The organism is Burkholderia contaminans (assembly GCF_029633825.1).
GTDB lineage: Bacteria > Pseudomonadota > Gammaproteobacteria > Burkholderiales > Burkholderiaceae > Burkholderia > Burkholderia contaminans.
This window is the reverse complement of record NZ_CP090640.1, coordinates 3,148,768-3,206,226: the sequence shown is the minus strand read 5'-3', so window position 1 is coordinate 3,206,226 and position 57,459 is coordinate 3,148,768. Positions and strand designations below refer to the sequence as shown.

Sequence of the window (57,459 nt, the reverse complement as noted above, 5' to 3'; positions counted from 1 at the left end):
CGCCGGGAGTTGCAGGAAGATGTTCGCGACCGATGCAAGCAGGATCACGATCACGCCCATGAACAGCCACTTGCCGAGCCCCGAGAAATCGCGCTTGCTGACGGTGGCGATCGTCGCCATCGCGGCGAAGATGATGCCGGTGCCGCCGAACGCGAGCATGATCAGCGACGGGCCGTTCGAGAAGCCGAGGATGAAGCTCAGCAGCCGGGACAGCATCAGGCCCATGAAGAACGTGAAGCCGAGCAGCACGAACACGCCGACCGAGCTGTTTTTGGTCCGCTCGATCGCGAACATGAAGCCGAACGCGATCGCGAAGAACGCGAGCAGGCTCATCATCGGGCTCGTGGCCGCGAACAGCGAGAAGCCCGTCGCGACGCCGACCCAGGCGCCCAGCACGGTCGGCACCATCGACAGCGCGAGCAGCCAGTACGTGTTCCGCAGCACGCGGTTGCGAACCTCGGCGGTGCTGACGGAACCGCCGCGGCCGAAATTGTACGGATAGTCGTTCATGGTTTCTCCTAACATTGAACGCATGGGCGTCCGGGGCCGGTTCGGCGCGCGCGGTGTGCGGCGCAGCAAACCGGAGCAGCTATGGCTAAGATACGTTCCGTGCCGGGAGGTTTCAATGGCCGGGCGGCACAAAACATATGGATTCTGAACCTTTCATGCGTGTAAGGGTTCAATCGCAATGATACACGGGATCGTGCTACAATAGCGGATTCATTTGAACCTGTAACTTCTTAATTTTTTGGAGTTTTTATGGCAATCGAGCGCACCCTGTCGATCATCAAGCCGGATGCGGTGGCAAAGAACGTGATCGGTCAGATCTACAGCCGTTTCGAAGGCGCCGGCCTGAAGATCGTCGCATCGCGCATGGCACACCTGTCGCGTGCAGACGCAGAGAAGTTCTACGCGGTTCACGCAGCGCGTCCGTTCTTCAAGGACCTCGTCGATTTCATGATCTCGGGCCCGGTGATGATCCAGGTTCTGGAAGGTGAAGGCGCGATCCTGAAGAACCGCGACCTGATGGGCGCAACGGATCCGAAGAAGGCAGAAAAGGGCACGATCCGCGCCGACTTCGCCGACAGCATCGACGCGAACGCCGTGCACGGCTCGGACGCTGCTGAGACGGCAGCGGTCGAAATCGCGTTCTTCTTCCCGGAAATGAACGTTTACTCGCGCTAAGCCCTGGCTGGCAGCAAGTAGGCAGGATTCAGCGCACGCGGCAAGGCAGCACATCATGACGAGCGAAACTTCCGTCAATCTTCTCGACTTCGATGCCGAGGGTCTTGTCGCGTACTGCGGCAGCCTCGGCGAGAAGCCGTTCCGCGCCAAGCAGTTGCAGCGCTGGATCCACCAGTACAACGCTGGCGACTTCGACGGCATGACCGATCTCGCGAAGTCCTTGAGAGAAAAACTCAAGGGCCGCGCGTTGATCGGCATGCCCGAGATCGCCAGCGATCACGTTTCCGCCGACGGCACGCGCAAGTGGCTGATCGACGTCGGAAACGGCAATGCGGTCGAAACCGTGTTCATCCCGGAAGAGACGCGCGGCACGCTGTGCGTGTCGTCGCAGGCCGGATGTGCGGTCAACTGCCGCTTCTGTTCGACGGGCAAGCAGGGTTTTTCCCGCAACCTGTCGACAGCCGAAATCATCGGCCAGCTCCGGATGGCCGAATTTGCATTGCGAGCGTCCCTGGGTCGCGCGCCCGGTCCGAACGGCAAGGCCGAACGGGTCGTCACCAACGTGGTGATGATGGGCATGGGCGAGCCGTTGCTGAATTACAGCGCGGTCGTGCCGGCGATGCGGCTGATGCTCGACGACAACGCATACGGGCTGTCGCGCCGTCGCGTCACGCTGTCGACGTCTGGCGTGGTGCCGATGATGGACCGCCTCGGCGCCGAGCTGCCGGTCGCGCTGGCCGTGTCGCTGCACGCGCCGAACGATCCGCTGCGCGACGAGCTGGTGCCGCTCAACAAGAAGTATCCGCTGCGCGAGCTGATGGCGGCTTGCCAGCGTTATCTGAAAGTCGCACCGCGCGACTTCATCACTTTCGAATACTGCATGCTGGACGGCGTCAACGACACCGAAGCGCATGCGCGCGAACTGCTGGCCGTCACACGCGACGTGCCGTGCAAGTTCAATCTGATCCCGTTCAATCCGTTTCCGGAATCGGGCCTCATCCGCTCGAAGCCGGAGCAGATCAAGCGCTTTGCACAGGTCCTCATCGATGCGGGTGTCGTCACGACCGTGCGCAAGACGCGCGGCGACGACATCGATGCCGCGTGCGGCCAGCTGGCCGGCGCAGTGAAGGACCGCACGCGCCTCGCGGAACGGACGGGCGCAGCAGGAAAGATCATCGAAGTTCGGGCGATTTGACAGGGATGCCTGGCCGGGGATGCCAGGGCCTTTAAGCGGTACAACACGCGAATAGCGATCGGTCGCGGCGCCTCGGCGTCGCGCATGGTAAGGACAGTTGCGGGTGCCGGCCGGCGTGAACCGGTGGCGGCCGCCAGTGAAGAAGAATCGACGCGAGGACAAGGATGAGTGAGCCGCAGCCGTCTAACGGCGCAGAGACGAATGGCGCGAAGCCGGCACCGGCGGGGTTGGAATCGCTTGCGGCAGTCGGCAGCCGACTGGCGCAGCTTCGGGAAACAAGGGGTTGGACCGTCGACGACGTGTCGGCGCGACTCAAGGTCGCACCGCAGAAGCTTCGGGCACTCGAGGCCGGCGACATCAGCCATTTGCCCGGCGTGACGTTCGCGCTCGGTGTCGTGCGCAGCTACGCGAAGATGCTCGGCGTCGATCCGGAGCCGTTCGCGCAGGCGTTGCGCCGTGAGCGCGGGGTGCCGGAAGTCGATCTGTCGATGCCCGCGTCGTCGGGCACGGATCTGCCGCGCGGCCGCGTGTCGATTCCGCTGGGCGGGTCGTCGCGGCACCACCCGTGGCTTTGGGGCACGGGGATCGTCGTCGTCGCGGTGGTTGCCGTACTGATGTGGCACACTGGCGGCGATTCGTCGAGCCTGCTCGCGCGCTTCAAGAGCGGCGATGCTGAGCATGCGTCGGCCGCGAGCGCGCCGGCGGCATCGTCGTCATCCGTCGAAGAGGCCGCCTCGAGCGGTGCGTCGGCCGTAGTCGCGAATGAGGTTCCGGCCCCGGCCGTTGCGTCTGCAGCCCCGGCGCCGGCAGTTGCGTCGGCTGCTCCGGCGCCTGCGCCCGTGGCGCCGGTCGTGACGGCAGCCGCGTCGCAGCCCGCCGTGGCAGCGGCGACGGCAAGCGCCGCAGTACCGGCCCAGCCGGCGAGCGTCGTGGTTGCGGCCGGCCAGTCGATGATCGAACTGAAGGTCAAGCAGGACAGCTGGTTCAGCGTGCGCGACAAGAGCGGCAAGGAGCTGTTCTCCGGGCTGGTGCACGGCGGCGAGGCGAAGCAGGTCGCCGGCGACGGCCCGTTCAAGGTCACGATCGGCAACAAGGCGGGCCTCGACGCGATCGCGTTCGACGGAAAACCTGTCGATCCGGCAAAATATTCGGCAGCGCGGGGTAATGTGGCGCGGTTCACGTTGCCCTGACGTCAAGCGCCGTGGCGAAGGCCTGTCGTCGATATCGGCAGGCCGTGAGGGCACGGCGCTTTTTCAATTCATGCGCCGCGTTGCGGCGCATTCCGCGTAAATGGATCTATCGATGCAATCCGAAGCTCAATCCCCACGCAGCAGTCAGATTTGTTCAACCGAGCCGGTGTTCGGCGGGCACAAGCCGCGCCGTGTATCGCATGCGGTGGATGTCCGCTGGGGCGGGCAGCTCGTGACGATCGGCGGCGACGCGCCGGTGCGCGTGCAGTCGATGACGAATACCGACACGGCCGACGCGATCGGCACGGCAATCCAGATCAAGGAACTCGCGAACGCGGGCTCCGAACTGGTGCGCATCACGGTCAACACGCCCGAGGCCGCGGCCGCCGTGCCGGCGATCCGCGAGCAGCTCGATCGCATGGGCGTGACCGTGCCGCTCGTCGGCGATTTCCACTACAACGGCCACCTGCTGCTGCGTGACTACCCGGGCTGCGCCGAGTCGCTGTCGAAGTACCGGATCAACCCGGGCAACGTCGGCCAGGGTGCGAAGCGCGATACGCAGTTCGCGCAGATGATCGAGGCCGCGGCCAAGTACGACAAGCCGGTGCGGATCGGCGTGAACTGGGGCAGTCTCGACCAGGACCTGCTCGCGCGCATGATGGACGAGAACGGTGCGCGTGCGCAGCCGTGGGATGCGCAGAGCGTGATGTACGAGGCGCTGATCCAGTCGGCGATCGGCTCGGCCGAGCGTGCGGTCGAACTGGGCCTCGGCCGCGACCGCATCATTCTGTCGTGCAAGGTCAGCGGCGTGCAGGACCTGATCGCCGTGTACCGCGAACTCAGCCGCCGCTGCGGCTTCGCGCTGCACCTTGGGCTGACCGAGGCCGGCATGGGCTCGAAGGGCATCGTCGCGTCGACGGCTGCACTCGGCGTGCTGCTGCAGGAAGGGATCGGCGACACGATCCGCATCTCGCTGACGCCGGAACCGGGCGCGTCGCGCACGGGTGAGGTGATCGTCGGCCAGGAAATCCTGCAGACGATGGGCCTGCGTTCGTTCGCACCGATGGTGATCGCGTGCCCGGGCTGCGGCCGTACGACGAGCACGCTGTTCCAGGAACTCGCGATGCAGATCCAGACCTACCTGCGCGAACAGATGCCGGTCTGGCGCAAGGCGTATCCGGGCGTCGAGAAAATGAACGTCGCGGTGATGGGCTGCATCGTCAACGGCCCGGGCGAATCGAAGCACGCGAACATCGGCATCAGCCTGCCGGGCTCGGGCGAGAACCCGGCCGCGCCTGTCTTCATCGACGGCGAGAAGGTCAAGACGCTGCGCGGCGAGCGGATCGCCGAGGAATTCCAGCAGATCGTCAGCGACTACGTCGAACGCAACTACGGCCGCGCTGAGGCCACGAACTAATTCGTCCACACACACGATGACTGAACAAAAACGCAAGATCGAGAAGCTCACCGGCGTCAAGGGCATGAACGACATCCTTCCGCAGGATGCCGGCCTTTGGGAGTTCTTCGAAGCTACGGTGAAATCGCTGCTGCGCGCATACGGTTACCAGAACATCCGCACGCCGATCGTCGAGCACACGCAGCTCTTCACGCGCGGCATCGGTGAGGTCACCGACATCGTCGAAAAAGAGATGTACAGCTTCACCGACGCGCTGAACGGCGAGAACCTGACGATGCGCCCGGAAAATACCGCGGCCGTCGTGCGCGCGTCGATCGAGCACAACATGCTGTACGACGGCCCGAAGCGCCTGTGGTACATCGGCCCGATGTTCCGTCACGAGCGTCCGCAGCGTGGCCGCTATCGCCAGTTCCACCAGGTCGGCGTCGAGGCGCTCGGCTTCGCGGGCCCTGATGCGGATGCCGAGATCATCATGATGTGCCAGCGCCTGTGGGACGACCTCGGCCTGACCGGCATCAAGCTCGAGATCAACTCGCTCGGCCTTGCCGAAGAGCGTGCCGCGCATCGCGTCGAACTGATCAAGTACCTCGAGCAGTTCGCCGACGTGCTCGACGAGGATGCGAAGCGCCGCCTGTATACGAACCCGCTGCGCGTGCTCGACACGAAGAACCCCGCGCTGCAGGAAATCGCGCAGAACGCGCCGAAGCTGATCGACTTCCTCGGCGACGAGTCGCGCGCGCACTTCGAAGGGCTGCAGCGCCTGCTGCTCGCGAACAACATTCCGTTCAAGATCAACCCGCGTCTCGTGCGTGGTCTGGACTACTACAACCTGACCGTGTTCGAGTGGGTGACCGACAAGCTCGGCGCGCAGGGCACGGTCGCAGCCGGCGGCCGCTACGATCCACTGATCGAGCAGCTCGGCGGCAAGCCGACCGCCGCATGCGGCTGGGCGATGGGCATCGAGCGGATCCTCGAACTGCTGAAGGAAGAGGATCTCGCGCCCGAGCAGGAGGGCGTCGACGTGTACGTCGTGCACCAGGGCGAGACCGCGCGTGAACAGGCGTTCATTGCGGCCGAGCGCCTGCGCGACACGGGCCTCGACGTGATCTTCCACTGCAGTGCCGACGGCGCGCCGGCGAGCTTCAAGTCGCAGATGAAACGGGCCGACGCAAGCGGCGCCGCGTTCGCGGTGATCTTCGGTGAAGAAGAGGTTGCAAACGGCACGGTGGGCGTGAAAGCGCTGCGCGGTGCGGGCGGAGATGGGGAAAAGAACGTTCAGCAGACCGTACCGGTCGAAGGCTTGACCGAATTCCTAATCAATGCGATGGTTGCATCCGCCGAAGACGGCGACGACTGATCGCGCTGGCATCCGCTCGACAAGAAAAGCCTGAACAGGAAGGAATCGCTCGCCGATGAGTTATCACGACGAACAAGAATCGATTGAAAGTGTCAAGGCGTGGTGGGCCCGCTGGGGCAACCTCACCACGTGGATCGTGCTCGCGGCGCTCGTCGTCGCGGCTGGTTTCAACGGCTGGAACTACTGGCAGCGCCGTCAGGCTGCCGAGGCGTCCGGGCTGTACGAACAGGTCCAGAAGGCCGCCGCCGCGAACGACAAGGCGACGATCGCTCGTGCCGCCGCCGACATGGAAGACAAGTTCGGCAGCACGCCCTATGCGCAGATGACTGCACTCTCCGCTGCGAAGACGCTGTACGCAGCCGGCGACTCGGCCGGTGCGAAGGCGCAGTTGCAATGGGCCGTCGATCACGCCAAGGACGACGAGTACAAGCAGATCGCGAAGCTGCGTCTCGCGTCGCTGCTGCTCGACGAGAAAGCGTACGATGCGGGCCTCGCGCTGCTGTCGGGTACGCCGGTCGATGCATTCAAGGGCCTCGTGGCCGATCGCCGCGGCGATCTGCTTGCCGCGCAAGGCAAGACCGACGATGCGCGTGCGGCTTACAAGCTCGCGCTCGACGGCCTGTCGAAGGACGACCAGTCCGCGCGTCAGCTCGTGCAGTTCAAGCTGGACGCGCTTGGCGGCTGAACCCCGGTCCCCTCAACCTCTTAACTCTGCTTCGCTAACCGATGAATTTGCTGAAACGTTACGCTGTGCCCGTTGCCTGCGCGGCGGCTGTCCTCGCACTGGCGGCCTGCTCGTCGTCGAAGGACGCGCGCCGCGTGCCGACGCCGCTCACCGAGTTCAAGCCCGTGATGGACGTGCAACAGGTCTGGAAGGCGAGCGTCGGCAAGGGCGGGCGCTACCTGTTCTCGCCGGTGGCCGTGGGCGACGCCGTCTACGCAGCGGGCGAGAACGGTTCGGTCGAGAAGATCGACGCGAAGACGGGCCAGACGCTCTGGCGCGCGAAGGTCGGCTCCGACCTGTCGGCCGGTGTCGGCAGTGACGGCAACCTGACCGCGGTCGGCGCGCTGAAGGGCGGCGTGTTCGTGCTGGGCCCGGATGGCAAGCAACTGTGGAAGACCAGCGTGCAGGGCGAGATCTTCTCGCCGCCGCTCGTCGGCAACGGCCTCGTGGTCGTCCGCACGATCGACGGCCAGGTGATCGCGTTCAACGCGCAGACGGGCGAACAGAAGTGGAACTACCGCAACCGCGCGGTGCCGCTGAACCTGCGCGTGTCGGCCGGCATGACGTTCGCGGGTGACGCGGCTGTGCTGGCGGGCTTCCCGGGCGGCGGGCTGGTCGCGATCAACCTGCAGACGGGCGAGCCGTTCTGGCAGACCCCGGTGTCGTTCCCGAAGGGTGTGACCGAAGTCGAGCGCATCAACGACGTCAGCGGTCCGCCGACGCTCGTGGGCGCGGAAGCCTGCGCGGTGACGTTCCAGGGTCAGCTTGGCTGCTTCGATGCGAACTCGGGCCGCCCGCTGTGGGAAAAGGCGTTCTCGAGCCGCAGCGGTCTCGCGCAGGACGATTCGGTGGTCGCCGGCGGCGACGACTGGTCGGTCGTGACTGCGTACGACGCTGCGTCGGGCAACCAGCTGTGGCGTAACGACAAGCTCAAGAGCCGTGACGTCGGCGTGCCGTATCTGCTCGGGCACGCGGTCGTGTTGGGCGATTACAAGGGCTTCGTGCACTTCCTGTCCCGCGAAGACGGCAGCTTCATCGCACGGATGAAGACCGACGGCAGTGCGATTACGGCGGCGCCGGTCCTCGCGGGCAACACGCTCGTCGTGCAGACGAAGGACGGCGGCCTGTACGGATTCCGTCCGCGCTGACGCGCAGGAAACATGCGCGGCCGTGGCGCGACGGGCTTGTCCCGCGCGCCGCGGCCGCGCGACTTGAAGGCGGCCGGTGCTCCCGGCCGCTCGGTATTTGAAAGGCAGTTCGAGACGAAAGACGACGGCGCGCAACGCGCGCCAGGCGCGCGCATCCGGCGCGGCGCGAATTCGTGATATTTTCATTCAGCGCAGCCGCCCGCAGCAGCGGGCCTCCCGCTGCTGCGCTTCACCGTAGAAAACACAGATGAAACCGGTCATTGCCCTCGTTGGGCGCCCCAATGTGGGGAAATCCACGCTGTTCAACCGGCTCACGCGCTCGCGCGATGCGCTGGTCGCCGACTTGCCGGGCCTGACGCGCGATCGCCATTACGGCGAAGGGCGCGTCGGCGAGCGGCCGTACCTGGTCGTCGATACCGGCGGCTTCGAGCCCGTCGCGAAGGACGGCATCCTGCACGAGATGGCACGCCAGACGCGGCAGGCCGTCGAGGAAGCCGACGTCGTCGTGTTCATCGTCGACGGCCGTAACGGGCTCGCGCCGCAGGACAAGTCGATCGCCGACTACCTGCGCAAGACCGGCCGGCCGATCTTCCTCGTCGTCAACAAGGCCGAGGGGATGAAGTACACGGCGGTCGCGACGGACTTCTACGAGCTCGGGCTCGGCGATCCGCGTGCGATTTCGGCTGCGCACGGTGACGGCGTCACCGACATGATCAACGAGGCGCTAGACGTCGCGTATGCGGACCGTCCGGAGGAAGAGGACGAGAACGATCCTTCGCGCGGCATCAAGATCGCGATCGTCGGCCGTCCGAACGTCGGCAAGTCGACGCTCGTGAACGCGCTGATCGGCGAGGATCGCGTGATCGCGTTCGACATGCCGGGTACGACGCGCGATTCGATCTATGTCGACTTCGAGCGTAACGGCAAGAAATACACGCTGATCGACACGGCCGGCCTGCGCCGCCGCGGCAAGGTATTCGAAGCGATCGAGAAATTTTCGGTCGTGAAGACGCTGCAGTCGATCTCCGACGCGAACGTCGTCATTCTTCTGCTGGATGCGCAGCAGGACATTTCCGACCAGGACGCGCACATCGCCGGCTTCGTCGTCGAGCAGGGCCGCGCGCTCGTGATCGGCGTCAACAAGTGGGACGGCCTTGACGAGCATGCGCGCGATCGCGCGAAAGCGGATTTGACCCGCAAGCTGAAATTCCTCGACTTCGCGAAATCGCATTTCATTTCGGCCACGAAGAAGACCGGCATCGGTACGCTGATGCGCTCGGTCGACGACGCGTACGCGGCGGCGATGGCGAAGCTGCCGACGCCGAAGCTCACGCGCGCGCTGATCGAGGCGGTCGAGTTCCAGCAGCCGCGCCGTCGCGGCCCGGTGCGTCCGAAGCTGCGCTACGCGCACCAGGGCGGCCAGAATCCGCCGATCATCGTCATCCACGGTAACGCGCTCGACGCCGTGACGGAAACGTACAAGCGTTACCTGGAAAACCGGTTCCGCGAAACTTTCTCACTGACAGGGACTCCATTGCGCATAGAGTTCCGTTCGTCGAACAACCCGTACGCGGACAAGAGCTGAAGACGTCTGTTACACGCGTCACGCAAGGGGTTGGCCGCAAGGCCTACGCCCCGGGCGGGCCAGTTAAAATCGGCTATAGTGTAGCGATTGGCGCCGGATCTCTTTTTCTTCGCCGCCAGTCCAGATCAACCTGCAAAAAAAGATGGAGTACGCCATGAGCAACAAAGGGCAATTGTTACAAGACCCGTTTTTGAACGCACTGCGCAAAGAGCACGTTCCCGTTTCGATCTACCTCGTCAATGGCATCAAGCTTCAAGGGAACATTGAATCGTTCGACCAGTACGTCGTGTTGCTCCGTAATACGGTGACCCAGATGGTGTACAAGCACGCCATCTCGACGGTCGTGCCGGCGCGCCCGGTGAATTTCCACCCGGACGCGGAAGCCTCGTCCTAACCTATCGCAGCGGCCGGCATCCGGTCGCCGCGAGCGACCGATGCCAGCCGCCTTATCTTGACACCTGAAAATTTGATCAACGCAGCGCTCGTCGGCATCGATTTCGGCAAGACCGATTTCGAAGCCAGTCTCGAAGAACTCAGTCTTCTCGCCTCCAGCGCGGGGGCCCGTCCCGCAGTCACCCTCACGGGTCGTCGCTCCAGTCCCGATGCCAAGATGTTCATCGGCAGCGGCAAAGCCGAAGAACTCCGGCTCGCCTGCGACGCGCACAACGTCGAAATCGTCATCTTCAACCACGCGTTGGCGCCCGCCCAGCAACGTAATCTGGAGCAGGCACTTAACAGGCGCGTGGTCGATCGCACCAGTCTCATCCTCGACATCTTTGCACAGCGTGCCCGCAGCCACGAAGGCAAGCTGCAGGTCGAGCTCGCGCAGCTTCAGTACCTGTCGACGCGGCTCATTCGCGCGTGGACCCACCTTGAGCGGCAGAAGGGTGGTATCGGCCTGCGCGGCCCCGGTGAAACCCAGCTCGAAACCGACCGCCGGCTGATCGGCGAACGCATCAAGATGCTGAAGTCGCGGCTCGACCGGTTGCGCCGGCAACACAGCACGCAACGCCGCCAGCGCGCGCGCAGCGGCACGATGTCGGTGTCGCTCGTCGGCTATACGAACGCGGGCAAGTCGACGCTGTTCAACGCGCTGACGAAGGCGCAGGCCTATGCGGCCGACCAGCTGTTCGCCACGCTCGATACGACGTCGCGGCGCGTGTACCTCGGCGACGAGGTCGGCCAGATCGTCGTGTCGGATACGGTCGGGTTCATCCGCGAGTTGCCTCACCAGCTGGTCGCCGCATTCCGCGCGACCCTCGAGGAAACGATCCACGCGGATCTGCTGCTGCACGTGGTCGATGCGTCGAGCGCGGTCAGGCTTGAACAGATCGAGCAGGTCAACGGCGTGCTGCACGAGATCGGCGCGGACACGATCCGTCAGGTGCTGGTGTTCAACAAGATCGACGCCGTGCCTGAGCTGGCGGCCCGCGGCGACGCGGTCGAGCGGGACGAGTATGGTAATATTTCGCGCGTCTTTTTGAGCGCGCGCACCGGTCAGGGTCTTGATACGTTGCGTGCCGCCATCGCCGAAATCGCCTCCGCGGAACACCTTTCCAGCGCGACGTTACCCAACGGCGCGCTCGACGGCGCGCCCGCTGAACCACACGAAGACCACACGATTTCCGAACACGGGCGCTAACCGGTCCCGGCCGGTTCGCCGGCGTCTAATCTGGTGAACAAACTCTGGTGAACGAATACAACGAGCGGAGTACCTGGCGGCGGATGCGCGCCTTGCTGTCGATCAACGATCCCCGCTGGGGACGCGGCGAAGGCAATGGCAAAGACGGATCCCGTCCCCGCCCGAACGAATCGAAGCGGCCGCAAGGCGGCGACGGCGATGGTCCGCCCGATCTCGACGAGATGTGGCGCAACTTCAACCGGCGCCTGAACGGCCTGTTCGGCGGCAAGGGCGGCAACGGCTTCCGTCCTGACAACGGGCGTGCCGCGCGCGTCGGCGTGGGCATCGTGATCGGCGTGCTGGTCGCGGTCTACGCGGGCAGCGGGCTGTTCGTCGTGCAGGAAGGGCAGACGGGCGTCGTGCTGCAGCTCGGCAAGCTGTCGGGCACGGTCGGCCAGGGCGTGCACTGGCGCGCGCCGTATCCGTTCGCGTCGCACGAGATCGTCGATACGTCGCAGGTCCGCTCGATCGAAATCGGCCGCAACAACGTCGTGCGTCTCGCGAACGTGAAGGAAGCGGCGATGCTGACGCGCGACGCCGATATCGTCGACGTGCGCTTCATCGTCCAGTACCGCATCCGTTCCGCGACCGATTACCTGTTCCGCAGTGTCGACCCCGAGCGCAGCGTCTCGCAGGCCGCCCAGGCTGCGGTACGTGCGATCGTCGGCACGCGTAGCGCCGCCGACGTGCTGAACCAGGACCGCGACGCACTGCGCGAGCAGCTCTCCGCCGCGATCCAGCGCGACCTCGATCGCTACCAGTCGGGGCTCGAGGTGACGGCCGTCACGATGCAGAGCGTTGCAGCGCCCGAGCAGACGCAGGCCGCGTACGGTGAAGTCGCGAAGGCGCGCGACGAGCGCGAGGCCGCGAAGCGCGCCGCGCAGACGTATGCAAACGACCTGCTGCCGAAGGCGCAGGGCGATGCGGCGAAGCTCGTCGACGAAGCGAAGGCGTATGCCGATCGCGTGGTCACGCAAGCCGAAGGCGATGCCGACCGCTTCAAGCAGGTCTATGCGCAGTACTCGAAGGCGCCCGCGGTGATCCGCGAGCGGATGTATCTCGAGACGATGCAGGAAATCTATTCGAATTCGACGAAGGTATTCGTCGGCAACAAGGGCGGCAACAGCGTCGTCTATCTGCCGCTCGACAAGCTCGTCGAGCAGGGGCGACAAAACGCCTCGGCGTCCACGGGCGCATCCGCGCCCGATGCGGCGTCGGCACCGGCGGCGGTCGCGCCGGCTGCAGCGGCACCAGCGAGCGCGGCGTCGGGCACCGACGTGCTGCGGTCGCGCGAGGCCTTTCGCAGCCGGTCGCGCGAAGACGATCTGAAGTAACGGGGAGCGCAGAACATGAACCGAATCATTGCGCTCGTCGTCGCAATCGTGATCGTTGCCTTCGCGGCATCGTCGACAGTCCTTACCGTCGATCCGCGCCATGCGGCCGTGCTGTCGGGGCGTGATGGCGCGCAGCCCGAACTCGCGGGCCCCGGTATCCATTTCAAATTGCCGCCGCCGCTGCAGACGGCCACGCTGATCGACACGCGCCTGCAATCGCTCGAATCGTCGGATCAGCTGCAACTGGCAACCGAAGACAAGCACGACTTGCTCGTCGCCTACGCGGTGAAGTACCGGATCAGCGATCCGATGAAGTATTTCACGGCGACGGGCGGTGACCCGTCGGCAGCCGGCGATCGTCTCGCCGGCGCGCTGAAGAGCGCACTCGGTGACGCGTTCGGCAAGCGCGCGCTCGACGACGCGCTCGGCGGCCAGCGTGCGATCGCCGAGGCGGCACGTGACGAAGTGAAGGCGAAGGCGTCCGGTTTCGGCGTCGACGTGATCGACGTCCAGCTGACGCGCGTCGACTTGCCCGCCGCGCAGACCGATGCCGTCTATCAGCGGATGATCGGCGCGCTGCGCGATCAGGCGGCGCAGGTGCGTGCACAAGGCGCGGCTGACGTCGAACAGATCAAGGCGGACGCGGAACGCGAACAGCAGGCCGTGCTTGCGAACGCGTACAAGTCCGCGCAGACGATCAAGGGCGAGGGCGACGCGAAGGCCGCCACGATTGCCGCCGACGCGTTCGGCCGCGATCCGCAGTTCTACCAGTTCTACGCGAGCCTGCAGGCTTACCGGAACACGTTCAAGCGCAACGACATCATCGTCGTCGATCCCGACAGCGAGTTCTTCCGCTTCATGCGCAGCCCGACGGGCGGTGCCGCACCGGCGGCGCCTGCTCCCCGCAAACACTGACCTTGGGGCGCCGCGTCGAGCGGCGCCGTCGCTCGCATGGACCTGGCTGGCTCGTTGTTGCTCGCAGTAGCGCTGATGCTGATCATCGAGGGGGCGTTCCCCTTCGTGTTTCCCGTCGCCTGGCGCGACACGTTTCGTAGAATAGCGGAGCGTCCGCCGCATCATATCCGGATCGGCGGGCTGATCGTGATGGTGCTCGGGCTCATACTGCTGCTGCTCGCTACCTGACCGGGGACCTGATCCGGACGGCGCATCCGCCGTTCGTCCCGCCCGAATTCAGCATTTCCGATTCACATCGCGGCGCGCGTGTCGCGCGCTGTTTCCCGTCGTAGGACCGTACCGATGTCGACCTGGTTACTTCCCGAGAATATCGCCGACGTACTGCCGTCGGAAGCGCGCAAGATCGAAGAACTGCGCCGCAGGCTGCTCGACCGCTTTCGTTCATATGGCTACGAAATGGTGATGCCGCCGCTGCTCGAGTATCTCGAGTCGCTGCTGACGAGCGGTGGCGCCGACCTGCGCCTGCGCACCTTCAAGCTGGTCGATCAGCTGTCGGGTCGCACCCTCGGCCTGCGCGCAGACATCACGCCGCAGGTCGCGCGGATCGACGCGCACTTGTTGAACCGCCAGGGCGTGACGCGCCTCTGCTATGCGGGCCACGTGATGCATACGCGTCCGCGCGGCCTGCACGCGACGCGCGAGCAGATCCAGATCGGCGCCGAAATCTACGGGCATGCAGGCCTGGAGGCCGACCTCGAGATCCAGCAACTGATGCTCGACGCGCTGCATCTCGCGGGCCTGTCGCGCATCCGTCTCGACCTCGGCCACGCGGGCGTGCTCGCGGCGCTGCTGGCGCGTGATGCGCAGGCCGCCGAGCGCGGCGAGTCGCTGTACGACGCGCTGTCGGGCAAGGACGTGCCGCTGCTGAACGAGCTCACCGACGATCTCGGTGCCGATACGCGCGCCGCGCTGCGCGCGCTGCCGCATCTCTATGGCGACGCGAGCGTGCTCACCGAGGCGCGCGCACGCTTGCCGGTCTTGCCCGAAATCACGCGGGCGCTCGACGATCTGGCGCAGCTCGCGGCGCAGGCGAAGGGGGCCGAGGTGGCGATCGATCTCGGCGACCTGCGTGGCTATGCGTATCACAGCGGCGCGATGTTCAGCGCCTACATCGATGGCGTGCCGAACGCGATCGCGCGGGGCGGCCGGTACGACCACGTCGGTCAGGCGTATGGCCGTGCCCGTCCCGCTACGGGCTTCTCGCTCGACCTGCGCGAGCTCGCGCGGATTTCGCCGGTCGAGGCGCGCGGCACCGCGATTCTCGCGCCGTGGGCACAGGACGACGCGCTGAGCGCGGCCGTCGCGGCGCTGCGCGATTCGGGCGAGGTCGTGATCCAGGCGCTGCCGGGTCACGATCATGTGCTCGACGAATTCGCGTGCGACCGGTCACTCGTCGAGCGCAACGGCGCGTGGGTGGTCGAACCCCGATAAACAGGCGTTCGCGGGACCTGCTTCGGCGTGCATATCGTTGAAGCGAAACGGAAAAATTCGGAATCGCCCGCGAACATAGGTAGAATACGTTTTTAACCAGCTAACGAATCAACATGTCTGCCAGCGCAGTGAACGTGACTCCCGGGCGCAATGTCGTCGTCGTGGGAACGCAATGGGGTGATGAAGGCAAGGGCAAGATCGTCGACTGGCTGACGGACCACGCTCAGGGCGTCGTGCGTTTCCAGGGCGGTCACAACGCCGGCCACACCCTCATCATCGGCGGCAAGAAAACGATCTTGCGCCTCATTCCGTCGGGCATCATGCGTGAAGGCGTCGCCTGCTACATCGGCAACGGCGTCGTCCTGTCCCCCGAAGCACTGTTCAAGGAAATCGGCGAGCTGGAAGAAGCCGGCGTGAACGTGCGCGACCGCCTGTTCATTTCCGAAGCCACGACGCTGATCCTGCCGTACCACATCGCGATCGACCAGGCGCGCGAAGCGCGCAAGGGCGCGGGCAAGATCGGCACGACGGGCCGCGGCATCGGCCCCGCGTACGAAGACAAGGTCGGCCGCCGCGCGCTGCGTGTGCAGGACCTGTTCGATGCGAAGACCTTCGCCGACCGTCTGCGCGAAAACCTCGATTTCCACAACTTCGTGCTGACCCAGTACCTGGGCGGCGCGGCTGTCGATTTCCAGGCCACGCTCGACACGATGCTGGGTTATGCCGACCGCCTGAAGCCGATGGTGGCCGACGTGTCGCGCCGCCTGTACGACGCGAACAATGCGGGCCAGAACCTGCTGTTCGAAGGCGCACAAGGTACGCTGCTCGACATCGACCACGGCACCTATCCGTTCGTCACGTCGAGCAACTGCGTCGCAGGTGCGGCGTCGGCTGGCGCGGGCGTGGGTCCGCAGAAGCTCAACTACATCCTCGGCATCACGAAGGCATATTGCACGCGCGTCGGCTCGGGCCCGTTCCCGAGCGAACTGTACGATGCGGACAATCCGCAGCGTCAGGACCAGGTTGGCGTCACGCTCGCGAATGTCGGCAAGGAATTCGGTTCGGTCACCGGCCGTCCGCGCCGCACGGGCTGGCTCGACGCAGCCGCGCTGCGCCGCTCGATCCAGATCAACGGCGTGTCGGGCCTGTGCATGACGAAGCTCGACGTGCTGGACGGCCTCGACGAAGTCAAGCTGTGCGTCGGCTACAAGATCGACGGCAAGGATGTGGACATCCTGCCGCGCGGTGCCGCTGACGTGGCCCGTTGCGAGCCCGTATACGAAACGTTTGCCGGCTGGAAGGAAAGCACGGTCGGCATCAAGACGTGGGAAGCCCTGCCGGCGAACGCGCAGGCTTACCTGACCCGTGTCCAGGAAGTGGCTGGCGTGCCGGTCGACATGGTGTCGACGGGTCCGGACCGCGACGAAACGATCCTGCTCCGCCATCCGTTCAAGGTGTAATTTTCAGATGACGCAGCAAATCACGATGACGGCGGCAGACTTGATGACCGATCCGCGCAACGACGACAAGAACCTGTGGGTAGGCTGGGACGAGTATCACCGTCTCATCGAGTTGCTCGCGCTCCAGGTGCATGCATCGGGCTGGAAGTTCGACCAGATCCTGTGCCTCGCGCGCGGCGGCCTGCGCGTCGGCGATCAACTGTCGCGCATCTACGACGTGCCGCTCGCGATCCTCGCGACGAGTTCGTACCGCGAAGCGGCCGGCACGGAGCAGGGCGACCTCGATATCGCGCAGTACATCACGATGACGCGCGGCAACTTGGCGGGCAACGTGCTGCTGGTCGACGATCTCGTCGATTCGGGCGTCACGCTTGCGCGCGTGCAGGAGCACCTGAAGGAGCGCTACCCGTCGGTGACGGCCGTGCGCTCGGCCGTGCTCTGGTACAAGGGTTGCTCGAAGGTCAAGCCCGACTATCACACGCAGTTTCTGCCGACGAATCCGTGGATTCATCAGCCGTTCGAGGAGTGGGACACGGTTCGCCCGCACAACCTCGAGGCGTGGATCAAGCGCGGCCGCGCACAGCGCGAGGGCTCGGGCGCATAAGCGGCCGGCCAATCGAAGGAAAGCCTTGTACGGCGCCGCTTGCGGCGCCGTTTTTCATTGGGGCGCCGTACGCGCTGGCGCCGCGCGCACCGTGGATCCGGTAGGCAGATGCCGCTGCCCCGGCTATGATTGGCAGCCCTGCCACAGCTCGCGCCGGATTGCATGCGCAGCGTGGATCACGTGGCTACAAGGCAACAGAGCAGGACGGCGTTTCACGGGGGCGCGAGTAGAATAGCGCTCGTTTTGTCCGACCCGGACCCGATTATTACGCTTCATATGAACGACACGATCCACGCGACCGACGCAGCACACGCGCCGCATTCGACGCAACAACATTCGATGCGGGCGCTAGCGATAGCAGCCATCGGCGTCGTGTTCGGCGACATCGGCACCAGCCCGCTGTATTCGCTCAAGGAGGCGTTCAGCCCCGCACACGGCATTCCGCTCACCGAAGCATCGATTCTCGGTGTGATCTCGCTGCTGTTCTGGGCCATCATCCTGGTGGTCGGCATCAAGTACCTGCTGTTCGTGATGCGGGCGGACAACAACGGCGAAGGCGGCGTGCTCGCGCTGATGGCGCTGTCGCTGCGGCCGCTCGACTCGAAGACCCGCGTCGCGGGCGCGCTGATGGCGCTCGGGATCTTCGGCGCGTGCATGTTCTACGGGGACGCGGTGATCACGCCGGCGATCTCGGTGATGTCGGCGGTCGAAGGTCTCGAAATCGCGACGCCGCACCTGTCCCATCTCGTGCTGCCGATCACGATCGTGATCCTGATCGCGCTGTTCTGGATCCAGCGCCACGGCACTGCGCTGGTCGGCAAGCTGTTCGGCCCGATCATGGTGCTGTGGTTCGTCGTGATCGCGGCGCTCGGCGTGTACCACATCGTGCGCGTGCCCGGCATCATGGCGGCCATCAACCCGTATTACGCGGCGTCGTTCATGGCCGATCACCTGCTGCAGGCCTACGTCGTGCTCGGCTCGGTCGTGCTGGTGCTGACCGGTGCCGAAGCGCTCTACGCGGACATGGGCCACTTCGGCGCGAAGCCGATCCGCATCGCCGCCTACGGGCTCGTGATGCCGTCGCTCGTGCTGAACTACTTCGGCCAGGGCGCGCTGCTGATCCAGAATCCGAAGGCGATCGAGAACCCGTTCTTCCTGCTGGCACCCGAATGGGGGCTGTTGCCGCTCGTCGTGCTGTCGACGGTCGCAACCGTGATCGCGTCGCAGGCGGTGATCTCGGGCGCGTATTCGCTGACGTCGCAGGCCATCCAGCTCGGCTACGTGCCGCGCATGAAGGTGCTGCACACGTCGGAACTGGCGATCGGCCAGATCTACGTGCCGGTCGTGAACTGGCTGCTGCTGTTCGTGATCCTCTGCATCGTCGTCGGCTTCAAGAGCTCCGACAACCTCGCGGCTGCGTACGGCATCGCGGTGACGGCGACGATGGTGATCACGACCGTGCTCGCCGCGGTCGTGATGGTGAAGGTGTGGAACTGGAACCGGCTGCTGGTCGGCGCGATCATCGCGGTGTTCCTCGCGGTCGACCTCGGCTTCTTCGGCGCGAACCTGCTGAAGGTCGCTCAGGGCGGCTGGCTGCCGCTCGGCATCGGCGCGCTGCTGTTCTTCCTGCTAATGACCTGGTACAAGGGGCGTCACATCGTCAAGGAGCGCACGGCGGCCGACGGTATCCCGCTCGAGCCGTTCCTGCAGGGGCTGCTCGCGCATCCGCCGCATCGCGTGTCGGGTACCGCGATCTACCTGACCGGCAACGACAAGCTCGTGCCCGTCAGCCTGCTGCACAACCTGAAGCACAACAAGGTGCTGCACGAGCGCACCATTTTCCTCACGTTCGTCACGCGCGACTTTCCTTACGTGCGAGACGACAAGCGCCAGTCCTCGCGTGATGCAGGCGGCGGGTTGTATATCGTCAAGGCCGAGTACGGCTTCAACGAGACGCCGGACGTGAAGGCCGTGCTCGAGGAATTCGGCCGCACGCACGACATGACGTTCGAGCTGATGGATACGTCGTTCTTCCTCGCGCGCGAAACCGTCGTGCCGACGCATCTGCCCGGGATGTCGATCTGGCGCGAGCGCGTGTTCGCATGGATGCACCAGAACGCCGCGAAGCCGACCGACTTCTTCTCGATCCCGGCGAACCGCGTGGTCGAACTCGGGACGAAGATCGAGATCTGATACGAGGTGTGGCGCGCGGGCCGTCCGGCCGCGCGCCACGTTTGCCGAAGTCGTAAAAAAGCCCGCCTTTCGGCGGGCTTTTTTATCTGTCGCGCAGGGGCTTGCGGGTGCTCAGCGCTTCAGCTTCGCGAAGGCCGCGGCCATCGCGCCTGCCGGTTCCGGCTCGCGCGAACGCTGCTGCGGGCGGGCCGCGCCGCGCCCCGCGTTGCCGCGATCCTGGCTGCCGCGCGACGACATGCCGGGTGCCGCCGCATCGTCGTCGAGGCGCATCGTCAGCGCAATGCGCTGGCGCTTCACGTCGACGTCGAGCACCTTCACCTTGACGACCTGGCCGGCCTTCACGACTTCGTGCGGATCCTTGATGAACTTCGTCGACATCGCGGATACGTGGACGAGGCCGTCCTGGTGGACGCCGATGTCCACGAACGCGCCGAACGCGGCGACGTTCGTCACGACGCCCTCGAGCGTCATGCCGGGCACGAGGTCCGACACCTTTTCGACACCTTCACGGAACGTCGCGGTCTTGAATTCGGGGCGCGGATCGCGGCCCGGCTTCTCCAGCTCGGACAGGATGTCGCGTACGGTCGGCAGGCCGAAACGTTCGTCAACAAATTCCGCCGGGGACAGGCCCGACAGCGCTTCGCGGTTGCCGAGCACGTCGTCGATGCGCTTGCTGATCTTCGCGAGTATCCGCTCGACGACCGGATACGCTTCCGGGTGCACCGACGAGCGGTCGAGCGGATTCTCGCCGCCATTGATGCGCAGGAAGCCGGCGGCCTGTTCGAAGGTCTTGTCGCCGAGGCGCGGCACCTTGCGCAGGTGCTCGCGCGACGGGAACGGGCCGTTCGCATCGCGGTAGTCGACGATGTTGCGCGCGAGCGTCGCGTTCAGGCCCGACACGCGGGCGAGCAGCGGGGCCGACGCGGTGTTCGCGTCGACGCCGACCGCGTTCACGCAGTCCTCGACGACCGCGTCGAGCGAGCGGGCGAGTTCGCGCTGGTTCACGTCGTGCTGGTACTGGCCGACACCAATCGCCTTCGGTTCGATCTTCACCAGCTCGGCGAGCGGATCCTGCAGGCGGCGGGCAATCGAGACGGCGCCGCGCAGCGACACGTCGAGCTCCGGGAATTCCTTCGCGGCCAGCTCGGATGCCGAATAGACCGATGCGCCGGCTTCCGACACGACGATCTTCTGCAGGCGCAGCTCCGGGTGTTTCGCGATCAGTTCGCTCGCGAGCTTGTCGGTTTCACGCGACGCGGTGCCGTTGCCGATGCTGATCAGCTCGGCCTGCGTCTGCGCGGCGATGCGTGCGAGTTTCGCGATCGAGCCATCCCAGTCGCGGCGCGGCTCGTGCGGGTAGATCGTGTCGGTCGCGAGCACCTTGCCGGTGCGGTCGACGACTGCAACCTTCACGCCCGTGCGCAGGCCGGGGTCGAGACCGATCACGGCCTTCGGGCCGGCCGGCGCGGCGAGCAGCAGGTCGCTCAGGTTGCGCGCAAACACGCGGATCGCTTCCGTTTCGGCCGTTTCGCGCAATTGCGTGAGCAGCTCGTTCTCGATGTGCGGCTGCACCTTCACGCGCCAGCACCAGCGGCATACGTCGGACAGCCATTTGTCGGCCGGGCGGTTCTGGTTCGCGATGCCGAAATGGCGCGCGATCATCGCCTCGCCGGGATGCGGCACCTGCGCGTCGAGCTCTTCGCCGAGGCCGAGCTTGACCGTCAGCACGCCCGCGTTGCGGCCGCGGAACAGCGCGAGGGCGCGGTGCGACGGCACGGTCTTGATCGTTTCCGCGTAGTCGTAATAGTCGCGGAATTTCTCGCCTTCCTCGTTTTCCTTGCCCTCGACGACGGCCGACGACACGACGCCCTGGTTGTGCAGGTAGTCGCGCAGCTTGCCGAGCAGCTCGGCCGTCTCGCCGAACTGTTCGGACAGGATGTCGCGCGCGCCGTCGAGCGCGGCCTTCACGTCGGCTACACCCTTCTCGGCGTCGACGTACGCGGCTGCCTCGGCCTGCGGGTCGAGCAGCGGGTTCGCGAGGAGGGCCTGGGCGAGCGGCTCGAGGCCGGCTTCGCGGGCGATCTGCGCACGCGTGCGGCGCTTCGGCTTGTACGGCAGATAAAGGTCTTCGAGCACCTGCTTGCTGTCGGCCGCGTCGATCGCGGAGCGCAGTTCGTCGGTCAGCTTGCCCTGTTCGTCGATGCTCGACAGGATCGCCGCGCGGCGATCTTCAAGCTCGCGCAGATACAGGAGGCGTTCCTCGAGCTGGCGCAACTGCGTGTCGTCCAGGTTGCCGGTCACTTCCTTGCGGTACCGGGCAATGAACGGAACGGTCGAGCCTTCGTCGAGGAGTTGCACTGCCGCCGCGACCTGGCGCGGCTGGACGGACAGTTCGGTGGCGATGCGCTGTACGATCTTGAGTGCTACGGTTTCCGTCATGTCGTGGATGATCTGCCTGCTGAAATCGCGGCGGGGGCCGGCAGGCCCGAAGCGGCGGGCTGCGTGGCGGGCCCGTCGGGCCGGATGCCGCGGGTGAGTGAAGCGGGGCATTTTGCCATAAATGGCGGAGCGTCCAGCCGGGGGTGATAGAATTTGACACATGTCCCGCAGCTTTCCTACGACGTTGCCAACTTCCCGAATTTCTCTCGTCGCGCTCGGCGCAGCGCTCGCCGCGGCTTTGTCTGCCGGGCCTTCCGGCGCGTTCGCACAAGCTTCGGATGCAACCGCGCCGGCCGCCGCCGCGGCTGCGCCCGTGACGGCCACGGCCGCACCGGATTTCGACGCCCGTCAAAAAGTGCTCAATCAACGTTCCGCAGAAAACGATTATCGTTATGCAGTGGCCGAGCACGATTGCTACAGCAAGTTCTTCGTCAATCACTGTCTCGGCAAGGCACGTGAACAGATGCGCGACGAGCGGGCGAGCATCCGCCAGGAGCAACTCGCGCTCAACGACGAGCAACGGGCCGTGCGTGCGCAGCAGCGCGACCAGCAGCAGGCGCTGAAGGCGGCGCAGAACGCGGCGGAAGCACCGCAGCGCGCGGCGAACGACGCGGCAAACGCGGCTGCATTCCGCGACAAGCAGGAGCAGAATGCGCTGAAGCAGGCGCAGCGTGGCGCGGAAGGGCCGCAGCGCGCGGCGAACAAGCAGGCATACGACCAGAAGCAGGGCGACTTCCAGCGCAAGCTCGATCAGGCGCACCAGCAGGCCGCGCAGAAGGCGCAGGAGCGGGCGGACAACGCCGCGCGCTACGAGCAGAAGCAGAAGGAAGCCGAGCAGCACAAGGCCGATGTCGAGCAGCGTCAGAAGGAAGCGGCCGAGAAGGCGCAGCAGAAGCAACAGCAGGGGCAGTAACGTGTTGGATTGATCGAGACCAGTCTCGGGCGCGCTGGCACGCCGGTCGGCGCGCTGCTTCGATGAGGAGGCAAGTATGCAAAACCGTCACACGGAACAGCAGCAGGAGTTGCACAACCGTTTGGCTGCATTGCAGGAGCAGCACCAGCAGCTCGCTCGGGAGATCGAGCTGAAGGAAGGGCACTCCGACATCGACGACATCACGCTGCACAGGCTGAAGAAGGAAAAGCTGGCGGCCAAGGACAAAATCATTTTGCTGCAATCGCAGCTGGAACCGGATAAGCGCGCCTGAGCGCGGCCTGGCAAGCGCCGGCGCCGCCCGGGCGCTGGACACAGGAACGCTTGCCTTGAATTCACCGCTTGAAGCCACCCCCGATGCCCGGCGCGACGTGTCGCCTGCCGGGCGCGCTCGTGCGCCCGAAGGCGCCTTTGAGCTGAGCCGCAAGCGCGTCGACGAACTCGACACGATCTTCGGCGAAGGCGGATTGCTGGCGCGCGCGCTGGACGGCTATCGGCCGCGTACGTCGCAGATCGAGATGGCGCGCGCCGTCGCGTCCGCGATGGAAGCGTCCGCACGCCGCATGCCCGAGCCCGAGATCTTCGAAACCCGCAAGCGGCCGGCGCGTCGCCTCGGCGACGGCGACAAGGCAGCCGAAACGGGCGCGGACGCCGCGGCAACCGAAGTCGACAGCGATGCCGGCGACAACACGCTGATCGTCGAGGCCGGCACGGGTACCGGCAAGACCTACGCATACCTCGTGCCCGCGATGCTGTGGGGCGGCAAGGTGATCGTGTCGACCGGCACGAAACACCTGCAGGACCAACTGTTCGCGCGCGACATCCCGACCGTGCGCAACGCGCTCGCGGTGCCGGTGTCGGTCGCGATGCTGAAGGGCCGTGCCAACTACCTGTGCCACTACTACCTGCAACGCACGGCCGACAACGGCCGGTTGCCGTCGCGGCAGGATACGGCCTATCTGCAGGAAATCGTCCGTTTCGCGAAGATCACGAAGAGCGGCGACAAAGCCGAGCTCGCGAGCGTGCCGGAAACGGCGCCCGTGTGGTCGATGGTCACGTCGACACGTGACAACTGCCTCGGCCAGGAATGCCCGCATTACAAGGAATGCTTCGTGATGCAGGCGCGGCGCGAGGCGCAGCAGGCCGACGTCGTCGTCGTCAATCACCACCTGTTCTTCGCGGACATCATGCTGCGCGATACGGGGATGGCCGAGTTGCTGCCGAACGCGAACACGGTCATCTTCGACGAAGCGCACCAGTTGCCCGAAACGGCGACGCTGTTTTTCGGCGAGACGCTGTCGACGACGCAGATCCTCGAGCTCGCCCGCGACACGGTGGCGGAAGGCCTGAGCCACGCACGCGACGCGGTCGAGTGGGTGAAGCTCGGCGGCGATCTCGAGCGCGCGGCGCGCGACTTGCGCCTTGCGTTCGCGAACGACCAGATCGTCCGCATGTCGCTCGCCCAGCTCGGCGACGATCACCCGATGTTCGGCGCGCTCGATGCGCTCGAGGCTGCGCTCGACGCGCTGGCGTCGGCGCTTGCCAGCCAGGCCGAGCGGGCGGAATCGCTCGGCGCGTGCCTGCGGCGCGCACGCGAGCTGCAGGACCTGCTGGCCGGCTGGGTCGCACCCGGCGCGACGGAAGCGGCGGCAAAGGCCGACGCAACAGCGGCCGGCGACAAGGCGGCATCCGACGGCGATCCGAACGAGAAGGTGCGCTGGGTCGAAGTGTTCGCGCATACGGTCCAGCTGCACGAAACGCCGCTGTCGGTCGCGCCGATCTTTGCCAAGCAGCGCGCGGGCGTGCCGCGTGCCTGGGTGTTCACGTCGGCCACGCTGTCGGTGCGCGGCGACTTCACGCACTATGCGGCGCAAATGGGCCTCAGCTCGCGTCGCTCGATGACGCTCGCAAGCCCGTTCGACTACCAGTCGCAAGGGCTGCTGTACGTGCCGCGCAACCTGCCGCAACCGTCTTCGCCGGCGTTTACCGATGCCGTCTTCGACGCCGCGCTGCCGGCGATCGAGGCATCCGGTGGCGGCGTGTTCATGCTGTGCACGACGCTGCGCGCGGTTGACCGGATCGCGTCGAAGCTACGCGACGTGATCGAGTCGCGCGGCTGGAACACGCCGCTGCTCGTGCAGGGTGATGCAAGCCGTACCGAACTCCTCGACCGCTTCCGCGCATATGGCAACGCGATCCTGGTCGGCAGCCAGAGTTTCTGGGAAGGCGTCGACGTGCGCGGCGACGCGCTGTCGCTCGTCGTGATCGACAAGCTGCCGTTCGCGCCGCCGGACGATCCGGTGCTGGCCGCGCGGCTCGACGCGCTGACGAAGAAGGGGCTGAGCCCGTTCGCCGTGCACCAGCTGCCGCAGGCCGTGATCACGCTGAAGCAGGGCGCGGGCCGGCTGATTCGCGCGGAAACGGATCGCGGCGTGCTGATGATCTGCGACACGCGGCTCGTCGACAAACCCTACGGGCGCCGGATCTGGCAGAGCCTGCCGCCGTTCAAGCGGACCCGCGAGATCGCGGTCGTTCAGGACTTCTTCGACGAGCACCGTTCGGCAAAGCGCTCCTGACGGTGCGTGCGGCGAGCGTCGCGCGATTGCACCGGTGCCGCCTGAATGCGGCGCCAACAAAAAACCCGGCTCGATGGCCGGGTTTTTTGTTCGTGCAGCGCGGGCTGTACGGTGCGTTCGTCAGAACTGCCACCACGACTTCTTCGAGCCGGGGCGCGAGTGGCCCGTGACGTACGGACTGTCGGGGAACGTGCCGGCGAGCACGCGCTTCGTGTCCTCGGCGAGTTCCGGCTGGTTCAGCTTGCCGTACGACAGGATCATGATGTGCAGCGCGTCCTCGATCGCCGGGGCGCCCTTGTAGTCCTTGATCGCGAGCTGGGCACGGTTGATGGCCGCGACGTAGGCGCCGCGCCGGTAGTAGTAGTCGGCAGCGTGCACTTCGTGCGATGCGAGCGCGTTGACGATGTAGCGCATCCGCGCGGCGGCGTCGGGCGCGTACTTGCTCTTCGGGAAGCGGTCGACGACGACCTTGAACGCATCGTACGATTCGCGCAGTGCCTGCGGATCGCGCTCGCTCATGTCCTGGCCGGAGAAGCGGCCGAACAGGCCGAGATCGTCGTTGAAGTGGATCATCCCCTTCAGGTAGTACGCGTACGGGATATCCGGATGATCGGGGTGGAGCTGGATGAAGCGATCGACGGCCTGGTCGGCGGCGGCCGCTTCGTTATCCTTCCAGTTGCAGTATGCAACGTTGATCTGCGCCTGCTGCGCGAAATGGCCGAACGGATCGCGACCTTGCAGCGATTCGAAATATTTCGCGCACTTGCCCCAGTCGCCACCGGACAGTGCGTCCTGGGCCTCTGAGTATAATTTGTTGTTCGACCAGGTAGCCGTCTCGTCCTGCTTCTGCGGCAAGCCGTGGCAGCCGGCGATGAGGGCCGCGGCCGCTACCGCCGCAGCCCGGGCGGCGACGGTTCTGGCCGTGCGTTTGGTCGAATTCATCATGCTCGCATGTCCTAGCTTCAAGTCTCGGTGACCCAGTCTAAATGACCCGTTCAAGTTCGCAGAATGCCCAGCCGGGCACACCAAATCGCGAAGATTATAGCCCAAGCGATCGGCCCGCCGACGCTGCCTCGGGGGATTCCCTCGATGACGATCTGACTGGCGACGCAATGCAGCCGCCCGTCGTGCCGTCCGCAGCGGTCGATGAAGCACCGCGCGTCGTCGAAGTGCCGATGTCGCTTGCGGGCGAGCGCCTCGACAAGGCGCTCGCCCAACTGTTCCCCGAATTCTCGCGCAGCCGCCTGCAGAGCTGGATCGAGGCGCAGCGCGTGCTCGTCGACGGCGCGCCGGCGAAGATCCGCCAGCCGGTGCCGCTCGGCGCGAAGATCGAACTCGTGCCCGACCTGCTCCCCGAGCAGCTCGCCTTTACGCCGGAGCCGGTGCCGCTCGACGTGATCTACGAGGACGATGCGCTCGCCGTCATCAACAAGCCGGCCGGCCTCGTCGTGCATCCGGCCGCCGGCAACTGGAGCGGCACGATCCTCAACGGGCTGCTGCATCGCTACGGTGATGCGGCGGCCGGCCTGCCGCGTGCAGGGATCGTCCACCGGCTCGACAAGGAGACGTCGGGCCTGATGGTGGTGGCGCGCACGCTGGCCGCGCAGACGGACCTCGTGCGCCAGTTGCAGGCCCGCACGGTGAAGCGCCGCTATTTCGCGCTCGTGTGGGGCACGATGCCCGAGGAAGGCACGATCGACGCGCCGATCGGCCGCGATCCGCGCGAACGCACGCGCATGGCCGTCGTCACGGGCGCATCGGGCAAGCCCGCGCGCACGCATTTCCGCACGGTTGACACATGCCTGTGGCAACGTCAGCCGGTTTCGGCGATCCAGTGCGATCTCGAGACCGGTCGCACGCACCAGATCCGCGTGCACTGCGCGCACGCCGGGCACCCGCTGCTCGGCGATCCCGTGTACGGGCGCGCGCGCGGCAAGCGCTCGGTCACGCCGCTGCCGGACGGGTTCGCGCGGCAGGCGCTGCACGCATGGCGGCTCGGTCTCGTGCATCCGGTCACGGGCAAGGCGATGCAATGGCGCTGCCCGCTGCCGGACGACATGAACGCACTCGTCGCGGCGCTCGGTTTCGGGCAGGGTGACGAGGAATTCGACGACGACGACGGTGTCTACGATGATGACGATTTCGGCGGCGAGTATCACGATGACGAGCCGTACCTGGACGATGAGGAGGAGTGAGTGCCGATGACGAACCTGGCGCCGTTGACGTGGCAGGACTGCGTGCAGCCCGACTGGCAAGTGTCGCCGCGCGTGCGCGCGCTGATCACGACGCGTGACGGCGGCGTGAGCGAAGGCCCGTACGGGCGCTGGCAGGGCGGCGACGCGCTGCCGGGCGGGATGAATCTCGGCCTGCATACCGGTGACGACCCGGCCCATGTCGCCGGGAATCGCGCGCGCTTGCTGGCGCTGGCAGGCCAGTCGAATGCTGCCTGGCTCGAGCAGGTTCACGGCGCGCAAATCGTCCGAGCGGACGAGGTGATCGCGGCGGCGCCGATGGCGACGGCGCCGGTGCGGGCCGACGCGAGCGTCACCGACCGGGCGGGTGCCGTGTGCGTCGTGATGGTCGCGGATTGCCTGCCCGTGCTGCTGTGCGACACGCAGGGCCGCGCGGTCGGCGCCGCACATGCGGGCTGGCGCGGGCTGGCGGCCGGCATCGTCGAGCAGACCGCGGCGCGTGTCGCGGCACTCGCGGGCGGTGCGACGGACGCGCTTCATGCGTACCTCGGGCCGGCGATTGGCCCGCGGGCGTTCGAGGTGGGCGCTGACGTGCGTGACGCGTTTCTCGACACGGCTCCGCAGTCGGAGCATGATGAAACCCGGCTTGCGTTCGTCGCGATCGATGGCGCGCCGGGCAAGTTTCTCGCCGATCTCTACGCGCTTGCGCGCCTGCGTCTCGCGCGCGCGGGTGTTGCGCACGTGAGCGGCGGGACGGCCTGCACGGTCACCGAGCAGGCACGCTTCTATTCGTACCGGCGCGATCGCGTGACGGGCCGCATGGCAGCAGCGATCTGGCTGGCCGATTGACGGAATGCGCATGCCCGTGGCGTTTATTGCGTCGCAAAATCGGGTTATCTCGATATTCTGGCTGCCACGCCGCGCTGCATTCGCGATTGAATGAAAAATCCCGAAGTCAAGTCGACTCAAATGTTTTATGTTTCGCCGGAACCCTTGTCCCGTCTGTTGTGCGAGGATTATCTCCGTACGGAAATGTTCAGCGGTTTGACATCGCGCTTCACATGGGGAAAACGATAATGATAAAAATACCGCACTGCGGCAGAATCTGGAGACGCCTCTCCAGAGCATGACGGCCCGGCTCGCAGCCGGCATGCCGCGCGCGAGCAGGATTTCACGATAGACGCTCACGAATCACCGGTAAGGCAGGTAATGACAGCATCGAAAAAATCGTCGACGTCCGCTCAGGCGGGCACTTCCCCGGGCAGCATTGGTTTCGATCCGGCCGCCCAGCCGATGCAGCAGATGTTCGAATCGTGGTTGAACGCGTGGCGCGGTTTTGCAGATCCGGCACGCGCCGCGACTGCGTCGGCCACCGTGAATCCGTTCGCGACATTCCAGTTTCCGACATCGTTCCCGTTCCAGATGCCGTCGATGCCCGATTTCGGCGCGATGGCGTCGCCGTTCGCCGGATTGAAGCTGCCGGCTGCCGCGATTCCGCCCGAGCGGCTGCAGGCGCTGCAGGCCGACTATGCGCGCGATTGCATGGCGCTGATGCAGCAGGCCGCCGCGGCGAAGCTGGAGTCCCCCGAACTGAAGGACCGCCGTTTCAGCGGCGACGCGTGGAAGGCGTCGCCGGCGCATGCGTTCGCGGCGGCCTGGTATCTGCTCAACGCGCGCTATCTGCAGGAACTGGCCGACGCGCTTCAGACCGATCCGAAGACGCGCGAGCGCATTCGTTTCACGGTCCAGCAATGGACGGCCGCGGCCGCGCCGAGCAACTTCCTCGCGCTCAATCCCGACGCACAGAAATCGATCCTCGAAACGCAGGGCGAAAGCCTGCGGCAGGGGATGATGAACCTGCTCGGCGACATGCAGCGCGGCAAGATTTCGCAGACCGACGAATCGCAGTTCGTGGTCGGCAAGAACCTCGGGTGTACTGAAGGCGCGGTCGTCTACGAGAACGACCTGATCCAGCTGATCCAGTACACGCCGAAGACGGACAAGGTGTTCGAGCGGCCGCTGTTGATCGTGCCGCCTTGCATCAACAAGTTCTACATCCTCGACCTGCAGCCCGAGAATTCGCTCGTCGCGCATGCGCTGTCGAACGGCCATCAGGTGTTCCTCGTGTCGTGGCGCAACGCGGACGCATCGGTCGCGCACAAGACGTGGGATGACTACATGAACGAAGGCCTGCTCGCGGCGATCGACGCCGTGCAGCAGGTCAGCGGCCGCGAGCAGATCAACACGCTCGGCTTTTGCGTCGGCGGCACGATGCTCGCGACCGCGCTCGCGGTGCTTGCCGCGCGCGGCGAACATCCGGCCGCGTCGATGACGCTGCTTACCGCGATGCTCGACTTCACCGACACCGGCATTCTCGACGTGTTCGTCGACGAGGCGCACGTGCAGATGCGCGAGCAGACCATCGGCGGCAAGAACGGCACGCAGCCGGGGCTGATGCGCGGCGTCGAATTCGCGAACACGTTCTCGTTCCTGCGGCCGAACGACCTCGTGTGGAACTACGTCGTCGACAACTACCTGAAGGGCCGCACGCCGGCGCCGTTCGACCTGCTGTACTGGAACAGCGATTCGACGAGCCTGCCGGGCCCGATGTACGCGTGGTACCTGCGCAATACCTATCTCGAGAACAAGCTGCGCGAGCCGGGCGCGCTGACCGTGTGCGGCGAATCGGTCGACCTGACGCTGATCGACGTGCCGACCTTCATCTACGGTTCGCGCGAGGATCACATCGTGCCGTGGCAGACGGCCTATGCGTCCACGTCGATCCTGTCGGGCCCGCTGAAGTTCGTGCTAGGCGCGTCGGGACACATCGCGGGCGTGATCAATCCGCCGGCGAAGAAGAAGCGCAGCTACTGGGTCAACGACAGCGACCTGCCCGAATCGGCGGACGACTGGTTCGCCGGTGCAATCGAGCATCCAGGAAGCTGGTGGACGACCTGGGTCGAATGGCTCGACCAGTACGGCGGCCGCAAGGTGGAGCCGCCCGCCCAGCCCGGTAACGCGCAGTTCCCGGTGATCGAGCCGGCGCCGGGCCGTTACGTGTTGCAGCGCGATTGACGAAAACCGGACAGCGGCGCAGGCTGTCCGGTGCACCGCAGTTTTTTAACAGGGCCGGTAGCGATGCGCCGTGTCGTGCGGGCCTGGAGGAAAGGGAAATGACGGACGTAGTGATCGTATCGGCCGCGCGGACCGCGGTCGGCAAATTCGGCGGTTCGCTTGCGAAGATTGCGGCGCCCGAACTGGGCGCGACGGTGATCCGCGCGGTGCTGGAGCGTGCGGGCGTGAAGCCCGAGCAGGTCAGCGAAGTGATCATGGGCCAGGTGTTGACGGCCGGTTCCGGGCAGAACCCGGCACGGCAGTCGCTGATCAAGGCCGGGCTGCCGACGGCAGTGCCGGGAATGACGATCAACAAGGTGTGCGGCTCGGGCCTGAAGGCCGTGATGCTGGCGGCGAACGCGATCGTCGCGGGCGATGCGGAGATCGTGATCGCGGGCGGGCAGGAGAACATGAGCGCGTCGCCGCACGTGCTGCCGGGCTCGCGCGACGGGTTCCGGATGGGCGACGCGAAGCTGGTCGACACGATGATCGTCGACGGCCTGTGGGACGTGTACAACCAGTACCACATGGGCATCACGGCGGAGAACGTCGCGAAGGAATACGGGATCACGCGCGAAGAGCAGGACGCGTTTGCGGCGCTGTCGCAGAACAAGGCGGAAGCCGCGCAGAAGGCCGGCCGCTTCGACGATGAAATCGTGCCGGTCGCGATTCCGCAACGCAAGGGCGAGCCGCTGCAGTTCGCCACCGATGAATTCGTGCGTCACGGCGTGACGGCGGAATCGCTGGCCGGGCTGAAGCCGGCGTTCTCCAAGGACGGCTCGGTGACGGCGGCGAACGCGTCGGGGCTGAACGACGGTGCGGCGGCGGTGCTGGTGATGTCGGCGCAGAAGGCGGCGGCACTGGGCCTGACGCCGCTGGCGCGGATCAAGGCGTACGCGAACGCGGGCGTGGATCCGAGCGTGATGGGCATGGGCCCGGTGCCGGCCTCGCGCCGTGCGCTGGAGCGCGCGGGCTGGACGCCGGGCGACCTGGACCTGATGGAGATCAACGAGGCGTTCGCGGCGCAGGCGCTGGCGGTGCACAAGCAGATGGGCTGGGACACGTCGAAGGTGAACGTGAACGGCGGGGCGATCGCGATCGGGCACCCGATCGGCGCGTCGGGCTGCCGGATCCTGGTGACGCTGCTGCACGAGATGGCCAAGCGCGATGCGAAGCGCGGGCTGGCGTCGCTGTGCATCGGCGGCGGGATGGGTGTCGCGCTCGCGGTCGAGCGTCCGTAACCGGCCGTCCGTAACCGGCCATTCGCGACCAGCGAACCGAATCCGTGTGCCGGCCGATTGCAGCTTCGGCCGGCGTCACGTGAAGTCAGAGGGGGCCTCCGGCAGCTCTCGAAACCAAAAAATGGAGTGAGATTTATGTCTCAGCGAATTGCGTACGTAACGGGCGGGATGGGCGGCATCGGCACCAGCATCTGCCAGCGCCTGTCGAAAGACGGCTTCAAGGTGGTCGCGGGTTGCGGCCCGAACTCGCCGCGCCGGGTGAAATGGCTCGAGGAGCAGAAGGCGCTCGGGTACGATTTCATCGCGTCGGAAGGCAACGTCGGCGACTGGGACTCGACCAAGGAAGCGTTCGACAAGGTCAAGGCCGAAGTCGGCGAGATCGACGTGCTGGTCAACAATGCGGGCATCACGCGCGACGTCGTGTTCCGCAAGATGACGCACGAAGACTGGACCGCCGTGATCGACACCAACCTGACGAGCCTGTTCAACGTGACGAAGCAGGTGATCGACGGGATGGTCGAACGCGGCTGGGGCCGGATCATCAACATTTCGTCGGTGAACGGCCAGAAGGGGCAGTTCGGCCAGACCAACTACTCGACCGCGAAGGCCGGTATCCACGGCTTCACGATGTCGCTCGCCCAGGAAGTCGCGACGAAGGGCGTGACGGTCAACACCGTGTCGCCGGGCTACATCGGCACCGACATGGTGAAGGCAATTCGACCGGACGTGCTCGAGAAGATCGTCGCGACGATCCCGGTGCGGCGTCTCGGTGGGCCGGAGGAAATCGGTTCGATCGTCGCGTGGCTCGCGTCGAACGATTCCGGTTTCGCGACGGGCGCAGACTTCTCGCTGAACGGCGGCCTGCACATGGGCTGAGCGTCCGCGCTGCGCGGGCCGGGTGGCCGCGCAGCCGGGCGTTTTCCGAAGGCCCCCGCCTCCCGGATTCGGGCGGCGGGGATTCGTCACTTCCGCTACGCTGCACTCAAAGGCGTTACATGACTACTACAAAGAAGACGGCCGAACGGCTCATCAAGAAGTATCCGAACCGTCGGCTCTACGATACCGAGACAAGCACGTACATTACGCTGACCGACGTGAAGCAACTCGTGCTGGAGCAGGAGGACTTCAAGGTCGTCGATGCGAAATCCAACGAAGACCTGACGCGCAGCATCCTCCTGCAGATCATCCTAGAAGAGGAAAGCGGCGGCGTGCCGATGTTCTCGTCGTCGATGCTGTCGCAGATCATCCGTTTCTACGGACATGCGATGCAGGGCATGATGGGCACGTACCTGGAAAAGAACATCCAGGCGTTCATCGACATCCAGAACAAACTCGCGGATCAGTCGAAGAACCTGTACGAAGGCAATGCGATGAATCCGGAAGTCTGGTCGCAGTTCATGAACATGCAGGCGCCGATGATGCAAGGGATGATGACCAGCTACATCGAGCAGTCGAAGAACATGTTCGTGCAGATGCAGGAGCAGATGCAGAACCAGGCGAAGTCGATGTTCAGCACGTTCCCGTTCAAGCAGCCGGGCGCGTCGGAGCCGGAAAAGAAGTAACGGTTTCGCGGCAGGCCGACCGACGGGCAACCCGTCGACGTCGGTGCCGCGAAGCAACTCGGTGCGGGCCGGCCGATCGTGCGTTCCGGCGCGACGATGTACGGCCGCCGCCTGCCGGCTCCCCTCACCGACGGTCGTTCATGATCGTCGGCACCGAATGCGCGTGCCGGGTTCGGGTGTGCATGATCGTTGTCCAGTCGATCGAGATCCAGTCACCTGCGAAGGAACACCGGGGCGCGCCGTGCCTGACGGTGCGCGTTCGAGCAGGCACGCGTACCATGAGCGGCGCTGCGTGGTGTGGCGTGGAGCTGCCTTCGGCGAAACGCGATACCGGCGCCCGGGCACGACAGGCCGTGATCGGCGATGCTGCCTCGAGGCAGTGCGACCAAGAAAAAACCGACTGAGAGAAAGCATGCGTGGGATTCGAGTGGCATCGGCCGGCCGGCTGGCTGGTTTTGCTTCGATGTTCATGATGGGCATTGGCTTGGCGACACCTGGCTTTGCGATGGATTGCGCGAAAGCCGCGCAGCCGATCGAGAAGCGCATCTGCGCGAGCCCCGCGCTGCGGGCAGCCGACACGCGGATGAATTCGGCGTATACGGGCGCGCTGAAGGCCGCACCGGACACGGCTATCCGCGACATGCTGGTGCGCAGCCAGCGCCGCTGGATCGACGCGCGCAACAAACGTCTCGACGCCGATTACGAAGGTCGTGCGCTCGCCGTCGACGAAGTGCGCAAGGCAATCGATCGGCGCACCGCCGTACTGGCCGATCAATCGAACAAGGGGTTGATCGCGCGTGCGCAGGCCGAGCGCCAGTGGCTCGTGAAATACACGGGTGGCCCGCTCACCGGTTTCGATGCGAACTGCGATTTCATTCCCGACGATGCGACTGGCGCGCACGTTTCCTACGCGTGTTTCGGCGCGGTCCATGTGCAGCATCGCGCGAGGGTCTGCAGCCAGAGTGAGGACTGGGCGACCGGTGCGGTTTATCAGTATCGCTCCGTGAGTGCGGCCGACGGCGGGAAGGTGCGACCGGTGGCGTTCTGCGAAGCGCAGGCGCATGCGAGTGCATGCGACAACGGCGGAAGGCAATCGGCGTGGATGCGTGCCGGGGCGTCCGGTGACGATAACCGTGCTTCAGCGCCGGTAGCCGGGTTGCCGCAACTCGATGCGGAAATGTGGCCCATCGGCGATGGAGACGATGCTTTGTGGTTCGATCGGTGCCTGACGGCTGCGAAGTTTCCGTGAGCGCCGGATTGGATTGGTCTGTTGTATGGGCCCGCGTCAGCGGGCTTTTTTACGTGCTCGTGGTTGGCGGTTCAATACGAGGCGGGCCGGGCGTGGGCGATGGCCGACGTTACCGGCCCGGCTTGTTTCATGCCGGGAATCCTTGCTCGTCGTCGTGCGGCGGCAGATCGAGCACGAGCTTGACCGCGCAGTAGTTTGCCTTGAGCGAAAACACGCGGCCGATCACGAGAAATGTCTGGCGCGAATTCTCGAGCTCGACGAAGTCGCCCGGTTGCGGTACGTGCGCGCCCTGGTCGTAGGAGAAGCTGGTGCTGGTTTGCTCGCCAATGGCTTCGGCTGCGTGTTCGGTGAATTCGATCGTGATGTGGGTGGTCATGCGAGCCCCGTTGGGTAATGGAAGAGAGCGAAGAGAGTGGACGCTGCGATTTTCGCATAGCGACGGGGCGGTTCCGGCGGAATTGTCGGGAAGCGCGGCGTGCGGGTGGATCGCCGTCACTTCGCCGATTTCCAGTCGAAGGCGGACCGCACGGTCTTGGCCGGCACGTTGCGAAGCGCCGGCCAGAGCGGCTTGATCGCCGCCTCATCGTTCGGGAAGTGGCCACGCATCTTGCCGCGCATGGCGTTGACGGCAAGCCGGCAGCCCCTCATCCCGCATCGAACCGACGCGAGCGGCACGCACGTTTCCTATGCGTGTTTCGGCACGGTCCATGTGCAGCATCGTGCGCGCATCAGTAGCCAGAGCGAGGACTGGGCGACCGGCGCGGAATGTCAAAACCGGTCGGTGAGGGCGACTGTCGGCGGGAAGGTGCATCCGTCGCGTTCTGCGAAGCGCAGGCGCACGCACCATCGTGCGATGGCAGCGGCCCGGCCGAAGCCGGGCGGGGCACGGAACGAAGCGAGGCGGCGGTTATTTCGCCGCAAACGTGCCTGCTTCCACCAATGTCATCTTGTCAGGGGCCAGGTACGTGCGGATGACGGTGTTGACCTGCTCGACGGTCAACGCGCGGACGCGCTCGGGATAGGTGTCCAGGTCACTCAGCGGGCGGTCCTGGAGCACCGTCTGGGCGATCATGGCGGCCATCTGCCCGGTGGTTTCCATCGCGACTTGATGGCGGCCGATCATGCCGTCCTTGCGCGCATCCAGTTCCGTTTGGGTAACGCCCTGTTTCCACCAGGCATCCAGAATCCGGCGCGTGCTGGCGACGCCCTTGTCCAGCAGGGGCGGGGCGAAGCTGCTGGTGATGACGAATCCGCCGTCCATCAGGGAGAGCCCGGCCAGGCCGGCGCGGATGCCATAGGTCAGGCCTTCCTTGTCGCGGACCCCTGCCATCAGGCGGCCGGTGAAGCCGTTGCCCAGGATGTTGACAGCCGCGCTGAGGGGCAGGTAGTCGGCATCGTTGGCGCGCAGGTCGATGGCCTGACCCAGCATCACGCTGACGGATTCCTTGTCCCCCATGGCGATGCGCTGCGTGTCGGGACGGCTTGCCTTGCGTGGCGGGCTTTGGCGCACGAGTGCCCGGCCCCCGCTCCAGCCCGCGAAGGCTTCGGTCACCGTGGACTGCAGGCGTCGAGGGTCCGCGCCGCCGACCACGACCAGCGTCATGTGGGCGGGCCCGTAATAGGCTTGATGAAAGGCCTTGACGTCGTCCAGCGTGGCAGCGGCGATCGCTTCGAGCATCCGTTCGCGCGGCACCGGTGCGTTGACGTGGGCATCGGGGTAAATGGCCCGATTCAGCGCCTCGGTGGCCCGAACCGACGGGTTTTCTCCGGCGTTACGGACCGCGGCCTCCAGCCGGCTCTTGGCCTTGGCCAGCTCCTCCGGCTTGAAGGCCGGCAGGCGCAACTGCTCGGCCATCAGGTCGATCAGCGTCGGCAAATCCTTGGTCAGGCTTTGGCCGTGTATGCCGACATAGCCGCCGTCGGTCTGGAACGACAACTGGGCGCCCAGGCTCTCCAGCAGCGCGGAGATCGCCACCTTGTCGCGACGGGTGCTGCCCTCCTGCAGCAACATGCCCGTCAGCAACGGCACGGCGGGATTGGCCGCCTTGCTGGCCGTGTCGGCATCGCCCAGGGGCATCACGCCGGTCACGGACACCATTTCCTGCGGCGACATCGAATAGGTCAACAGCGTGATGCTGCCGGCCTGGGCGCGCACGACGCGGTCGGCGATGCCTGCCTGAGCCGCAACAGGCAGGCATAGCACGGCGAACCACACGAACCACGTCCGCAGATGGTTGAAACGAACATGCTTCATGACGATTTCTCCGGGACGAACCAGCCGGTGGTGCTCTGGTTTTCAATGAGGTACTTGCGGGCTGCGCGCTGCACATCGGCGGGCGTCACCTTTTCCAGTGCTTCAAGCTCGGTGACGTACAGGGTCCAGTCGCCCTGCGAGACCGCGTTGCCCAATCGGGCGGACGTCGAGCGGACGCCGTCGCGCTGGTAGACCTGATCGGCCCGGTAAGGGCCCAGCACCCGCTGGATTTCGTCGCGAGTGACGCCCTCGGTCTTGGTCCGCTCCAGTTCGGTCCAGGCGATTTTCTCGGCCTGCTCGTGTTTCGCGTCGGGCGGCAGGCTGACCGTCACGACGAACGGACCGGGATCGCGCATCGCATGAAAGCCGGCGCCGGCTTGCGTGGCAACCGTGGTGTCGACCAGTGCGCGATACAGCCGGCTGCTCTTGCCCTGGCTCAATACCAGGCCCAGTACGGTCAACGCAGCCGCATCGGGGTCGAGCGCGCGCGGCCCCTTGAAGGCGATGATCAGATTGCCCGTTGCGCCCGCGCGCTTGAGCACCAGCCTTCGCGGCCCCTGCTGCTGCGGCTCTTCGGTCGTGACAGCGGGAATGGCCTTGGGCGCGCGCGGGATGCCGCCGTAATACCGCCTGACCCACCCCAACGCCTGGTCCGGCCGGAAATCGCCGACCAGGATGACGGTGGCGTTGTCCGGCCAGTAGAAGGTGTCGTAGAAACGGCGCAGCGTGTCCACGCTCGCATGCTCGATGTCGCTACGCCAGCCGATGGTGGGATGGTGGTAGGGGTGTGCCTGGTAGGCCGTGGCCATGACCTGCTGGAACAAGGCGGTGAACGGACTGTTCTCGCCTCGCTCGTACTCGTTGCGTACTACCGTCATCTCGCTGGCCAGGTCTTCCGGGCGGAGCAGGAGGTTGCGCATGCGGTCGGCCTCGATCGCGATGTAGCCTTCCAGCGCATCGCGCCCGAGCGTGCCGAAGTAGTTGGTGCGGTCCATCGAAGTGGTGGCGTTGAAGTTCGCGCCCACTCGCTCCATGTAGCTGTTCAGTGAATTGCCGAGCGCCTTGTTGTAGTGCCGGCTGCCCTTGAACATCAGGTGCTCGAGCAGGTGAGTGTCGCCGGTCGTGCCCGCGGCTTCGTTGCGTGAACCCACCCGGTACAACACCTGGAAACTGACCACGGTCGCAGCGGGATCGGGCGCGGCAAGCACGGTAAGGCCGTTGGCATCCAGACGGTATTCGTCGATACCGCCCAGGGAGCGCACGTGGCTAAAGCCCGGTACCTCGACAGGTTGGGCCGTCGCCGTGCCTGCAATCAACGGGCACAGCGAGAGCCAGGTGCATATCAAACGTCGTACTGACATGTAGCGTCCTTTTGTATGGGCAGGATGAACGCGGAAGATCGGGTGCCGGCTCGGCGGTCAGTTGACTGCGATGCGTCGAGCGCGGCGAACGCGAAGTTTTTCATATTCTCCGATGCATGTTGACCGATGGCGCGTTGCGGGGACATCGCAGCCGTGATGCGTTCGTCGACGGCCGTACGTTGCTTGACGGTCGACGCGTAGCGACAGACGGCGCGATCCCCGTTGAACGTGCAGATCACCTGAAAGCGATTGTCGGGCCTGGACTTCTTCAGTGGCGCATCGTCCTTGGGTTTGCCGGCAAACGACGTCGGGAGGAAGCCGATGCGCCAGATTTGACCCCATGCGGCAGTGCAGCCGAGGGGCAGGGAGGCTCGTGCGCAATGCTACTTTGCGCCCCATTATCGTGAAATGAGACGAGTTCGAATGTTTGGGACAGAGCCGGCGCACTCGTCGGCAGGACCCGGCCATGAAATGTCGTGAATGCAGGTGCGCTTTGCCTTCCGCTCGATCGAGAGTCTCACCGGGATCAAAGGAAGCGCGGCGCCGTCGGCGCTTCAAATGCGTCGGTTTCGGACATCGCGTGAGCCGGTCGCGCGGCGATGCACTGTTTCAAAGTGAAAGGGGCGCATCGGGCAGCCGTCGCATGACGGCGCCGCCGGCGCGCCGTGCATCCGATTCGACGGTCGGTGCCGCCGCCGATCGCCTGTTTTGCCTCGCCACCCCTAAATGGCTGTAAACTCACGCTTTTGCTGCCACGCCCCCACATTCCAGATGTCCCAATCCCCCAAAGTAGGGTTCGTATCCCTCGGGTGCCCGAAGGCGCTCGTCGACTCCGAACAGATCATCACGCAATTGCGCGCCGAAGGTTATGAAATCTCCGGCACCTACGACGGTGCCGACCTCGTCGTCGTGAACACCTGCGGCTTCATCGACGAAGCCGTGCAGGAAAGCCTCGACGCGATCGGCGAAGCGTTGACCGAGAACGGCAAGGTGATCGTCACCGGCTGTCTCGGCGCGAAGTCGAGCGCCAGCGGCTCGAACCTGATCGAGGAAGTCCACCCGAAGGTGCTCGCCGTCACCGGCCCGCATGCGGTGGGCGAAGTGATGCAGGCCGTGCATTCGCACCTGCCGAAGCCGCACGATCCGTTCACCGATCTCGTGCCCGCCGCCGGCATCAAGCTCACGCCGCGCCACTACGCATACCTGAAGATTTCCGAAGGCTGCAACCACCGCTGCACGTTCTGCATCATCCCGTCGATGCGCGGCGACCTCGTGTCGCGCCCGGTCGCGGAAGTGATGCTGGAAGCCGAGAACCTGTTCAAGTCGGGCGTGAAGGAACTGCTCGTGATCTCGCAGGACACGAGCGCGTACGGCGTCGACGTGAAATACCGCACGGGCTTCTGGAACGGCAAGCCGATCAAGACGCGCATGACCGACCTGGTCGCCGCGCTCGGCGAACTCGCCGCGCAGTACGGCGCATGGGTGCGCCTGCACTACGTGTATCCGTATCCGAGCGTCGACGAAGTGATTCCGCTGATGGCCGAAGGCCCGTTCAAGGGCCACGTGCTGCCGTACCTCGACGTGCCGTTCCAGCACGCGCACCCGGAAGTGCTGAAGCGCATGAAGCGTCCGGCGAACGCCGAGAAGGTGCTCGAGCGCGTGCAGAAGTGGCGCGAGATCTGCCCGGACCTGACGATCCGCAGTACGTTCATCGCGGGCTTCCCCGGCGAGACGGAAGAGCAGTTCGAAACGCTGCTCGACTTCATCCGCGAGGCGGAACTCGATCGCGTCGGTTGCTTCGCGTATTCGCCGGTCGAAGGCGCGACCGCGAACGAACTCGACGGCGCGCTGCCGGATGAAGTCCGCGAGGCGCGCCGCGCGCGCTTCATGGAAGTCGCCGAGGAAGTGTCGGCGAACCGCATCCAGCGCAAGGTCGGCAAGACCCTCAAGGTGCTGATCGACGAAGTCAGCGACGAAGGCGGCATCGGCCGTACGGCGGCCGATGCGCCGGAGATCGACGGCGTCGTCTATGTCGAGCCGGCGGCGAAGGCATCGAAGCGCTACAAGGTCGGCGATTTCGTGTCCGTGAAGATCACGGGCGCCGACGGCCACGATCTGTGGGGCGAGGTGTAAGCGATGGCCGCCGCATTCCCGGAGATCCTCGCGCTCGGCGAGGCGATGATCGAATTCAACCAGTCGCAGCCGGGCCGGCCTGAATTCCTGCAGGGCTTCGGCGGCGACACGTCGAACTTCTGCATCGCCGCGGCGCGCCAGGGCGCATCGACGGGCTTCGTGTCGGCGATCGGCGACGATCCGTTCGGTCGCCTGCTGGCCGACATGTGGCGCGCGGAAAACGTCGACACGACGTACGTGCGCGTCGACCGCACGGCGCCGACCGGCGTGTACTTCGTCACGCATGGCGCCGACGGTCACCAGTTCGACTACCTGCGTGCGGGCTCGGCTGCGAGCCGCTATGCAACAGGTGATCTGCCGCTCGATGCCCTGGCCGCCGCGAAGGCCGTGCACCTGTCGGGCATCAGCCTCGCGATCAGCACGGCGGCGTGCGATGCCGCATTCGCGGCGACTGACCACGCTCGCCGCCACGGCGCGAAGGTCAGCTTCGACACGAACCTGCGCCTGAAGCTGTGGCCGCTGCCGCGCGCCCGCGCGGTGATGCGTGAGGCGCTGCGCCAGACGGATATCTGCCTGCCGAGCTGGGACGACGTGACGGCACTGACGGGCGCGAACGATCGCGACGCGATCGTCGATGCGATGCTCGAACACGGGCCGCAGGTCGTCGCGCTGAAGCTCGGCAAGGACGGCGCTTACGTGGCGACGCCGAACGAGCGGCGCGTCGTGCCGGGCTTCGCCGTTCAGGCTGTCGATGCGACGGGCGCGGGCGACTGCTTCGGCGGCGCTTTCGTCGCGCGGATCGTCGCGGGCGACGATCCGTTCGCGGCGGCGCGTTATGCGAACGCCGCGGCGGCGCTGTCGACGACGGGCTACGGCGCGGTCGCGCCGATTCCGCACCGCGATGCGGTGGAGCGCCTGATGCAGGGCTGACGCGGCATGCGCACGCCGGCCACGGCAATGCGCTCGTGACGATGTGCATTGGCGGCGGGCAGGGCATCGCCGCGATTTTCGAGCGAATCTGAAGCAAGGAGCAACACAAGGTGGGTCGATATTCGCAATGGCAACGGGCGCTCGTCGTCGCGGGCGCACTGGCGGCGGGCACGGCGCTGCCGGGCGCCGTCGCCGCGCAGGCCGTCGCGCCGGGCGCGCAGCAGGATGAACCGGCAATGGCGCGGCCGCTGAAGCCGAATCCCGAGTTCGCCCGCCTGCCGCGCTACGAAGGCACGCTCGGTGACCGGCCGATCGTCGTGCATCTCGGCCCGAAGACGGACGAGGAAGGCGTGCACGGTGAATACCAGTTCGCCGATACGGGCGAGGTCGTGCTGCTCGCGGGCGATCGCGACGGCGACACGCTGGAAATCGAGGAATCGAACGACGGCACGAACATCACGGGCGTGTGGATCGGCCGCTTCGACGCGACAGGTGCCCTGAAAGCCGACCGGATGAATTCGGACGAGTCGGATCCGCAGCCCGTCGTGCTGCGTCTCGCGCCTGGCAAGCGCGCGGCGCTGCAGGTGCGCGACGGCCGCGTGCAGGAAATCGAGACGGTGGGCGGCATCGTCAATCTGCGCACCGACGACTGAACCCGCGCTGGCTCGGTGCGCGCGGCGCGCATTGTACCGGGCCAATTGCGCCGATTTTGGCTAATCTAGCTGCATATTCCGCAACCGAACGGCCTCGTGCCCGGCTTCCAGTCATGACTGCATCCACTCCCAAGCGCGCACTGCAAACCCGCATCGTTCAACCCGACGACGTGATCCCGGAAGGCTTCCGTTCGTTCGTGCCGCCGGTCGCGCGCGCGTCGACGGTCGTGTTTCCCGATCTCGCGACGATGCGTGCGCTCGTCTGGCACAACGACAACCAATGGCGCTACGGGCTGCACGCCACGCCGACGTCGCTCGCGCTCGCGCAGCGGCTCGCCGAGATCGAGGGCGGCTCGCATGCGCTGCTGCAGCCGTCGGGTCTCGCGGCGATCATGAACGTCTACTTCGGGATCGTGAAAGCCGGCGACGACGTGCTGATTCCGCACAACGTGTATGGGCCGAACGCCGATTTCGGCAACTGGCTCGCGAAGGATTTCGGCATCACCGCGCGCTTCTACGATCCGCTGATCGGCGCCGGCATCGCCGACCTGATCCAGCCGAACACGCGGCTGATCTGGATCGAGGCGCCCGGCTCGGTGACGATGGAAGTGCCGGACGTGCAGGCGATCACGGCGGCCGCGAAGGCGCGCGGCATCGTTACCGCGATCGACAACACCTTTTCGGCCGGGCTCGCGTTCAAGCCGTTCGAACACGGCGTCGACATCTCGGTGCAGGCGCTGACCAAATACCAGTCGGGCGGCAGCGACGTGCTGATGGGCGCGACGATCACCGCGAATGCGGAACTGCACGCGAAGCTGAAGCTCGCGCGGATGCGCTGCGGCGTCGGCGTGTCGGTCGACGATTGCTCGCTCGTGCTGCGCAGCCTGCCGAGCATGCAGGTGCGTTTCGACGCGCACAGCAAGAGCGCGCTTGCGCTCGCGCAATGGCTGAAGGCGCGGCCGGAGATCGCGGCGGTATTGCACCCGCAGATCGCCGATTGCCCGGGGCACGCGTCGTTCATGCGCGACTTCACCGGCGCGGGCGGGTTGTTCTCGGTGGTGTTCGACGAACGCTACAGCGCGGAGCAGGTCGACCGCTTCGTCGAGTCGCTCGAGCTGTTCGCGATCGGCTGGAGCTGGGGCGGCGCGTGCAGCCTCGCGATGCCTTACGACGTCGCGTCGATGCGCCCGGACTGGGCGCATCGCGGCACGCTGGTGCGTTTCTATGTCGGCCTGGAAGATGAAGCCGACCTGCGCGCGGACATCGAGCGCGCGATGCAGGCCGCACTGGGCTGATCGCCAGCCGATCACGGCCTTCGGAAAAACAAAACGCCGGCGCGATGTTGGATCGCGCCGGCGTTTTTCATTTCGGATTCCGCGGGATCAGAACAGCCGCAGCAGCCCGTCGAGGCCGACGTGATCGAACGCGACCGTCGCCGCATCGCGCACGACGGGCTTCGCGTGGTATGCGACCGACAGCCCGGCTTCGGCCATCATCTTCAGGTCGTTCGACCCGTCTCCCATCGCGATCGCACGGCTCGGCTCGAGGCCGAGCGACGCGCACGTCTCGCGCAGCAGGCGCGCCTTCACGTCGGCGTTGACGATCTCGCCGAGCACCTTGCCGGTCAGCTTGCCGTCGACGATCTCGAGCGTGTTCGCATGCGCGTAGTCGAGGCCGAGGCGGGCCTTCAGCCGTTCGGTGAAGAACGTGAAGCCGCCCGATACGAGCAGCGTCTTCATGCCGGCGGCCTTTACGCCGGCGAGCATCTTCTCGGCACCCGGCGACAGTTGCAGCCGCTCCTCGTACACGCGTTCCAGCGCATGCGCGTCGAGTCCCGCCAGCAGGGCGACCCGGCGCGTGAGGCTTTCGTTGAAGTCGCGGATCTCGCCGCGCATCGACGCTTCGGTGATCTCGGCGACCTGCGTTTTCAGCCCGCAGAAATCGGCGATTTCGTCGATGCATTCGATCGTGATCAGCGTCGAATCCATGTCCATCACGGCGAGCCCGAAATCGCCGAGCGAGAGGCCGGCCTCGACGAACGCGAAGTCGAGCGCGTGCGTGCCGCAGTAAGCATCGATGTCGAGGCGTTGCGCCGGGTTCGCGTTGTCGATCCGCAGCGCATGATCGTCGGTCTGCACGATGCGGGTGCCGCGCGACAGCGCGAGCAGCGGGGTGTGATGGGCGTCCGACAGCGGCGCAAGGCTCTGGATGACGAGGTTGTGGGTCATGACGGGATGGTTGGGAAGCGAATGAAATGCGTAGGCGGCCAACGGGCAGCCGCCTGCCGATGCGGGCCCCGTCCGGCGTCGGGCCCTTGCGTGGCGAACGCGCCATTGTAGCCGGTTGGCCGCACGCGGCGGTCAGGGGCGGATCGAAACCGCGTGCGGCGCGGCGGTCATTGCCCGTCCGCGCGATCCCAATACGGCGGATCGCCGAAATGCGCGGCCAGGAACGCGATGAAGGCGAGCGTCTTCAGCGGCACGTGCGCGCGGCTCGGGTAGACGGCCCAGATCGCGATGTCTTCCGCGAACGGATAGTCGTCGAGCACCGTGACAAGCGCGCCGCTCGCGAGCAGCGGGCCGACGTCCCAGGTCGACTTGATCGCGATCCCGAAGCCGTCGACGAGCGCTTCGCGGATCGCCTCGCCGTTGCTCGCGACGAGCCGGCCGCCCACCCGCACGGTGAGCGGGCCTTGCGGCGTGGCGAACGACCAGTCGCGCTGGTCGCCGAGGATCACGCATTCGTGGTGCGCGAGGTCGGCCGGATGGCGCGGCGTGCCGTGTTCGGCGAGATACGCGGGCGAGCAGCACAGCACGCGGCGGTTCGCGGCGAGCTTGCGCGCGACGAGCGTCGAATCCTTCAGCGCGCCGAGGCGGATCGCGACATCGTAGCCGTCGTCGACGAGGTCGACGATCTCGTCCGACAGCCGCAGGTCGAGCGACACGGACGGATAGCGGCGCAGGAACGCGGGAATCACCGGTGCGACATGCTGGCGGCCGAACGACGACGACATCGACACCTTCAGCCGCCCGTACGGCTCGGTGCGGCCGTGGCCGACCGACGCGCGCGCGGCATCGGCGGCCGACAGCAGCGTGTCGGCGTGCGCCATGAAGACTTCGCCGTCCTGCGTGAGGCTGATGCGGCGCGTGGTGCGGTGCAGCAGCCGCGCGCCGAGCTGGCGTTCGAGCTGCGCGATGCGCGCGCTCGCGACCGCGGCCGACACGCCGAATTCACGGCCGGCCGCGGTGACGTTCGCGAGCAGCGCCGCGCGCACGAACAGCGCGACGTCGAGCAGGTCGAGCGGCTTGTCGGGGGCCGGAATCGGGTCGGACGTCATTATTCTGAAATTCCTGAAAATGTTTCAGGAAATATAGCGCTTTTCTCGAAGGATCGGGTTGCCTACGATGACGTTCATGGGGCTGCGCCGCGGCCCACAGGATTTCCTGAAGGAGTGTCGTGATGAAAGCCGTTGGACTGACCCGTTATCTGCCGATCGACGACCCGCAAGCCCTGCTCGACGTGGAGCTGCCGCAGCCCGTGCCGGGCCCGCGCGACCTGCTCGTGAAGGTCGAGGCGATTTCCGTGAACCCGGTGGACTTCAAGGTGCGCGCGCCGAAGCCGCAGGTCGAGGACACGCCGCGCGTGCTCGGCTGGGACGCAGCCGGCACGGTGGTCGCGGTCGGCGCCGACGTCACGCTGTTCCGGCCGGGCGACGAAGTGTTCTACGCGGGCAGCATCACGCGGCCGGGCGCGAACAGCGAATTCCATACGGTCGACGAGCGGATCGCCGCGCTGAAGCCGCGCACGCTCGATTTCGCCGCATCCGCCGCACTGCCGCTCACCGCGCTGACCGCATGGGAAGCGCTGTTCGACCGGCTGCGTGTCTCGCCGCAGGGCGCGGACGCCGGCAAGTCGGTGCTGATCATCGGCGGCGCGGGTGGCGTGGGCTCGATCGCGATCCAGCTCGCGAAGACGCTCGGCAAGCTGCACGTGATCGCGACCGCATCTCGGCCGGCGTCGGCCGAGTGGGTGCGCTCGCTGGGCGCGGACGCGGTGGTCGACCATTTCGGCGACCTGCCTGCGCAGCTGCGCGAGGCCGGGCATCCGGACGTCGACTACGTGCTGATTTTCAACGATACGGATCGTCACTTTCCTGCCGCTGCGGAGGTAATCCGGCCGCAGGGCGGCATTTGCACGATCGTCGAGAACGACAAGCCGGTGCCGGTCGAATTGCTGAAGGCGAAGAGTGCCGCGTTTCACTGGGAATTCATGTTCACGCGCGCGATGTTCGAGACGCCGGACATGATCGAACAGCACCGCATCCTCGGCGAAGTCGCGCGGCTCGTCGACGGCGGCACGCTGCGCACCACGGTCGGCGAGCAGCTCGGCACGATCAACGCCGCGAACGTGCGGCGCGCGCACCAGTTGCTCGAGGCCGGGCGCTCGATCGGCAAGCTCGTGCTGAGCGGCTTCTGAGCCGGCATCGCGCGTAAGGTTGCGGCGCCGCGAACGCAAGCGGGGTAACACCCGATGCGTTTGCGGCGCATTGCATGCCGCTTGGCGGTAGACTGGCAGCGCATCATGCATCGAAAACCGTGCGGCACGCGCGTGCCGCCGCATACCAAGGAGGTCAGCATGAGCCAACGCAGCTTGTCAGTCGCCGCATCGTGGTCGGTCGTGTTCGTGGCGGCGTGCGTCAGCGCGAGCGTATTCGCGGCGCCGCCGGTCAAGGGCAGCCTGAAGGGCGGCGGGACCGGACAGCTCGAATACACCGTCAAGGTCGACTCGAAGACCTTCGGCAATACGCAGGAGACCCGCAAGATCCGCTCGGGCGAGACGGACGACTTCAACTGGAAGTCGGTGCCGCCGAGCGGGGCGGTCGCGATGCCGGACGGTTGCCCGAATGCCGACAGCCTGCCGCGCGACGAGAACGGCGCGATGGTGCGCCAGACCCAGGTGCGGCTCGCGCCGTCGATCGACGCGAAGGGGATCGCCAACGTGCAGTTGAGCTTCCAGGCGGCCGCGCCGAAGGGCACGCGCAACGTGACGGCCGGGGGCAAGTCGCTGCAGTGCCCGGACGTCGTGTCGGTGAGCCAGGTGAAGTGGGTGTCGATCCCGACCAACGGCGGGTCGAAATCCGTCACGATGAGCGACGGCACGAAGGTGACGGTGTCGATCAAGCGTTGAACGGTGTGCGCGGGCCGGCGTCGGACCAGGTGCGCGCGCAACGGATTCGATTTGCGGTACCACGCGGCGACACGTGACCGCTTCGTGTCGCCGTCACGATGCTTTCTCGCGACCTGCTTCAACGGCATGGCAGCCGTTCGTCGCTCGCCGTGCGACAGCATCGCAAAGCGGCCTGCGTGACGTCATGCGAATGTCACGCTATGCTCGCCCGCATCATCACCTTCCTGTCACGACATCCCGATGAAATACCGAATGCGCGCGCTGTTGTGTGCCCTTGCGTTCGTCGCCGCGCACGCGCACGCGGCCGACGATTGCGGTTTCGTGAAGAAAGTCGAGCTGCCGTCGCGGCAGCAGGTGGCGGTCGTGTCGAGCGGCGCGCTCGAACCGTGCTCGACCGGCAGCTACGCGGTGCGCGTGTATTCGACCGCGCATGCCGCCCCCGGCTTCGATACCGACGATTACGTGACGGGCACGCTGCATGCGCGTGACGGTACGGTCACCGATGCATTCACGGCCGACCTCGGTGCACGTGCGCCGCAGGCGCTCGTCGTGACGACGCGCTCGGCCGGCAGCGGCGGCTATGTCGGCGCGCAGGCCTATGTGACGACGCCGCGTGCGGTAAGGCTCGTCGCGTCGGTCGACGGGCTCGCGCCGGACGCGGACATCCCGGCTGCGTTGCGGCAGGCGCTCGGCAAGCGCCGCAGCGCGCGCTGACCGGCGAACCGCGCGAACGTATCGCGCGAGCGCGCCGCGTGTCAGTGCGCGCGTTCTTCGAGCCGCGCGGCGAGGAAGCGGTGATCGGCCGAGAACAGCCGGCGATAGGTCATCAGCACCGCGCCGACCGTGCCGAGCGCGGAGGCCGCGGCGATCAGGAACATGATCACGATCTGGTAGCGCACGGCCTGCAGCGGCGACTGGCCCGCCAGCACCTGGCCCGTCATCATTCCCGGCAGGCTCACGACGCCGACGACGGCCATCTGGTTCAGCGTCGGCAGCATGCCGGCGCGCACGGCCTGGCGTGCAGCGTCCTGCGCGGCTTCCCAGCGCGTCGCGCCGAGCGCCAGCGCGGTTTCGACGCGGTCGCGGCGCGCCGTGAGTTCTTCCATCATCCGTTCGACACCGAGCGACACGCCCGTGAGCGTATTGCCGAGAATCATCCCGAGGATCGGAATCGCGTATTGCGGCGCATACCAGGGGTGGATGCGGATCACGACGAACAGGCCGACCGCCGCGACGAACCAGCTGCTGAACCAGATCGACGCGATGCTGTCGATGCGCTGGCCGCGATACGTGCGCTTGCCGCGCCCCGCGCCGGCGAACCCGGCGATCAGCGTCATCAGCGCGGTGAGCGGCAGCACGATGTACCAGTGAGGATGACCGAACACCCAGCCGAGCACGTAGCCGATCGCGAGCAACTGCACGACGGTGCGCACGGCCGCGAGCGCGAGCTTGCGGCCGAGGCCGAGCGACAGGGCCATCGAGATCGCGCCGTTGACCGCGACGAGCGCGGCGGCGATGCCGACGTCGACGAGGCTCAGGTCCTGCAGTGCGGGGCTCATTGCGTGGCCTCCGTCGGGTTGGCCGCGTGCATCACGCCGGCCTGCATCACGAGCCGCATCGTGCCGATCCGCGCGGCCTGGGCCGGATCGTGCGAGATCCACATGTACGCGCGGGCGTCGGGCGCCGCGTCGAACCACGCGCCGACGAGCGCCTCGATCGCGCGCGCCGATTCGGGGTCGAGCGCGGAGGTCGGCTCGTCGAGCAGCAGCACGTCGGGATCGAGCTGCAGCACGCGCAGCAGCGCGGTGATCTGCGCTTCGCCGCCGGACAGATCGCTCGCGCGCTTGTCGAGAAAATCGGGGCCGCGGCCGGCCTGCGCGGCGAGCGCTTCGGCGCGCGAGCGGTCGAACGCAACGTCGCGGTAGATCGCGAGCGAGTACGGATAGCGCAACTGCGCTTCGACGGTGCCGTCCATCTGGGCGGGGCGCTGGCGCACGTAGGCGACGCTGCGCCGGTAACGCGGGATCGCATTGCGCCGGATCCGTTTGCCGCGCCACAGGATGTGGCCGCCGTCGAGCGGATCGAGCAGCGCGAGTGCGCGCAGCAGCACGCTCTTGCCCGACCCGGACGGCCCGGTGATAGCAATTCGCGATCCCGCTGCGAGGCTGAAATCGGTCGGCGCGAGCAGGGTCTTGCCGCTGCTGGCGTCGCGCCGCGTGATGCGCTCTGCATCGATGAGGCCGGTGGGGGCTGTCATGTCACAAATGAAAAAAAGCGTTAATGGCGCCGAAACGTCACCATGGCGTGCGTCATAATACCGATTGAAAAGCCGCGGGTGTCGTGCGCCGTTCGTCCACGCAAGCGGCCCGGCATGGTGCGGCAACATTTCAGAACAACAACGGAACCGCCATGACGCTAGCCCGAGCCATCGGCAAATCGGCTGCATGGATCGTCGGTATCGTCGCGGTGCTCATCGCGGCGGCCGGCGTCTTTCTCTTTATCTTCGACTGGAACCGCGCGAAGCCGTGGGTCAACGAGCAGGTCATGGCCGCACTCGGCCGCCCGTTCGCGATCAACGGCGACCTGAAGGTCGGCTGGCGCCGCCCCGACGGCGAAACCGGCTGGCGCGCATGGGTGCCCTGGCCGAGCTTCACGGCTACGCAGCTCGAGATCGGCAACCCCGACTGGGCGAAGATGCCCAAGTTCGTCACGCTCGATGCCGCGCACTTCGATCTCGCGATCCTGCCGCTGCTCGCGCATGAAATCGTGATCCCGTCGATCGACGTCGTGAATCCGGCCGTCGACCTCGAGCGGCTTGCCGACGGCCGCAACACGTGGACCTTCCAGTTCAAGCAATCGTCGCAGCCGTCGCCGTGGAAGGTGCGGCTCGACAGCTTCGGCTTCGCGAAGGGCACCGTCACGTACCGCGACGCGATCACGAAGGCCGACCTGACCGTCGCGATCGATACGCTCGGGCAGCCGATTCCGCTCGGCGACGTGCTGAAGGAGCAGGAGCAGACATCGCGCGCGGCATCGGCGCAGCGTGTCGGCAAGCATGGCGCCGCGCAGTTGAGCGCGAAGGCCAACGCAGAGGCCGCGTCGAGTGCTTCCGCCGCGCAGGCTGCGAGTGCGGCGCCAGCCACGGGTGTTTCGGCCGGGTCTGCCGTGGCGCCGGCTTCGTCTTCCTCGTCCACCGCTTCGGCATCGGCTGCTGCTGTCGCGTCCGGCGCAAGCAGCGTCGCGGCGCCCGCGAAGCCGTCCGGCCCGACCTACGCGTTCGGGCTGAAGGTCGACGGCCGCTACAAGAACGTGCCGATCAGCGGCACCGGCAAGCTGGGCGGCGTGCTCGCGATCCAGGACGCGTCGCGGCCGTTCCCGTTGCAGGCCGACGTGAAGGCGGGCGACACGCGGCTTGCGATCGTCGGTACGCTGACCGATCCGATGCATCTCGCGGCCATCGACCTGCGACTGTGGCTGCAGGGCACGTCGATGTCGCACCTTTACCAGCTGACCGGCATCACGCTGCCCGATACGCCGCCTTACGCGACCGAAGGCCGGCTGATCGGCAACTTCAAGCGCAAGGCCAGCACCTTCCGTTACGAGAACTTCAACGGCCGCGTCGGCGGCAGCGATCTCGGCGGCACGCTCGCCTACGAGCAGCGCGAGCCGCGGCCGAAGCTGTCGGGCGAGCTCGTGTCGAACCTGCTGCAGTTCTCCGATCTCGCTCCGGTGATCGGCGCGGATACCGCCGCGAGCAAGGCCAAGCGCGGCGACACGACGAAACAGCCGCCGGGCCGCGTGCTGCCGGTCGAGACGTTCCGCACGGACCGCTGGCGTGCGCTCGACGCGGACGTCAAGTTCACGGGGCGCAAGCTGGTCAAGAGTTCGGACCTGCCGATCACCAACCTGTACACGCACATCGTGATGACGGACGGCGTGCTGTCGCTCGAGCCGCTGCAGTTCGGCGTCGCGGGCGGCACGCTGGCCACGACCGCGCATCTCGACGGCAGCGGCGCGCCGCTCAAGGGGCGCTTCACGGTGGCTGCGCGGCACCTGAAGCTCAAGCAGTTGTTCCCGGCGCAGAAGGTCATGCAGTCGGCGCTCGGCGAGATCAACGGCGATGCGTCGCTGTCGGCGACCGGCAACTCGCCGGCTGCGCTGGCCGCCACGTCGACCGGTGAGGTGAAGGCGCTCGTGACGGATGGCCGCATCAGCCGCCTGCTGATGGAAGCGGCGGGGCTGAACGTCGCGAACGTCGTCTACGAGAAGCTGTTCGGCAACAACGACGTGAAGATCAACTGCGCGGCGGTCGACTTCGTCGCGACCAACGGCATTCTCGACCCGAAGGTATTCGCGCTCGATACGGACGACGCGCTGATCAACGTCGACGGCCCGATCAGCCTGCGCGACGAAACGCTGAACCTGAAGATCCATCCGCACACGAAGGGTTTCCGGATCTTCTCGCTGCGCTCGCCGCTGTACGCGAAGGGCACGTTCAAGAACCCGGACGTCGGCGTCGATGCGGGCGCGCTTGCGCTGCGCGCCGGCGCGATGGTCGGCCTCGGGCTGATCAACCCGTTCGCGGCCCTGATTCCGCTGATCGCGCCGAGCAACAACCGCGACGTGCCGTGCTCGGAGCTGTTCGGTCAGATGAACGCGAAGGCGGCGCAGCGGGCGGCGGCGAAGGCCGGCAAGTGACGCGCGTCAGCGGCTTGCGCGCTCCCACAGCAGCACCGCGTCGACTTCCCGGCCGTCGATCCGTATCGGTGCGGCGGTGCCGAGCTGCAGGCGATCGCCGTCGAGCCTGACGGCGCGCTGCTGGACGTTGCCGATCCAGTTCGGGAACAGGCTGACGTCCATTGCGTGGGTCAGCGTGCCGTCGTCGGCAACTTGAAAGGGGCCGGAATAGGCGATGTAACCGCCGGCGGCGGCCGCGCGCTCGTCGGCGGTGCCGCCCTGCAGGTCGCCGTCCGCGTAGGGCGGCCGGCCGGCGGCCATCAGCTGGGCGGACATGTAGCCGTCCGGCGTGTACAGGATCCAGCCGCGCGCGTCGCGGCCGAGCGGGTAGGTGAACGCGCTGCCGTCGCGCGGGCGGATTTCGTAGGACACGAGGCGCCATGCGCCGACGAGTTGTTCGCGAAGCTGGCTGGCAAGCATGCGGGATTCCGGTAAGACGGCGGTGGGGCGCGTGCCGTCGTGTTGGCGGGCCGGTCGGGCGGCGGCCAGGGTGCTGGAAATGCGCTGCCGGAACGGCGTGGTCGGCAGTTTCTCCGACACCTGCTAAAATACACGGTTTTCCGTCGATTTCTCCTTTAACGGGACCTGCCGTGCTTTCTACTGCCAACATCACGATGCAATTCGGGCCGAAGCCCTTGTTCGAGAATATCTCGGTCAAATTCGGCGAGGGCAACCGCTATGGTCTGATCGGCGCGAACGGCTGTGGCAAGTCGACGTTCATGAAGATCCTCGGCGGCGATCTCGAGCCGAGCGCCGGCAACGTCGCGCTGGAGCCGAACGTGCGTCTCGGCAAGCTGCGCCAGGACCAGTTCGCGTACGAAGACGTGCGCGTGCTCGACGTCGTGATGATGGGCCACACCGAAATGTGGGCCGCCATGACCGAGCGTGACGCGATCTACGCGAACCCGGAAGCAACCGACGACGACTACATGCACGCTGCCGAGCTCGAAGGCAAGTTCGCCGAATACGGCGGCTACGATGCCGAGGCGCGCGCGGGTGCGCTGCTGCTCGGCATCGGCATCGAGGAAAAATTCCACAACGGCACGATGAGCGAGGTCGCGCCGGGCTGGAAGCTGCGGGTGCTGCTCGCACAGGCGCTGTTTTCGAAGCCGGACGTGCTGCTGCTCGACGAACCGACCAACAACCTCGACATCAACTCGATTCGTTGGCTCGAGCAAACGCTCAACGAGTACAACTCGACGATGATCATCATTTCGCACGATCGTCACTTCCTGAACTCGGTGTGCACGCACATGGCCGACATGGACTTCGGCACGCTGAAGGTCTGGCCGGGCAACTACGACGACTACATGCTCGCATCGGCACAGGCGCGCGAGCGCCAGGCCGCGGCGAACACGCGTGCGAAGGAGCGTGTCGCGGAACTGCAAGACTTCGTGCGCCGCTTCTCGGCGAACAAGTCGAAGGCCCGCCAGGCGACGAGCCGTGCGAAGCAGATCGACAAGATCAAGATCGAGGAATTCAAGCCGTCGTCGCGCCAGAACCCGTTCATCCGCTTCGAGTTCGAGAAGAAGCTGCACAACGTCGCGGTGGTGGCGGAAGAGATCACGAAGAAGTACGAACGCACGATCTTCCAGAACTTCAACCTGTCGGTTCAGCCGGGCGAGCGGATCGCGATCATCGGCGAGAACGGCGCGGGCAAGACGACGCTGCTGCGTTCGCTGCTCGGCGCGCTCACGCTCGATCACGGCACGGTGAAGTGGTCCGAGAACGCGAATGTCGGCTACATGCCGCAGGACACGTACGAGGAGTTCCCGAACGACATCACGCTGATGGACTGGATCGACCAGTACCGCAAGGACGGCGACGACGAAACGATGGTGCGCGGCACGCTGGGCCGCCTGCTGTTCTCGTCGGACGACATCAGGAAGTCGGTGAAGGTGCTGTCGGGCGGCGAGAAGGGCCGCATGATCTGGGGCAAGCTGATGCTCGGCCGCCACAACGTGCTGCTGATGGACGAGCCGACCAACCACATGGACATGGAATCGATCGAGTCGCTGCAGATCGCGCTCGAGCAGTTCGAAGGCACGCTGATCTTCGTGTCGCACGACCGCGAGTTCGTGAGCGGGCTGGCGAACCGGATCATCGAAGTGCGTACGGATGGCACGCTGTTCGACTTCGGCGGCAATTACGAGGAGTTCCTGACGAGTCAGGGGCAGGAGTAAGTGTCCTGAGGGCATGAAAGTCTGACTGAACAGGTTCCGCGCCTGACAGTTGATGCTCCAAACAGCCCGCTGGGTGCAAACCTAGCGGGTTTTTGTTTGCCTACGAAAAGGCGCTTCTCCTTCCGGGTGATGGCCGTCAGGATGCCAGAATTTCGTGTTCTGGCTAGAGGAACCACCTTTTATCTAAGTACTCCAAATTGAGTGCTCTACATAAAATTATCGTAATCGCGCAATCGTTCGGCTGACTTTCATAGAATTTTTCGATTTCTTTCGAGGGGCATGTCTGGCATGCGTGGTCATCGCATGTGGTGATTTCGCGATATCGTATATTTCCTGTCTCCGAAGGAGGCGGTTGTATGAGCAACATGAAATTGAGAGATGGATCGCCGCGCATATGGTATGTTCACGCATAAACATGGCGAGAGGCTTCGGGGAATGTAATCGCCTTGCGTCAATCGGATAGAACATACATAAAGATCAAAGCATGCGTCCTAGTGAATATCACCTCTACCGAATCAAATTTATCAAGCCCGCGCAAGTGTCATTGTTTGATCCGGGGATAACGCCTCGAGAGTTGTTTGAGCGTGGGTTGGGTGAAAAGCCGTCGTTGGAGCTGCGGTATAACAATATTTGGCACATTGGGAATATTGAAAACATTACTGCGGATGCGGGTAGGTTTGCGATAGGTAGGATCACGAGGACGACAGTAGAGAAATATGACGAGGGTACTGGCGATTTTCAGGAAATGCTTGATGACTCCGGGCCGTACACATTTGTCTATTTTGATGCGAGTCTAGGGATTTTGGGGGTTGGGCGAAAGGCGCGCGTCGCTAATGATGTAGACGTAATTGCAAAGAAGATAGGGCAATTGATTCAGGATACGACGGCTGTTGTGGAGACGGGAGTTCACGTGCGTGTCGATAAGATTCGTGATCCAGAAGGATTCATCCAAAAAGTTTTGAGCGCCTATGCGATCAAGAGGTTTAAGGCAAATTTTACAGGACCTAATCCCATCGATGCGGATGAGCTTTTTCAAAAGCCGATGTCTTATTATTGTCAACAGATGAATGGGGATCAGGGGAGCGTCTCGGTGGCCGGGACGGCGCTTAACGAGGAAACTGTAGTTGCTGTTGCGAAATCAACGGCAGCTACTGGAAATGCAGCTTCTGCGGTAATTCAAGAGGAGCGTGGGCGACCGACGATCTCTATTTCATTGCATGGAGATGCTAGGAAGGTAGTGGTTGAAAGTGACGTAGATAAAGAAACGACACTGCGCTTGATTCAGGTTGCGTATCGAGAGGTTCGAGAATGATTGTAGAAAAACGTGTCGCCTCAATGGAGGAGTTGGGGTGCGAATTAAACGCCTTGCCAAATCCATACATTTTTCGCGGTCAAGCGGACGCTGCTTGGGAGTTGGAGTCATCTTTGGAGCGGGTGTTGGGGGATCGTTGGTCCGCTGATCTGGCAAGAAAGTGTGAGGATTATTCGCTTAATTCATTCAAGTCGAAATACAGGATATATTGTGGTGGTGAGCATCGTCCTGAATCGAAATTGGCTTGGCTGTCGGTGATGCAGCATTATGGTGTGCCTACTAGGCTGATTGATTTTACTACGAGTCCTTATGTGGCGCTTTATTTTGCGCTTGAGACATATAATCCGAGGTTGGGGCGAGATTTTTCAATATTTTATCTAAATTATACTGACTTGATGGATAGGTCGATTGATTATATAAGGGGGCGTGATAGGTTGTTTAGGGAGGATAGATTTTCTATTTTTGAGAAGCAGGATTCAATTTTTGAGGAGGTTATAGATCGATACTCCTATGATATTGCTTGGGTTTCTGAGCCGATTGAGGCTAATCTTAGAATAGACCGGCAAATGGGGACGTTCCTGATATCGGGTGGTCTCAATAAAAAAGTTAGGGATATTCTCTCTGAGAATGTTTACTCGGGGGTGGATGCGGTAAAGATAACTGTCCCGAGTTCGGTTTATGAGGGGGCGACGGTGGCGTTGAGGAAGATGGGCATAAATTCAAAAACAATATATGGTGATCTTGGTGGGTTGGCTAAGTCAATAAAAATGGATTTGAGTGCTCGCGTTTAGTTTGTGGGTTATGGCTTGTTTTGGATGTTTTAGTTGTTGTTTTGTGGTTTTTGGTGTGCGTTTTTTCGGGAGTGGTGCGCTGAAGCGATGGTGTGGCTGAATGGTTTGTCGATATTTCTGTGACCCAGAATTGGCACTTTGATGTGCTCGAAAAATAGTTTTTGGCGAGAAATTTAGAGATTGATGTACAGCTTGCGGATTTGTTTGAGACTACCTTGGCGATATCTTGTTTGGTGGTGGATTTCTCCGCGGCTTTGTCGGTATTGAGCGTTTTGGGGTGAGTAGGTGGCCACGAATCTGACTTTAAGTATTCTATTTGTGTCAATGTTGAACGATACTTACTAAGAAATCAGATTGGATAGACGGTCCCGCGAGCGTGAGCGGGCTGGCGAACCGGAGCGTCGACGTGTGCGCGGACGGCATGCTGTTCGACTTCGGCGGTAAATGTGAGAAATTTATGACGAGTCGCGGGGCAAGAGTGAGTGCCCTAACGTGTCCAGTCGCGCGTCACGGCCATTCAAGACGGAGCCGGTGCCCATAGATTGTTTCCGCTCCGGTGACGCCCGGCAGTGTCGCGATTCCCGTTTCCTCCCGTCAATCGACTTCGGGTAAATTACGCTCCGGATACACCCTCAATTCCGACCCGGAGCCCCCCCTCGATGCAGGACCATCCTCTTCCGCTCGATCTATCCGGCCTTGCGCCAAGCCTCTATGCACAGGGCACCGAGGAAGGCATCCTGTCGCGCCTGATGGAGCGGATCGCGCCGACCAACCGCTTCTGCGTCGACATCGGCGCGAGCGACGGGCTGCGCAACAGCAACACCGCGCGGCTGCTGCGCGAACGGGATTGGTCCGGCGTGCTGGTGGAAGGGAGTGCGTACCGCTTCGGCAAGCTGGCCGCCCACTACGCGGGGGTGGACCGCGTTCGCTTGCACCACGACCGCATCCAGCCCGACACGATCGACACGTTGCTCGCCGATGCGAACACGCCAGCGGACTTCGACCTGCTGTCGATCGACATCGACGGCAACGACTACTGGGTCTGGCGCGGCCTGCGGGCATTCCAGCCGCGTATCGTCGTGATCGAATACAACCCGTACTACACGCCGCCCGAGCGTTGGGTCATGTGCTTCAA

52 protein-coding genes (2 of these 52 cut by a window edge) are annotated in these 57,459 nt (G+C 65.2%); 40 read left to right on the top strand and 12 right to left on the bottom strand.

Going from position 1 to position 57,459, the window contains the following annotated elements; all coding sequences use genetic code 11:
* Positions 1–510, bottom strand: the 5' portion of a protein-coding gene (locus LXE91_RS14925; protein ID WP_039360273.1) for a Bax inhibitor-1/YccA family protein. 189 nt of this gene lie to the left of the window's left edge; the window shows 510 of its 699 coding nt (coding positions 1–510); the start codon lies at positions 508–510; its stop codon lies beyond the left edge, outside the window.
* A gap of 249 nt (positions 511–759) precedes the next feature.
* Between LXE91_RS14925 and ndk the strand changes: the two genes are divergently transcribed.
* The 17 genes from ndk to LXE91_RS14840 all read left to right on the top strand — a co-directional run bounded on the left by ndk (position 760) and on the right by LXE91_RS14840 (position 19,479).
* The gene (gene ndk / locus LXE91_RS14920; RefSeq protein WP_006478674.1) at positions 760–1,185 is read left to right on the top strand and encodes a nucleoside-diphosphate kinase; all 426 of its coding nucleotides are present in this window, start codon (positions 760–762) and stop codon (positions 1,183–1,185) included.
* A 55-nt stretch (positions 1,186–1,240) separates the two neighbouring features.
* Positions 1,241–2,380, top strand: a complete 1,140-nt coding sequence (gene rlmN, locus LXE91_RS14915) for a dual-specificity RNA methyltransferase RlmN (protein ID WP_039360269.1) — start codon at positions 1,241–1,243, stop codon at positions 2,378–2,380.
* A 164-nt stretch (positions 2,381–2,544) separates the two neighbouring features.
* On the top strand, positions 2,545–3,570 hold the full coding sequence (locus LXE91_RS14910; protein ID WP_039360266.1) for a helix-turn-helix domain-containing protein: 1,026 nt from the start codon (positions 2,545–2,547) through the stop codon (positions 3,568–3,570).
* Between the two features lie 112 nt (positions 3,571–3,682).
* The gene (ispG, locus tag LXE91_RS14905) at positions 3,683–4,987 is read left to right on the top strand and encodes a flavodoxin-dependent (E)-4-hydroxy-3-methylbut-2-enyl-diphosphate synthase (RefSeq protein ID WP_039360263.1); all 1,305 of its coding nucleotides are present in this window, start codon (positions 3,683–3,685) and stop codon (positions 4,985–4,987) included.
* Between the two features lie 16 nt (positions 4,988–5,003).
* On the top strand, positions 5,004–6,344 hold the full coding sequence (gene hisS, locus LXE91_RS14900; protein WP_039360260.1) for a histidine--tRNA ligase: 1,341 nt from the start codon (positions 5,004–5,006) through the stop codon (positions 6,342–6,344).
* Positions 6,345–6,399: 55 nt separating this feature from the next.
* Positions 6,400–7,029, top strand: coding sequence for a tetratricopeptide repeat protein (locus LXE91_RS14895; RefSeq protein WP_039360256.1), 630 nt, complete (start codon positions 6,400–6,402; stop codon positions 7,027–7,029).
* 41 nt (positions 7,030–7,070) lie between these two features.
* The gene (gene bamB / locus LXE91_RS14890) at positions 7,071–8,216 is read left to right on the top strand and encodes an outer membrane protein assembly factor BamB (RefSeq protein ID WP_039360253.1); all 1,146 of its coding nucleotides are present in this window, start codon (positions 7,071–7,073) and stop codon (positions 8,214–8,216) included.
* 247 nt (positions 8,217–8,463) lie between these two features.
* A complete protein-coding gene (der, locus tag LXE91_RS14885) occupies positions 8,464–9,801 on the top strand; it encodes a ribosome biogenesis GTPase Der (RefSeq protein WP_046197066.1) in 1,338 nt (445 codons plus the stop codon).
* Positions 9,802–9,955: 154 nt separating this feature from the next.
* Positions 9,956–10,195, top strand: coding sequence for an RNA chaperone Hfq (hfq, locus tag LXE91_RS14880; protein WP_006399927.1), 240 nt, complete (start codon positions 9,956–9,958; stop codon positions 10,193–10,195).
* A gap of 72 nt (positions 10,196–10,267) precedes the next feature.
* On the top strand, positions 10,268–11,443 hold the full coding sequence (gene hflX, locus LXE91_RS14875) for a GTPase HflX (protein WP_171026909.1): 1,176 nt from the start codon (positions 10,268–10,270) through the stop codon (positions 11,441–11,443).
* Positions 11,444–11,490: 47 nt separating this feature from the next.
* Positions 11,491–12,816 carry an FtsH protease activity modulator HflK gene (hflK, locus tag LXE91_RS14870; protein ID WP_039360245.1) on the top strand — a complete coding sequence of 442 codons (1,326 nt, stop codon included), beginning with the start codon at positions 11,491–11,493 and terminating at the stop codon, positions 12,814–12,816.
* Between the two features lie 15 nt (positions 12,817–12,831).
* Entirely contained in the window at positions 12,832–13,731 is a 900-nt protein-coding gene (hflC, locus tag LXE91_RS14865) for a protease modulator HflC (protein WP_039360242.1), read from the top strand.
* A gap of 36 nt (positions 13,732–13,767) precedes the next feature.
* The gene (locus LXE91_RS14860) at positions 13,768–13,959 is read left to right on the top strand and encodes a DUF2065 domain-containing protein (protein ID WP_011352254.1); all 192 of its coding nucleotides are present in this window, start codon (positions 13,768–13,770) and stop codon (positions 13,957–13,959) included.
* Positions 13,960–14,073: 114 nt separating this feature from the next.
* Positions 14,074–15,222, top strand: coding sequence for an ATP phosphoribosyltransferase regulatory subunit (locus LXE91_RS14855; protein WP_039360240.1), 1,149 nt, complete (start codon positions 14,074–14,076; stop codon positions 15,220–15,222).
* A 113-nt stretch (positions 15,223–15,335) separates the two neighbouring features.
* Positions 15,336–16,682 (top strand): adenylosuccinate synthase, encoded by a 1,347-nt coding sequence (locus tag LXE91_RS14850; RefSeq protein ID WP_039360238.1) that lies wholly within the window; start codon positions 15,336–15,338, stop codon positions 16,680–16,682.
* Positions 16,683–16,689: 7 nt separating this feature from the next.
* Positions 16,690–17,286, top strand: coding sequence for a phosphoribosyltransferase (locus tag LXE91_RS14845; RefSeq protein WP_039360235.1), 597 nt, complete (start codon positions 16,690–16,692; stop codon positions 17,284–17,286).
* Between the two features lie 276 nt (positions 17,287–17,562).
* Positions 17,563–19,479, top strand: coding sequence for a potassium transporter Kup (locus tag LXE91_RS14840; protein WP_039360232.1), 1,917 nt, complete (start codon positions 17,563–17,565; stop codon positions 19,477–19,479).
* A 111-nt stretch (positions 19,480–19,590) separates the two neighbouring features.
* On the opposite strand, the gene LXE91_RS14835 is transcribed toward LXE91_RS14840, so the two are convergent.
* Positions 19,591–21,918, bottom strand: coding sequence for a Tex family protein (locus tag LXE91_RS14835; RefSeq protein ID WP_039360229.1), 2,328 nt, complete (start codon positions 21,916–21,918; stop codon positions 19,591–19,593).
* A 160-nt stretch (positions 21,919–22,078) separates the two neighbouring features.
* On the opposite strand from LXE91_RS14835, the gene LXE91_RS14830 reads away from it, so the two are divergent.
* The 3 genes from LXE91_RS14830 (at position 22,079) to yoaA (ending at position 25,425) form a co-directional block, all read left to right on the top strand.
* The gene (locus LXE91_RS14830; RefSeq protein WP_039360226.1) at positions 22,079–22,831 is read left to right on the top strand and encodes a hypothetical protein; all 753 of its coding nucleotides are present in this window, start codon (positions 22,079–22,081) and stop codon (positions 22,829–22,831) included.
* 76 nt (positions 22,832–22,907) lie between these two features.
* Positions 22,908–23,123 carry an HP1242/YdcH family protein gene (locus tag LXE91_RS14825; RefSeq protein WP_006478692.1) on the top strand — a complete coding sequence of 72 codons (216 nt, stop codon included), beginning with the start codon at positions 22,908–22,910 and terminating at the stop codon, positions 23,121–23,123.
* A 55-nt stretch (positions 23,124–23,178) separates the two neighbouring features.
* A complete protein-coding gene (yoaA, locus tag LXE91_RS14820; protein ID WP_039360219.1) occupies positions 23,179–25,425 on the top strand; it encodes a DNA repair helicase YoaA in 2,247 nt (748 codons plus the stop codon).
* 120 nt (positions 25,426–25,545) lie between these two features.
* Here the strand turns inward: yoaA and LXE91_RS14815 are convergent, their stop codons facing one another.
* Entirely contained in the window at positions 25,546–26,370 is an 825-nt protein-coding gene (locus tag LXE91_RS14815) for an outer membrane protein assembly factor BamD (protein ID WP_039360216.1), read from the bottom strand.
* A 41-nt stretch (positions 26,371–26,411) separates the two neighbouring features.
* Here LXE91_RS14815 and LXE91_RS14810 point away from each other — a divergent pair, with 41 nt between their 5' ends.
* From LXE91_RS14810 to LXE91_RS14775, 8 genes are all read left to right on the top strand, one after another.
* The gene (locus LXE91_RS14810; RefSeq protein ID WP_039360213.1) at positions 26,412–27,620 is read left to right on the top strand and encodes an RluA family pseudouridine synthase; all 1,209 of its coding nucleotides are present in this window, start codon (positions 26,412–26,414) and stop codon (positions 27,618–27,620) included.
* Between the two features lie 6 nt (positions 27,621–27,626).
* Complete coding sequence (gene pgeF, locus LXE91_RS14805; protein WP_039360349.1) at positions 27,627–28,466, top strand: peptidoglycan editing factor PgeF; 840 nt, start codon at positions 27,627–27,629, stop codon at positions 28,464–28,466.
* Positions 28,467–28,826: 360 nt separating this feature from the next.
* Positions 28,827–30,692: a class I poly(R)-hydroxyalkanoic acid synthase gene (gene phaC, locus LXE91_RS14800; protein ID WP_039360210.1), complete on the top strand. Its 1,866-nt coding sequence runs from the start codon at positions 28,827–28,829 to the stop codon at positions 30,690–30,692.
* Between the two features lie 98 nt (positions 30,693–30,790).
* A complete protein-coding gene (locus LXE91_RS14795; protein ID WP_046197065.1) occupies positions 30,791–31,972 on the top strand; it encodes an acetyl-CoA C-acetyltransferase in 1,182 nt (393 codons plus the stop codon).
* A gap of 135 nt (positions 31,973–32,107) precedes the next feature.
* A complete protein-coding gene (locus tag LXE91_RS14790; RefSeq protein ID WP_027784565.1) occupies positions 32,108–32,848 on the top strand; it encodes a 3-ketoacyl-ACP reductase in 741 nt (246 codons plus the stop codon).
* Between the two features lie 119 nt (positions 32,849–32,967).
* Entirely contained in the window at positions 32,968–33,534 is a 567-nt protein-coding gene (phaR, locus tag LXE91_RS14785; protein ID WP_006485265.1) for a polyhydroxyalkanoate synthesis repressor PhaR, read from the top strand.
* 140 nt (positions 33,535–33,674) lie between these two features.
* Complete coding sequence (locus LXE91_RS14780) at positions 33,675–33,938, top strand: hypothetical protein (RefSeq protein WP_046543497.1); 264 nt, start codon at positions 33,675–33,677, stop codon at positions 33,936–33,938.
* Positions 33,939–34,006: 68 nt separating this feature from the next.
* On the top strand, positions 34,007–34,783 hold the full coding sequence (locus LXE91_RS14775) for a lysozyme inhibitor LprI family protein (protein ID WP_234037629.1): 777 nt from the start codon (positions 34,007–34,009) through the stop codon (positions 34,781–34,783).
* 127 nt (positions 34,784–34,910) lie between these two features.
* On the opposite strand, the gene LXE91_RS14770 is transcribed toward LXE91_RS14775, so the two are convergent.
* From LXE91_RS14770 to LXE91_RS14755, 4 genes are all read right to left on the bottom strand, one after another.
* A complete protein-coding gene (locus LXE91_RS14770; RefSeq protein ID WP_039357809.1) occupies positions 34,911–35,159 on the bottom strand; it encodes a hypothetical protein in 249 nt (82 codons plus the stop codon).
* Between the two features lie 116 nt (positions 35,160–35,275).
* On the bottom strand, positions 35,276–35,458 hold the full coding sequence (locus tag LXE91_RS14765) for a hypothetical protein (RefSeq protein WP_157644965.1): 183 nt from the start codon (positions 35,456–35,458) through the stop codon (positions 35,276–35,278).
* A 232-nt stretch (positions 35,459–35,690) separates the two neighbouring features.
* Positions 35,691–37,037, bottom strand: a complete 1,347-nt coding sequence (locus tag LXE91_RS14760) for a M16 family metallopeptidase (protein WP_039357811.1) — start codon at positions 37,035–37,037, stop codon at positions 35,691–35,693.
* The gene (locus tag LXE91_RS14755; protein ID WP_082139438.1) at positions 37,034–38,398 is read right to left on the bottom strand and encodes a M16 family metallopeptidase; all 1,365 of its coding nucleotides are present in this window, start codon (positions 38,396–38,398) and stop codon (positions 37,034–37,036) included. Before LXE91_RS14755 ends, LXE91_RS14760 begins: the two co-directional genes overlap by 4 nt.
* 771 nt (positions 38,399–39,169) lie before the next feature.
* Between LXE91_RS14755 and rimO the strand changes: the two genes are divergently transcribed.
* The 4 genes from rimO (at position 39,170) to LXE91_RS14735 (ending at position 43,409) form a co-directional block, all read left to right on the top strand.
* Positions 39,170–40,531 (top strand): 30S ribosomal protein S12 methylthiotransferase RimO, encoded by a 1,362-nt coding sequence (gene rimO, locus LXE91_RS14750; RefSeq protein WP_039357817.1) that lies wholly within the window; start codon positions 39,170–39,172, stop codon positions 40,529–40,531.
* A 3-nt stretch (positions 40,532–40,534) separates the two neighbouring features.
* Positions 40,535–41,461 carry a sugar kinase gene (locus LXE91_RS14745; protein WP_039357821.1) on the top strand — a complete coding sequence of 309 codons (927 nt, stop codon included), beginning with the start codon at positions 40,535–40,537 and terminating at the stop codon, positions 41,459–41,461.
* 110 nt (positions 41,462–41,571) lie between these two features.
* Complete coding sequence (locus tag LXE91_RS14740; RefSeq protein ID WP_039357823.1) at positions 41,572–42,114, top strand: hypothetical protein; 543 nt, start codon at positions 41,572–41,574, stop codon at positions 42,112–42,114.
* A 113-nt stretch (positions 42,115–42,227) separates the two neighbouring features.
* The gene (locus LXE91_RS14735; protein WP_039357826.1) at positions 42,228–43,409 is read left to right on the top strand and encodes a cystathionine beta-lyase; all 1,182 of its coding nucleotides are present in this window, start codon (positions 42,228–42,230) and stop codon (positions 43,407–43,409) included.
* An 87-nt stretch (positions 43,410–43,496) separates the two neighbouring features.
* Here LXE91_RS14735 and serB read toward each other — a convergent pair whose 3' ends face one another.
* Positions 43,497–44,342: a phosphoserine phosphatase SerB gene (serB, locus tag LXE91_RS14730; RefSeq protein WP_039358006.1), complete on the bottom strand. Its 846-nt coding sequence runs from the start codon at positions 44,340–44,342 to the stop codon at positions 43,497–43,499.
* A 167-nt stretch (positions 44,343–44,509) separates the two neighbouring features.
* Entirely contained in the window at positions 44,510–45,451 is a 942-nt protein-coding gene (locus tag LXE91_RS14725) for a LysR family transcriptional regulator (protein ID WP_039357828.1), read from the bottom strand.
* Between the two features lie 122 nt (positions 45,452–45,573).
* On the opposite strand from LXE91_RS14725, the gene LXE91_RS14720 reads away from it, so the two are divergent.
* From LXE91_RS14720 to LXE91_RS14710, 3 genes are all read left to right on the top strand, one after another.
* A complete protein-coding gene (locus LXE91_RS14720) occupies positions 45,574–46,590 on the top strand; it encodes a zinc-binding alcohol dehydrogenase family protein (protein WP_039357830.1) in 1,017 nt (338 codons plus the stop codon).
* A 159-nt stretch (positions 46,591–46,749) separates the two neighbouring features.
* Positions 46,750–47,301, top strand: coding sequence for a DUF6013 family protein (locus LXE91_RS14715; protein ID WP_039358009.1), 552 nt, complete (start codon positions 46,750–46,752; stop codon positions 47,299–47,301).
* 240 nt (positions 47,302–47,541) lie between these two features.
* Entirely contained in the window at positions 47,542–48,015 is a 474-nt protein-coding gene (locus tag LXE91_RS14710; RefSeq protein WP_039357833.1) for a PliI family lysozyme inhibitor of I-type lysozyme, read from the top strand.
* Between the two features lie 41 nt (positions 48,016–48,056).
* Here the strand turns inward: LXE91_RS14710 and LXE91_RS14705 are convergent, their stop codons facing one another.
* Positions 48,057–48,860 (bottom strand): ABC transporter permease, encoded by an 804-nt coding sequence (locus LXE91_RS14705; protein WP_039357836.1) that lies wholly within the window; start codon positions 48,858–48,860, stop codon positions 48,057–48,059.
* Complete coding sequence (locus LXE91_RS14700; protein WP_039357839.1) at positions 48,857–49,558, bottom strand: ABC transporter ATP-binding protein; 702 nt, start codon at positions 49,556–49,558, stop codon at positions 48,857–48,859. Before LXE91_RS14700 ends, LXE91_RS14705 begins: the two co-directional genes overlap by 4 nt.
* A gap of 152 nt (positions 49,559–49,710) precedes the next feature.
* Here LXE91_RS14700 and LXE91_RS14695 point away from each other — a divergent pair, with 152 nt between their 5' ends.
* Positions 49,711–51,999 carry an AsmA family protein gene (locus tag LXE91_RS14695; RefSeq protein ID WP_039357842.1) on the top strand — a complete coding sequence of 763 codons (2,289 nt, stop codon included), beginning with the start codon at positions 49,711–49,713 and terminating at the stop codon, positions 51,997–51,999.
* 6 nt (positions 52,000–52,005) lie between these two features.
* On the opposite strand, the gene LXE91_RS14690 is transcribed toward LXE91_RS14695, so the two are convergent.
* Positions 52,006–52,458, bottom strand: a complete 453-nt coding sequence (locus tag LXE91_RS14690; RefSeq protein WP_039357845.1) for a lipocalin-like domain-containing protein — start codon at positions 52,456–52,458, stop codon at positions 52,006–52,008.
* A gap of 170 nt (positions 52,459–52,628) precedes the next feature.
* Between LXE91_RS14690 and LXE91_RS14685 the strand changes: the two genes are divergently transcribed.
* From LXE91_RS14685 to LXE91_RS14670, 4 genes are all read left to right on the top strand, one after another.
* Positions 52,629–54,221, top strand: a complete 1,593-nt coding sequence (locus LXE91_RS14685) for an ABC-F family ATPase (RefSeq protein WP_039357848.1) — start codon at positions 52,629–52,631, stop codon at positions 54,219–54,221.
* Positions 54,222–54,705: 484 nt separating this feature from the next.
* Positions 54,706–55,533, top strand: a complete 828-nt coding sequence (locus LXE91_RS14680; RefSeq protein ID WP_076841597.1) for a hypothetical protein — start codon at positions 54,706–54,708, stop codon at positions 55,531–55,533.
* A complete protein-coding gene (locus LXE91_RS14675; protein ID WP_046197062.1) occupies positions 55,530–56,324 on the top strand; it encodes an FRG domain-containing protein in 795 nt (264 codons plus the stop codon). The genes LXE91_RS14680 and LXE91_RS14675 overlap by 4 nt, the downstream gene beginning before the upstream one ends.
* Before the next feature lie 659 nt (positions 56,325–56,983).
* Positions 56,984–57,459, top strand: partial view of an FkbM family methyltransferase gene (locus LXE91_RS14670; protein WP_039357850.1) — the 5' portion only. It continues 274 nt past the right edge of the window; the window shows 476 of its 750 coding nt (coding positions 1–476); the start codon lies at positions 56,984–56,986; its stop codon lies beyond the right edge, outside the window.

Coding starts and splice junctions, on each gene's coding strand:
- LXE91_RS14705 (WP_039357836.1), bottom strand. CDS start 48,860: ATGAGCCCCGCACTGCAGGACCTGAGCCTCGTCGACGTCGGCATCGCC.
- LXE91_RS14715 (WP_039358009.1), top strand. CDS start 46,750: ATGAGCCAACGCAGCTTGTCAGTCGCCGCATCGTGGTCGGTCGTGTTC.
- LXE91_RS14710 (WP_039357833.1), top strand. CDS start 47,542: ATGAAATACCGAATGCGCGCGCTGTTGTGTGCCCTTGCGTTCGTCGCC.
- LXE91_RS14825 (WP_006478692.1), top strand. CDS start 22,908: ATGCAAAACCGTCACACGGAACAGCAGCAGGAGTTGCACAACCGTTTG.
- LXE91_RS14745 (WP_039357821.1), top strand. CDS start 40,535: ATGGCCGCCGCATTCCCGGAGATCCTCGCGCTCGGCGAGGCGATGATC.
- LXE91_RS14700 (WP_039357839.1), bottom strand. CDS start 49,558: ATGACAGCCCCCACCGGCCTCATCGATGCAGAGCGCATCACGCGGCGC.
- LXE91_RS14720 (WP_039357830.1), top strand. CDS start 45,574: ATGAAAGCCGTTGGACTGACCCGTTATCTGCCGATCGACGACCCGCAA.
- LXE91_RS14815 (WP_039360216.1), bottom strand. CDS start 26,370: ATGATGAATTCGACCAAACGCACGGCCAGAACCGTCGCCGCCCGGGCT.
- LXE91_RS14795 (WP_046197065.1), top strand. CDS start 30,791: ATGACGGACGTAGTGATCGTATCGGCCGCGCGGACCGCGGTCGGCAAA.
- LXE91_RS14775 (WP_234037629.1), top strand. CDS start 34,007: ATGGGCATTGGCTTGGCGACACCTGGCTTTGCGATGGATTGCGCGAAA.
- hfq (WP_006399927.1), top strand. CDS start 9,956: ATGAGCAACAAAGGGCAATTGTTACAAGACCCGTTTTTGAACGCACTG.
- serB (WP_039358006.1), bottom strand. CDS start 44,342: ATGACCCACAACCTCGTCATCCAGAGCCTTGCGCCGCTGTCGGACGCC.
- bamB (WP_039360253.1), top strand. CDS start 7,071: ATGAATTTGCTGAAACGTTACGCTGTGCCCGTTGCCTGCGCGGCGGCT.
- LXE91_RS14760 (WP_039357811.1), bottom strand. CDS start 37,037: ATGAAGCATGTTCGTTTCAACCATCTGCGGACGTGGTTCGTGTGGTTC.
- LXE91_RS14895 (WP_039360256.1), top strand. CDS start 6,400: ATGAGTTATCACGACGAACAAGAATCGATTGAAAGTGTCAAGGCGTGG.
- phaC (WP_039360210.1), top strand. CDS start 28,827: ATGACAGCATCGAAAAAATCGTCGACGTCCGCTCAGGCGGGCACTTCC.
- rimO (WP_039357817.1), top strand. CDS start 39,170: ATGTCCCAATCCCCCAAAGTAGGGTTCGTATCCCTCGGGTGCCCGAAG.
- pgeF (WP_039360349.1), top strand. CDS start 27,627: ATGACGAACCTGGCGCCGTTGACGTGGCAGGACTGCGTGCAGCCCGAC.
- ispG (WP_039360263.1), top strand. CDS start 3,683: ATGCAATCCGAAGCTCAATCCCCACGCAGCAGTCAGATTTGTTCAACC.
- ndk (WP_006478674.1), top strand. CDS start 760: ATGGCAATCGAGCGCACCCTGTCGATCATCAAGCCGGATGCGGTGGCA.
- LXE91_RS14840 (WP_039360232.1), top strand. CDS start 17,563: ATGAACGACACGATCCACGCGACCGACGCAGCACACGCGCCGCATTCG.
- LXE91_RS14725 (WP_039357828.1), bottom strand. CDS start 45,451: ATGACGTCCGACCCGATTCCGGCCCCCGACAAGCCGCTCGACCTGCTC.
- LXE91_RS14770 (WP_039357809.1), bottom strand. CDS start 35,159: ATGACCACCCACATCACGATCGAATTCACCGAACACGCAGCCGAAGCC.
- phaR (WP_006485265.1), top strand. CDS start 32,968: ATGACTACTACAAAGAAGACGGCCGAACGGCTCATCAAGAAGTATCCG.
- hflC (WP_039360242.1), top strand. CDS start 12,832: ATGAACCGAATCATTGCGCTCGTCGTCGCAATCGTGATCGTTGCCTTC.
- LXE91_RS14830 (WP_039360226.1), top strand. CDS start 22,079: ATGTCCCGCAGCTTTCCTACGACGTTGCCAACTTCCCGAATTTCTCTC.
- LXE91_RS14790 (WP_027784565.1), top strand. CDS start 32,108: ATGTCTCAGCGAATTGCGTACGTAACGGGCGGGATGGGCGGCATCGGC.
- LXE91_RS14850 (WP_039360238.1), top strand. CDS start 15,336: ATGTCTGCCAGCGCAGTGAACGTGACTCCCGGGCGCAATGTCGTCGTC.
- LXE91_RS14845 (WP_039360235.1), top strand. CDS start 16,690: ATGACGCAGCAAATCACGATGACGGCGGCAGACTTGATGACCGATCCG.
- LXE91_RS14695 (WP_039357842.1), top strand. CDS start 49,711: ATGACGCTAGCCCGAGCCATCGGCAAATCGGCTGCATGGATCGTCGGT.
- LXE91_RS14680 (WP_076841597.1), top strand. CDS start 54,706: ATGCGTCCTAGTGAATATCACCTCTACCGAATCAAATTTATCAAGCCC.
- LXE91_RS14855 (WP_039360240.1), top strand. CDS start 14,074: ATGTCGACCTGGTTACTTCCCGAGAATATCGCCGACGTACTGCCGTCG.
- hisS (WP_039360260.1), top strand. CDS start 5,004: ATGACTGAACAAAAACGCAAGATCGAGAAGCTCACCGGCGTCAAGGGC.
- LXE91_RS14780 (WP_046543497.1), top strand. CDS start 33,675: ATGATCGTCGGCACCGAATGCGCGTGCCGGGTTCGGGTGTGCATGATC.
- LXE91_RS14690 (WP_039357845.1), bottom strand. CDS start 52,458: ATGCTTGCCAGCCAGCTTCGCGAACAACTCGTCGGCGCATGGCGCCTC.
- LXE91_RS14675 (WP_046197062.1), top strand. CDS start 55,530: ATGATTGTAGAAAAACGTGTCGCCTCAATGGAGGAGTTGGGGTGCGAA.
- LXE91_RS14735 (WP_039357826.1), top strand. CDS start 42,228: ATGACTGCATCCACTCCCAAGCGCGCACTGCAAACCCGCATCGTTCAA.
- der (WP_046197066.1), top strand. CDS start 8,464: ATGAAACCGGTCATTGCCCTCGTTGGGCGCCCCAATGTGGGGAAATCC.
- LXE91_RS14835 (WP_039360229.1), bottom strand. CDS start 21,918: ATGACGGAAACCGTAGCACTCAAGATCGTACAGCGCATCGCCACCGAA.
- LXE91_RS14755 (WP_082139438.1), bottom strand. CDS start 38,398: ATGTCAGTACGACGTTTGATATGCACCTGGCTCTCGCTGTGCCCGTTG.
- LXE91_RS14810 (WP_039360213.1), top strand. CDS start 26,412: ATGACCCGTTCAAGTTCGCAGAATGCCCAGCCGGGCACACCAAATCGC.
- rlmN (WP_039360269.1), top strand. CDS start 1,241: ATGACGAGCGAAACTTCCGTCAATCTTCTCGACTTCGATGCCGAGGGT.
- LXE91_RS14910 (WP_039360266.1), top strand. CDS start 2,545: ATGAGTGAGCCGCAGCCGTCTAACGGCGCAGAGACGAATGGCGCGAAG.
- LXE91_RS14860 (WP_011352254.1), top strand. CDS start 13,768: ATGGACCTGGCTGGCTCGTTGTTGCTCGCAGTAGCGCTGATGCTGATC.